Consider the following 40,852-nt stretch of genomic DNA (forward strand, 5'->3'; position numbering starts at 1 on the left):
GAATATAGAATTCTTAAAAGTGGAAAAATTTTTGAAAAAGTAGGAGTAAATTTTTCAAAAGTTTATGGAAAATTTCCTAAGCAATTTCAAAAGAATATACCAGGCGCAAGCAAAGATCCTAAATTTTGGGCATCAGGAATATCAATCGTTATGCATATGCAAAATCCCCATATTCCTGCAATGCATTTTAATACCAGATTTATTTGTACAACAAAGAATTGGTTTGGTGGAGGAATGGATGTAACCCCAGCAATAAAAGATGAAAAAGAAAGGAAAAACTTTCATAAAATATTAAAAGCAATGTGCGATAGACATAATAAAAATTATTATAAAAAATATAAAAAGTGGTGTGATGAATATTTTTATCTACCTCATAGAAAAGAGGCAAGAGGTATAGGTGGAATCTTTTTTGATTATAAAAATGATAATTTTGAAAATGACTTTAAATTTGTCAGAGATGTTGGAGTTACATTTCAAATGCTATTTAATGAAATAATTAAAAAAAAAATGAAAAGAAAATGGACTTTAAAAGATAAAGAGTTTCAGTATATTAAAAGAGGTCGATACGCAGAATTTAATTTACTTTATGATAGAGGGACAAAATTTGGACTACAAACTGGTGGTAATGTTGAAGGAATTTTAATGTCATTACCTCCGATTGCAAAATGGGAATAAAAAATGGATAAAGAGCCAATAACATTAAACGGATTAAATAAACTAAAGGATGAATTAGTTTTTTTAAAAGAAAAAAAAAGACCTGAAATAGTAGCTGCAATTGCTGAAGCAAGATCTCATGGAGATCTTAAAGAAAACGCTGAATATCATGCAGCTAAAGAAGAACAGTCTCATAACGAAGGAAGAATAACCGAAATTAATGATATTATTGCAAGAGCAAATGTTATTGATGTTACAAAACTAAACAATGAAGGAAAAGTAATTTTTGGATCAACAGTTTATTTAGAAGATTTAGATACTGGTGAAAAAATTAATTATAAAATTGTTGGAAGAGATGAAGCAGATTTAAAACAAAAGCTTATTTTCTTTCAATCACCAATTGGCAAAGGTTTGATTGGAAAAAATAAAAATGATTTAGTTGAAATAAATACACCCTCTGGTGTAAAAAATTTTGAAATTAAAGACGTTAAATATATTTAACCTTTAACTATTTGCTGTACTTGCTTATCTGAAATTTGAAATCCGTTTTGAACCCAAATTTCCTCAATTTTTTTTAATTTATTACCTAAAGTTTTACCCTCAGGAATTTGAAATTTAGACATTAGTAGATCAGCCCCTATTGGTAAAGTTGGAATTACTTTATCTTTAAAAGTATCTAATAGTTTGATTAGTTTCTTTTCTACTTTGTTTGAGGTGAAAATTTTAAAGTTAATTATATCTATTACAGCCTGTTTCCCATTAAAATAAAAAAATTTATTCAAATTTTTCTCTGTAAATTTGTTTAAAGTTACTTTTTCTCTATAAAATAGATCTATCAATTTTAATCTTTTCTTATCTTTGTTAGATATTTTAAATTTATAAAGAAAATAATCAGCATTATCAGTCCCATCAATCACTAAAAGCGCAATTAAGAATATAAAGTCTATTTTTAAAAAATTCTTTGCAGCATAAGAATTTTGTTTTTTAAAATTTTTAATATTCTTTAATTGAGGGAAAATTATTTCTACTAGTTCTAAACTTTCTTTATCTTTTAAGAGTTTAAAAAATCCATTTGAACTAGTTATTTTTTTTAGTTCATCGATTAATCTTTCAGATGATATATTTGAAATTCCATCAATATTTTTTTTTATATTTTTTATTATTTCTGGCTGATGGTTATGATTTGAGTAATTTAAATAAAATCTTAAATACCTCAAAATACGTAAATAATCCTCTTGAATTCTTTTTTCCGCATTGCCAATAAAATTAATATAACCCTCCTCCAAATCTTTTTTACCGTTGAATGGATCAAATAAATTACCATCGCCATCTGCATAAATTGAATTGATAGTAAAATCCCTTCTAGAGGCATCTTCCTTCCAATCTAAAGAGAATTCTACTTCAGCATGTCTTCCATCAGTTGAGACGTCTTTTCTTAAAGAAGTAATTTCATATTTATATTTGTCAATTATTGCGGTTATAGTTCCGTGTTCAATTCCTGTTTCATAATAACTTATTTGTTTTTTTTTAAGAGCCTCACATACTTCCGGGGGAGTTAAATTTGTTGCTAGATCAATATCATCAACATTTTCTTTTTTTATCACTTTTCTTACACACCCGCCTACATATCTGATTTCACTTTTCTCAGAAAAATTATTAATTGCTTCAAAAATCTTATTTGTGGGAGTTGTCAAAGTAATTTGTTTTAAATTTTGACTGATATAATCAAGATTTTTTGATCGGGAAAAAAATTTATCTAAAAAATTTTTCATAAATGGCTGGGGCGCTAGGATTCGAACCTAGGATGCAGGTACCAAAAACCCGTGCCTTACCGCTTGGCTACGCCCCAATACTAGTTTCCTATAACATAAAAATATAAAATTCATATAGTTTTTGCTGTAACACACCAATAATTTTTATATTTTCTTTTAAATTTAGCTTTTGCCAATTTACAACTCTTTAATGAATTGTAATAGGCAACAATTGTTGATCCTGAACCAGTCATTCTTACAAATAATGGATTATTTATACTTTCTAAGAACAACTTTATTTTTTTAAGTTTTGGATATTTTTTGAGTGCTATTGTTTCAAGGGCATTTTGTTGATCAATCAAATATTTTACTCCAAACATGTTTTTTTTAGGTTTGTTATATTTTGATTTTGTATACTTTCGAACAGCTGAGTATATTTTTTTAGTTGAGCACCCAAAATCAGGCTTTACTAAAGTAGAGTAATAATTTGGAGTATTATAAATCTTTTTTATTCTACCACCTGATGACAACACACAGCTGGATGAAATGGTGCCTAAAATTACATCAGAACCAACTAAGTTACAGATACTTCGAGTTTTTTGATGATTAGGATTAATAATTTTTTTTTTAACCAGATAATTAAACACACTAGCTGCATTCATCGATCCCCCACCTAACCCAGCTTCTTGAGGGATTAATTTTTTAATTTTAACTTTGAATTTTTTATTTTTTAATAAATTTTCTTTATCTAATATTTGAAATAATTTTTGAACAGTATTTTTTTTTCCAATATTTTTAGAAAACTTTCCATAAAAAGAAATATGATGTTTTTTTCCATTATGCTGATTTATCGAAATAACATCATGTAAATCTATGAAACCAATTATACTTTCAATTTTATGTAAAACCTTTTTTTTTCCAGTGATATTTAGTGCTAAATTTAACTTTGCATTAGATTTAATTTTATTAATTTTCATTTAGGAATTTTTAAGACCTTCAATTACTTTAATATTGATTTTTTCTCTCATATCGTCCTCGGTGTCATCGAAAGTTAAAACGTTGTTCCAAAAATATCTTGCTTGAATTTTTCGATTTAATTTCCATAAAATATCTCCATAATGATCATTCACGATTGGGTCATCTGGCATTAATTCTACAGCTCTTTTTAAATACTTTTCTGCTTCTACATAATCCTCTATTAAAAAATAAGCCCATCCAATTGAATCAATAATATATGGATCATTGCTTTTTAAATCATATGCTGTTTTCAACATATCCATTGCTTCATTAATTTTATAATCACGCTCTAACCATGAGTAAGCAAGGTAATTTAAAATATATGCGTCACTAGGATCAATTTTAAGCGCATGCAGTAAATCTTCATCTGACTTTTCATAATTGCCCATTCTTTCATAACTACCACCTCTTCGATACAATACATCTGATTTAATAAGTGAATTGTCATCTAGTGTTAAAATAATTTCTGTATAACGATCTATTGCCTTTTCATAATTTTTAGAATTTTTATAAAAATTGGCTAAATCAAAAATCATTTTTATATTTGGATTTTGAATTTTATTAAATTTTAAATCTATATATTTAATTCCGTTTTCATAATCCTGCTCTTGAATTATTATTTTAGCTTCTTTTTTTAATCTAAACCAATAATAAAATTCATCTTTTTTTTTAAAGTTTTTTAAAATCTTTTTTACTTTGTCAAATTCATCATTATAATAAAAATTTTCTACAACCAATGACAAATTAAATTCAAACTTAGGATTTAAATAGTTTGACAAATTTAAATAAAAATTTGATTTTTCAAAATTATCCTGAGAAGAATAAAGATTAGAGATCAAAAATAAAAACTCACTTACAAGATCATTATGATCTTTGCATGAAAAAATTTTTCCAAAATCCTCAAATTTCTCTTTATCTACCCAACTTTTGCTTTGTGAAAGTAAAAGTGTTGAATTTATATAATCAATTTGCTCAACAACTAATCTTGCTTCATTTAATTTGTTGTTGTCAATTAAATGATTAAGATAAAAGAAAATGTATCTTGAATAATCACCTTGTTGATTATTTATTAAATTAAGAAAAAATGATGAGGTTCTTTTGTCATCAACATAACATCTTTGGAATGTCTCCGCTATAAGAGACAGATTCCCAAAATTTTTTTTGTTATCTAATATTTTTTTATTTTTAAATGTATAAATGTACTGTTTTAGAGTTTCAAATATAACTAGGTTTATCCTATCTTCATCTTGAAATTTTAAACTTTGTGTTAAATATTCGTCAGCCTTTTTGAAGTTATTTTTTTTTAAACTGTCAATTATTAAAATTATATAAGCATCATAAAAATTTGAATTAGATTTGTTTGTATTGTTATTTAATACATTAATTGCTTGAGGTACTTTGTTATCTAAAACTAAAGAGTTAACATATCTTTTTAAATAACTGTCATGTTTGTTAATTAATACTTTGGTTAAGTTAAAAAATTTTAAAGCTTCAGAATTATCTCGATTTTCAAATGCTACAATTCCAGAAAAATAATTTGATAAATCTCTTGAGTTAAAATCATTAAAAGTAGCACTTTTAGAATACAAAGGTGTCTGATAAGATATGAATATTAATAGTACTAATTTTAGAAATTTTAGGAACATGTAACCATACTATGACTAAAAAAGTTATAAATCAAAATACCAAATTAAACCAAGAACTAATTAATACTATTGAGCCAAAATTTATATTCGCAGATAAGCCAATAAATAGATTTAATATTTTAGAAACGAGCAATGGCACCCTGCAAATTAATAAAGAAGAATTACTTAAAAATTTAAAAGATCAAATAAATTCAATTGAAAATTGTAAATTGAAAGAAAATTCGAACAAAATTATTTTAGGTGAGGGAAATATAAATAGCCCTTTAATGTTAATTGGAGAGTCTCCTGGGGTTGAAGAGGAAAAATTGGGTGTCCCATTTAGAGGAGAAGTTGGCGAACTTCTTAACAAAATGCTTATAGCCATCAATATTAATAGACAAAATATTTACACTAGTTATGCAATCAATTTTAGACCACCTGATGACAGAAAGCCAACCTCAACTGAAATTAAAAGATACTCAGTATTTTTGAAGGAGCATATATCGATTATAAACCCAAAGATTATTGTTTTGATGGGTAGTTCAGCAATGGAGGCTGTAACAGGAATAAGTGAAAAAATAACTACTGAAAGAGGACTTTGGAAGGAAGTGATTTTAAAAAACAAAACATTCCCTTTAATGATAACTTTTAATCCATCTTACTTAATCCGTTTTCCAGAAAATAAAAAACACTCATGGGAAGATTTAAAGAAAATTAGAGATAAAATCAAAGATCTTAAGTTAAAAATTTGATGAAGATAATTGCTGGAGTTGATGAGGTTGGTAGAGGTAGTTTAATTGGGCCTGTTTATGCTTCAGCAGTTATTTTAAAAAAATCAATTAATCAAAAGTTATTAAAAGATTCAAAATCATTAAGTAAAAAAGATAGAGAGTATCTATGCACATATATAAAAAAAAATTCTACTTGGTCCATAGGCAAAGCTTCTGTCAAAGAAATAGAAAAACTAAATATACTACAAGCAAGTTTGCTGGCTATGAAAAGAGCTATAAAAAAACTTAAGAAAAAACCAACACACATTCTGATAGATGGAAATAAAACTCCAGAGTTAGAAAATTATAATTTAAAATCAGTTATTAAAGGAGATAAAAAAATCCCCTCTATTTCGGCAGCCTCTATAATTGCAAAAGTATCAAGGGATAAATTTATAACTAACTTATCAAAAAAAAATAAAGGCTATGATTGGGATAAAAACTTTGGGTATGGAACAAAACAGCACTTAAAAGCTTTGAAAAAATTAGGTATTACTAAACATCATAGAAAAACTTTTTCACCAATTTCTAAAATAAATTAACACTACATCTAGTTACCTTCTAATTTAGAAACACTAATCGAATCCAAATTTTTCAATCTCAGGTTGACCATAGAATCCTTTTGGAGTCTAATTAATTTTTACAAATGAAAACTGATTTCAAAAATAAAATAATTAATGGAGATATCCTCGAAGAATTAAAAACAATTCCACGTGAAACTTTTGATTTAATTTTTGCTGATCCTCCTTACAACTTACAATTAAAAAGTGAATTAACCAGACCCGATAGATCAAAGGTTAGTGCGGTAAATGATAAGTGGGATCAATTTGAAAATTTTAAAAAATATGATGATTTCACTTATGAATGGCTTAGTGAATGTAAAAGAATTTTAAAAAAAGATGGAGCAATTTGGGTTATAGGAAGCTACCATAATATTTTTAGAGTTGGCACGGCAATCCAAAATTTAGGTTTCTGGATTTTAAACGATGTCATTTGGAACAAAAACAATCCAATGCCAAACTTTAGAGGAACACGTTTTACTAACGCTCATGAAACTTTGATATGGGCTTCTAAAAGTGAAAAATCAAAATACACATTCAATTATCAATCTTTAAAATGCTTAAATGATGATTTGCAAATGAGATCTAATTGGGATCTTCCAATATGCAATGGTTCTGAAAGACTTAAAAAAGATGGAAAAAAGATTCACTCTACACAAAAACCAGAAGCACTATTACATAGAATTTTACTAGCTACATCTAATAAAAATGACCTTATACTTGACCCTTTTTTAGGATCAGGAACAACAGCTACAGTAGCAAAAAAACTAGGAAGAAATTATTTTGGAATAGAAAAAGAAAAAAATTATTTTAAAGCTGCTGAGAAACGCATAAAAGCTACAAAGCCTATTGAAGATGATTTGTTAGATACGCTTAAAAATAATAGATCAAAACCAAGAATTCCTTTTGGTTCATTAGTTGAGCTTGGAATAATTAAACCTGGAACTAATATTTTTGATAATAAGAAAAAAATAACAGCCAGAATTATGGCTGATGGTAGTATTAAACATAATCAAGCAGAAGGTTCTATACACAAAGTTGCGGCTACTATTTTAGGAGCTGAAAGTTGCAACGGATGGACTTTTTGGCACTGTGATATAAATGGACGAACTTATCCTATTGATTATCTAAGACAAAGATTAATTTCTAAAAATTAACTTTTATAAATTTTACCCAAATAACTTTCTAAAAATTTTCTATTTTTAGTTAAAAGTTTTAAAAAAATATTTCTAAATATGATCATAATTGGATTTGATAAATGGAAGGCAAATTGATTGAAATTAGATCTACTGTTAATCATTTTTACTCTCTTTAATCTGATATCATAAAAATTATTATTATTTATTAAGCATTCATATAATTCATTAGCACCCTCAATTGATTGGGAAGCTCCCTGCGCAAATGAAGGTGAAAAAGCAAAAAATGCATCTCCTATAAGGAATATATTTTTTGGAGGATTATATAAGTTTTTACTTACAAATATTGGAAATAATTTAATATTTTGAAGACTTTCCAAAAAACTTTGAGAAACTTTTTGAGATAATTTAAATTTAATATTTTTTATAAAATAACTTTCGGTAAAAAGATTATAGTTCTCTTGCTCATTTGAATTTAATTTATGTTTTAAAATACCAATAAAATTTAAATTTTTATCATTATTAATTGGATAAACAACATAATGAAAATTTGGTCCTAAGAACAAAGAAATATTTTCTTCATTTATATTTTGAAAATTTTCTCTCGATATAGTGCCCCTAATAGCAATCGTGTCATTGTAAATTGGTTTTGATTTATTGGTTGAAATTAATAACTTCCCTTTAGAAAACACACCGTCTGAAATAATTAAGTAATCACAAGTTATATTATTTTTATCAAATATTAATTTTATTGAATCTTTATCGTAAACAATCTGTTCAATATTGTGGTTATATTTAATTATATCTTCGTTTATTTGTTTTTTTAAAAATTGGAGTAATTTTGATCTATTCAATGTTGTGTATTTGCAATCTTCGGAATTAAATTTTGAAATGTCTAAGTCACAAATTTTTTTTGAATTTTTAATTTCATAAAAATCAATTTTTTTTGGATTAAATTTTTCTTCCTCAGTGAAAGAAGTGAAGCCTATTTTATTTAAAAGCTTTACACTATTTACCGACAACTGAATTCCATAACCCTCTTCCATTTCTATTGAATTCCTTTTTTCATAAATCGTGACCTGATAATCCTTATGATCTTTGAATAAATTGGCAATATACAAACCCGAAATTCCAGCACCAATTATTGCAATTTTTTTCATTTATGACTTTCTAAAAATTTAACTATCTTTTTTGTAAATGTTGGCAGTGTATAATTTTGAAGCTTTGTTGGATCAATCCAATAATTATTTTTATTTAAATTATATTTATTTTTAAATTCAATTTTAATATTCATGTTCATATTAGACATTTTAAAATTCAAATCTTTATCAAAATTTTTAGGATTATTTACTTCCTCCATCGGAAAGATATTAAAATTTTTCAAAAAATTAAATTTATTATTTTTGATTAATAAATAATGATTATTTTTTTTATAAACATTTAGCTTGTAAAAAGTTTCCTTATCTTTTTTTTTAAATTTTACTAAATCAAAATTTTTATTTTTAAATGATTTACATTTTTTTACTAATGGACAATTCTTACAATTGGGACTAACAGGTTTACAAATTAGTGCTCCTAATTCCATTAAAGCTTGAGCATAATCACTAGACCTTTTGATAGATGTTCCAAAAATTTTTTTCTTCTCGTGTAAATTTTCTTTTTTTATTTGATCTTGTTTTTTTAAAAATAAGTATCTCTTTAATACTCTTTCAATATTACCATCTAGAGGAATTATTGGTTCATTAAATGCAATTGCAGAAATTGCACTTGCTGTATAATCTCCAATTCCTGGGAGTGACTTTAAATCTATAAAATTTCTAGGTATTTTTTTATTAAAATTTTTAACAACTATTTGAGCTGTTTTTTTTAAATTTCTTACCCTTGAATAGTATCCAAGACCCTCCCAAAGTTTAATTAATTTTCTATCATCATATTTAGATAATTTTTCTATTGTGGGAATATTTTTTATAAATCTGTTAAAGTAAGGTATTACCGTTGCTACCTGGGTTTGCTGCAACATAAATTCACTTATTAAAGTGTAGTATTGCTTTTTTGTTTGAGAAACATTCTTTCTCCAGGGTAAAGATCTTTTATTTAAATCATACCAATTAAGAATATTATTTGTTATTATTGGATCTTTCATATGCAATCTAAAAATAATACTAAGCAGAGAAACGCTAGCATTCAAGGATTAAGATCTTTCAAAGACACTTTGCCAAAAAATGTCAAAAAAATAATAAATAAAAAAGGTCATGTATATTCAGAAACGCTGAACAATTGGAAATATTTAGTAGGAAGCGAATTATTTAAAATTTGCTATCCAAAAACATTTAAAAATTCAAATAAATTTGGTGTTAGTACCTTAATGGTTATGGTCAAGCGAGGACATGAAGTTGACGTAGAATATTCGAAAAAAGATATTTTAGATAAAATAAATAATTTTTTTGGATATTCTGTTGTTGAAAAGCTTAAATTTATAAGTTTTGATGATGAACATGAAATGACAGGCTCGGGTGAAACAAAAGTTAAAAATGTGGCATTTAGTAAATACCAAGATAAGATTAAAGGTGTTAAAAACGAGAAAATTAAAAAATCATTAACAGAGTTAACCAGGGTATTTAGAGAGAAATGAAAAAAATTATATTCTTAATATTAATATTTTTTACTACAGTCTTAAATGTACAAGGTGAGGAAATTAAAAGGATAACTGTTGGTAACAAAGATGCAAAAATAACTATTATAGCTTTTGAATCATTAACATGTAGTCATTGTGCTAATTTTCATAAAAATGTTTATCCTCAATTAAAGGAAGAATATCTTGATACTGGACTCGCTAAAATAGAATTTAGACATTTTCCATTAGACATAGCAGCCTTTAATGCATCTAAAGTTTCTCAGTGTAAGAATGATGGAAATTCCGATATCCTTCAAAGTTTATATGCTAATCAACAAAAATGGGTAAAGGGAAGTTCGATACAGGAGGCAAATAAGAATTTACAAAAATTTTTAAAAGGTGAAGGATTTAGTATTGATTTTGATACTTGTATAAATAATAAGGAAATTGAAGATTTTGTATTAAACGATCGAATCGATGGAGCAAAGAACTTCAAAGTGAACGCAACTCCTACGATTATTATTAACAACGAAAAATTTGAAAAAACTCTAAATTATAAAAATTTAAAAAAAGCGCTAGAAAAACTGATATAAGTTAGTGCATGGAGTTTAAAAAAATCCAATTAAACGGATTTAAATCTTTTGCTGAAAAAACCAACTTCTTAATTGAGGATGGTCTTACGGGTATAGTGGGTCCTAACGGCTGCGGAAAATCTAACATTGTAGAATCTTTAAGATGGGTAATGGGAGAGACCTCGGCAAAAAGTATGCGTGGATCTGGTATGGAAGATGTTATATTTTCAGGGACATCTAACAAAGCATCAAAAAATATTGCAGAAGTATCAATCGAAGTTGAAAACAAAGATAAAGAAGGCCCTATCCAATACCGTGAATTAGAGCAAATACAAGTTAAAAGAAAAATAGAAAAAGATAAAGGATCTAAATTTTATATTAATGATAAAGAAGTAAGAGCAAGAGATGCTCAAATGTTTTTTGCAGATCTTTCGACTGGTGCGCACTCTCCATCTATGATTAGTCAAGGAAGAATAGGTGCATTGGTAACAGCGAAACCAACGGATAGAAGGGCTATTTTAGAAGAAGCTGCAGGAATATCTGGTTTACACGTTAGAAGACATGAGGCTGAATTAAGATTAGGTGCGGCTGAGAATAATTTAAAAAGAGCGGATGAACTAAGAAGACAGCAAGAAAAACAATTAGCAAATCTTCAAAAACAAGCTGAAGAGGCAACAAAATACAAACTAATTTCAGATCAAATTAAAAAAATTGAAGCAGGTTTATATTATTTAAAATTATTAGAAATAGATAAAGAAATTAGAATAGAAAATGAAATTAATACTGAGGCAGAAGGAGAAGTAGAAGGATTTAATAACAAAATATCTGAATTAGAAAACTCAATTAAAACTTTTACAGATAAAGTAAATCCATTGAGAGAGAAAAATATTGAAAATTTATCAAGGATTCAAAGACTTAATTTAGAACTTCAAAGTTTAGATGAGGAAAATACTAGAATTCAAGACGAGATAGAAAGCATCAAAAAATCAATTCAAACACTTGATGATGATATCACAAGAGAAAAAGGGATAATTATAGACGCTAACTCAAATGAAAAAAGATTGAAAGAAGAGAAAACTGAATTAATTGAGACAGACTCAAAATATTTTGAAACAGAAAAATTATCTAATGAAGAGTTAGAAAGTGCAAAAAATAAACTTAAAGATGAACAAAAAGCTGTTGATGAAGTTGTAAATAATTTAGCTGAAGAAACTGTAAATATAAGTGTTGGTCCAATAAAAAATATAAAAAATACAATATCAAGGGTAAAAGAATTAATAGACAGTAACGAAATAAATCAAGTAGTAATACTTCTAGATAGATGTAATATGGAGCTAGATAGTTTTTTAAATGATTTAAAAAATGAGAGATCTAGAAATGAATTATTAGGAGTTAGTGAAAAATCAAAAAATATAAAATTACTTCAAGAAAAATATGCTGATGCATATAGTAAAAATCAATCAATTAAAAATGAGTCTCTAAAGAGAAATGAGAGAATTAAAACCATTGAAACAGAAATTGAAAGTTGGAAAAATTTACTAACTAACTCAGAAAAAATGGTTAATGAACTAACACAAAGAAAAGAAAAATTATCTAATCAATTAAGTGATTTAGAAAATCAACCTAGAGTACAGGCTGAAAGAAAAGGTCAAATTTCAGAAAATTTAAGAATTTCAGATAAAGAAAAAATTGATAATGAAGCGATTATAGATGAAACAGACCAAAAAATTGAAATGTTAAGAACACAATTAAATGAAATTCAAGAACAATCGATTCAAATCAGAGAAAGAAAAGCAAGTTCAGGGGCTACAATTGAAGGCTTGCAAAAAAGAAAAAGTGATCTCCTTGATAGAATTAGCTCTGAGTTAAATTTGAATGAAGATAATATTTTGGAAAATTCAAATTTAAATGGAGTAGAAGAGCTTCCAAACCCAGTTGATCAAGAAGATGCTTTAGACAAGAAAAAACAAGAAAGAGAAAAATTAGGATCTGTAAATTTAAAAGCAGATGAAGAAACAAGTAAATATGAAGAAGAAATAAAAAAAATGGAACAGGATCGTGCCGACCTTGTTACTGCTATCGTGAAACTGAAAGATAGCATTAACGAACTTAATCAAAAAGGGAGAGAAAGATTAATTGAAGCTTTTGAAAAAGTTAATAGAAAATTTAATGAAGTTTATACAAAACTTTTCAACGGTGGAAATGCCAAACTAGAATTGGTGGACTCTGATGATCCACTTGAAGCAGGTTTAGAAATGTTGGTTAGTCCTCCAGGAAAAAGACTTCAATCTATAACTTTGTTATCTGGAGGTGAACAAGCGTTGACTGCCCTCTCATTAATCTTTGCAGTATTTTTAACAAACCCTTCACCTATATGTGTATTGGATGAGGTTGATGCGCCGCTTGACGATGCTAACGTAACAAGATTTTGTAGTTTACTTGAGGAACTAATTAAAATCACCAACACCAAATTCATAATTGTAACTCATCATGCATTAACTATGTCAAAAATGAACAGACTATATGGGGTAACTATGCCTCAAAAAGGAATTAGTCAGCTTGTGGCTGTTGATTTACAAAAAGCAGAGAGTATGGTTGCTTAAACTATATAAATGCCAAAAGACCCTTTCAAAACTCGCTTAGAGATTGCAAAAAGCAAGATTTCAAAGAAAAATCTTTACAATAAGAAGAATGACCCCTCACCTATAGGAACTGCATTCAAATTAAGCACAGAACTTGTTTCTGCAGTGGCTGTGGGGACAATTATTGGGTTTATTTTTGACAAGACCTTTGGTACTAAACCTTGGTTTATATTAATATTTTTTTTTGTTGGTGTAGTTGCTGGAATAACCAATGTGATTAGATCTGCAAAAAAAATGCAAAAATAAATAAGTATTATGGCAGCAAATCCTATGTCCCAATTCGACGTTTATAGAATTGGACCTGAAATTAAAGTTGGAGCATTTGACATATCATTTACTAACGCAAGTTTGTTTATGATTTTAAGTACTGTATCTATTTTGTTAATCTTTAATTTAGGATCAAAAAAAAATTCAATACTACCAAACAAAATTCAATTGTTAGCTGAACTTAGCTATACCTTTGTATCTAAAATGATTAGCGATACAGCTGGATCAAAAGCTAAACCATATTTCGCATTTATATTTTCTCTATTCATGTTTGTTTTATTTTGTAACATGTTTGGAATGATACCTTATACTTTTACTGTAACCAGTCATATCATTGTAACATTTGTGCTCGCAGCATTTATATTTATTGGAGTGACTGTAATTGGGTTTATTAAACATGGGTTTGGGTATTTAAAATTATTTGTTCCAAGTGGAGTGCCTGCAGTATTACTTCCTTTAATTGTTGTTATAGAAATTATTTCTTATTTGAGTAGGCCTATAAGTTTATCGGTTAGATTATTTGCCAATATGATGGCTGGTCATACAATGATGAAAGTTTTCGGAGGCTTTGTAATTAGTCTTGGAATAGTTGGTGGGTGGCTTCCACTAAGTTTTTCGGTTGCGTTAACTGGTTTGGAGATCTTAGTTGCTTTTCTTCAAGCTTATGTTTTTGCAATCTTAACCTGCATCTATTTAAATGATGCATTAAATTTACACCATTAATAACAGAGGAGGATATAATGGAATTAGAAGCAGCAAAAATGATCGGAGCAGGTTTAGCAGCAATTGCTTTAGCTGGAGCCGGTGTTGGGATTGGAATAATTTTTGGAAATTATTTGTCTGGTGCAATGAGAAATCCATCTGCAGCACAAAAGCAATTTCCTAACTTGCTTTTAGGTTTCGCACTTGCAGAAGCTACAGGATTATTTGGATTGGTAGTTGCGTTAATCATTCTTTTTGCGTTTTAAATTGATGGTTAAAAAAATATATTTTCAGTCAATATTTTTTAGCTTCTTTTTTATTAAAGAAGCTTTTGCAGCTGAAAGCGGAGGTATGCCTCAATTAAATCCAGAGTTTTGGGTTTCTCAAATTTTTTGGCTAATACTTACTTTTGGCATTATGTATTTAGTTTTATCTAAACTAATACTACCAAAAATTAGTAACAACTTAGAAACGAGAAAATCTCAAATATTAGAAAATATTGAGGCTGCTGAGAAACAAAGAGAAGATAGTGATGCAAAACTAAAAGAATACGATGAAATTATATCTAAAAGCAAACTTGAGGCTAATAGTATTTTCAATCAAGCAAGAGAAAAAGCATTAAAAGACATTGGTGCAAAAAGAGAAGTGCTTGATAAGCAAATTGATAATGAAATTGCTGAGGCTGAAAAAGAAATAGATGCATTAAGAAAAAATGCACCAGATAAAATAAATAAAATTGCTATTGAGACTTCATCTGAGTTATTGCAAAAACTAATTGGAGCTGAAGTAAATAATAGTAGTATATCTGCAATTGTTGACGATCTATCTAAAAGAAATGGAGATAAATACTATGGCAATTGATGCAACATTTTGGGTAGCCGTATCATTTATTATTTTTTTTGGAGTATTAATTTACCTTAAAATTCCTCAAAAAATTTCTGAAATGTTAGATAAAATGATATCTGACATTAAAAATGAAATTGATGAAAGTGAAAAATTAAGAACTGAGGCAAAAACTCTATTAGATAACTCACAAAAAAAATTAGATACAGCTCAATCTGTTAGTAACGAAATTCTTGAGAACGCCAAAAAAGATGCAGATAAATTAATAATTGAGATGAATGATAAGTTTCATAAATCATCAGAAATTAAAAAAAATTTAGCTGAAAATAAAATAAGTCAGATGAAAGAAGCGGCTTTAAAAGAAATTAAGGACGCATCAATAAAGATTGCCGTAGACTCAGTTAAAAAAATAATAACTACATCTGTAGACAAGTCAAAATTAGATGCAGTGTTTCAAAAAAATTTAGATGAAACTAAAGCAGAGTTAAAAAAAATTAACTCATAATACACTTACAATTTTTTAAAAAAGCTATAAATTATTAAAATGAACTCTATAGTTATTGGATCAGGATTTGGTGGAATCGCAGCAGCACTAAGACTTAAGGCAAAAGGACATAAAGTAAAATTAATAGAAAAACACCCAGACCTAGGTGGTAGAGCTAGGGTCTTTAAAAGAAATGGATTTATATATGATGCTGGACCAACAGTAATTACTGCACCCTACTTAATTAATGAATTGTTCGAGTTATTCAATAAAGATCCAAAAAATTATATAGAACTTACTCCACTTAAAATTTGGTACCAGTTTATTTTTGAGGACAAAACTAAATTTAACTATTCAGGCGACGAAATAGAGATGAAAGACCAAATCGAGAAGCTTAGCAAAGAAGATGTAAATGGATATGAAAAATTAGTTAATTTTACAAAAAAAATATTTGATAAAGGTTTTTTAGAACTTGCAGATGTACCATTTGATAAACCTTTCGTAATGATGCAACAATTGCCTGCTCTATTAAAACTTAAAAGTTATAAATCAGTTTACTCACTTGTTTCATCTTATATTAAAAATGAGAAATTAAGAAGAATGCTTAGCATGCATCCTTTGCTAGTTGGGGGAAATCCATTTACTACCACCTCTATTTATGGATTAATTCTTTATTTAGAAAAAAAATGGGGAATACATTATTCAGTTGGAGGAACAGGAAATATAATTAAAGGTTTTGAAAAGTTAATGAATGAGGTTGGTATTGAAATAATAAAAAACAGTGAAGTAACCGAAATTATAACAAAAAATAATAAAATAAGTGGTGTAAAATTAAATAATGGAAATGAAGTTGGTGCAGATAATGTTGTTTGTAATGCAGATCCACCTGCATTTTATGAAAAAATGTTAAGCAAAAGCAACGAGAGTTCCATGTTGTTTAATTGGAAAAAAAATCGAATGGAATATTCTATGGGTTTATTTGTTTACTATTTTGGAACAAAAAAAATTTATGATAATGTTGAACATCACACAATAAAGTTTGGAAACAAGTATAAAGAACATCTTGATGACATATTTGATAAGAAAAAATTAAATAACGACATTAGCTATTATCTTCACAGACCTACAGCGACTGATAAAACTATGGCCCCAGAAGGAAATGATTGTTTTTATGTTTTAGTGCCTGTTCCTAACAATCAGTCAAAAATAAATTGGGAAACTGAAGGTGAGATAATGAAAAATCTTGTAATTGAAAAAATGGAAAAAGACTTAATGCCAGATCTTAAGAACAATATAGTTGAGGATTTTTATCTAACACCTGATTACTTTGAAAAGGAATTAAATACAAAATTTGGATCTGGGTTTTCGATTCAACCTAAATTTACACAATCCGCATACTTTAGATTTCATAATAAATCAGAAATATATGATGGTTTATACTTTGTTGGTGCGGGCACACATCCAGGGGCCGGTGTTCCAGGTGTTCTCTCTTCAGCGAAGGTTTTAGATAAATTATTTTAATGTTAACAAAGAATTATTTAGCTATTTACGCAAAATCTTTTAATTGGGCAGGTTTTTTTTTACCAAAAAAAACCTATGAAAAATGCTCTGCACTTTATGATTTTTGTAGAGAAGCAGATAATATTGCTGACGATGCAAATAAGATTGAAATAAAAAGAGATAATTTTATCAAATTTAGGAATAATTTTGTTAATAAAAATCATGATGATCCAGTTATTAAAAACATGTGGGATCTTATTAATGAATTTAGTATTTCAACTAAAATTGTAGACGATTTATTTGAGGGTATTAATTCTGATATAAAAGAAAATGTTAAACTTAATTCAAAAAAAGAATTATTAATTTATTCCTATAGGGTGGCTGGAACAGTTGGATTGATGATGGCTAAAATATTGAATGTTCACAAACAACAATCTCTAAAATCAGCAATTGATCTTGGGATTGCTATGCAATTAACAAATATTTCCAGGGATGTTATTGAAGATAAAAAAAATAATAGATTTTATATAAATGAAAGTTTTGAGGATATAAAGACTACAATCGAGCTTTCAGAAAAGTTTTATGAAAACTCATTTTACTCAATAAAAGAAATACCATTAAGTTTTAGATTTTCTATTTTAGTTGCAAGAAGAGTTTATAGAAAAATAGGATATAAAATTTTAAATAAACAGAACATAGAAAATTATAAAAAGTCAGGAAAAATTTATGTTTCAAATATTGAAAAAATTATTGAAACTTTTTTATCTATTTTTGACTTAATTAAGTTATCACTTATAAACAAAAACGATGATAATATTAATCATGATCATAATTTAATTAATGAAGAAATAAATTTAAATGAAAGAATTTGATTACATAATTATAGGTGGAGGTTGCGCAGGTCTTTCATTAGCATATGAGCTAGAAGTTTATGATAAATTAAAAGATAAAACTTTAGCAATTATTGAGCCAAGAGAAGATTATAAAAGAGATAAAACTTGGTCATTTTGGAAGGTTTTTTCACATAACTTCGATGACTGTGTCAAAAAGAGTTGGAATAATTTTACAATAAATACACCCAATAATACAAAATATGTAGATTGCGAGCCTACACCATATCAAACGATAGATAGTGGCATGTTCTACGAAAAAATACTTTCAAAACTTAAATTAAATAAAAATATTCAATTTTTTAAAAATATTGATCAATTAGATAAATCAAATTCAATTGTATTTAATAGTGTACCTAATTTTGAGAATAAACAGAGTGAGTTATGGCAACATTTTTGCGGAGTTGAAATAGAAACAGATAAAGACTTCTTTGATGAAGAAATTTTCAATTTGATGGACTTTGCTTGTGATCAAAGAAATAAAGTTCATTTTTTTTATACGCTACCATTTACAAAAAGAAACGCCTTAATTGAAACTACTTGGATATCTGAACTAAATAATGAAAAACTAAAAGATTATGATGAACAAATTGATAATTATTTAAGCAACCACCTAAATATCAGAAACTGTAAAATCAATTTCAAAGAAACTGGAGCAATCCCACTTTTTAGACAAAAAAATGTAAATAAATTAAATGAAATTTATATAGGCTCAGCTGGAGGAATGACTAGATTAAGTACAGGTTATACTTTCCTAAATATTCAAGAACAAAGCAGATATATAAGAGAAAACATAGAAAATATAAAAAATGTAAATCTATTTAAAATTAATTCAAAATATGATTTTTTAGATAAAATCTTGTTGAGGGTTCTTAAAAACAATTCCAATGAAATGGGAAATATATTTTTCAAAGTTTTTAATTCAAAGCCTAAAACAGCTATCAATTTTTTATCAAATAAAAGCAGTTTTTTTGAAGATTTAGAAGTAATTCTAAAAATGCCAAAGTGGAAATTTTTAAAAGAATTAATTTAAGATGATCAATAAAATAAAAAAAATAAATCTAAATCATTCATTTATTTTTTTCTTTGTTGTAAACCTTTTTTGTATTTTGCTATTTAAGTTTAATAATTTAAATATTTCTTCAATTTTGTGTTTACTTTTAATTTTAATTATAGGTGTTTCCCATGGGTCTTTAGATCATATAAAAGGAAAAAAACTGCTAAGATTATTTAATATAAAATCAACCTATATATTCTATATCACGTATATTTTAATTGCAGTAATAGTAATACTAACTTGGATAATATTGCCATCAATAACTTTAATTGTTTTTTTAATGATTGCCTCTTATCACTTTGGAAAAGAGGATACACAATTTTTGATTAATGATAGATCTTATTTCACTCAAATACTTTATTTTTTTAAGGGATTTTTAATTATACTTGCTCCTTTGTATTTTCATTTTCAGGAAACAATAGCGATTTTTAAATTATTATTAATTGATAATGAGGCATTTTATTCAAGTTTAAATTTTATTGAGACAAATAATGTAATTCAAATAGGAATATTCTGTAGCACCCTGTCTAGTATTTTTCTTTTCCTAAAGAATTTTGAAATCAAAAAATTTGTAGTTTTTTTAGATTATTTTTCTATTTTAATTTTAAATTACTATTTATCTCCATTAATAGCTTTTACTGTTTATTTCTGTTTTTTACACTCGATTAGACATTCAATTTCACTAGCTATTGATCTTGATCCAAATAGTTTAGTTAATGGATTTAGATTGTTTGTTAAAAAAGCTTTACCATTAACAATTTTGACAGCTATTTTTTCTTTTATTGCTCTATATCTGCTAGAAAATTCATACAATTTGGATAGTGCAATTTTAAAAATAATATTTATAGGTTTGGCGTCTTTAACCTTTCCACATATATTGCTGGAATATTTTCTAGAAAAAAATGAAAAATAAAGAATTAAAAATATTATTATCTGCGCCACGTGGATTTTGTGCCGGGGTAGAAAGAGCAATTGAAATAGTTGAAAAATCTATACAAAAATTTGGAGCTCCAGTTTATGTGCGTCATGAAATAGTCCATAACAAGTATGTTGTAGATGATTTAAAAAATAAAGGTGCAATATTTGTCGAAGAGCTGGAGGAGATAAAAGATAAATCAAGACCAGTAATTTTTTCAGCACATGGTGTTCCAAAAAAAATACCTGAAGATGCAAAAAATTATAAAATGACTTATGTGGATGCCACATGTCCACTTGTTTCTAAGGTTCATAGAGAAGCAGAAAATCTTAATAAAGCTGGGTACCATATAATTTTAATTGGTCATGAAAATCATCCAGAAGTAATTGGAACTATGGGTCAATTAAATAAAGGTTCTATAGATCTAATCCAAAATGAGGAAGATGCTACAAACTATCAAAATAAACTAAACAAAAAATTGGCATATATCACTCAGACTACTTTGTCAGTTGATGATACAAAAGAAATAATCAAAATTTTAAAAACCAATTTTCCTAATTTAAAAGAACCAATGAAAGAAGATATTTGTTATGCAACTACTAACCGTCAAATGGCAGTAAAAAATATTGCAAAAAATTGTGATATGTTTTTTGTTATTGGAAGTAGAAACTCTTCAAATTCTGTTAGACTAGTTGAAGTGGCAAAAAAATCAGGGTGTGAAAATTCACAACTTATTCATTCAGAAAGCTCAATACCATTTGATCAAATAGAAAATTGCAATACTATAGGTATATCTTCAGGAGCATCTGCGCCAGAAATATTGGTTAAAAATTTTATTAATGATTTAAAAAATAAATTTTCTATAAGTATTGATGAAGTTGAAATAATTAAAGAAGATGTAGTATTTAAAGCTCCCAAAAAATTAAATTAAAATGGCGGTCTATACAAAAATAAATCAAAAAGAAATTAATATTATAAATAAAAATTTTAATATTGATAAAGTAATAAGTTTTAAAGGTATCAAACAAGGAATAGAGAACACAAACTATCTTCTTAAATCAAAAAAGAAAAAATACATTTTAACTATATTTGAAAAAAGAGTTTTACAAAAAGAAATACCTTTTTTTATGAAATTGATGGATAATTTAAATAATTCAAAAATAAATTGTCCTAAGCCTCTGAAAACTAAAAATAATAAGTATCTTATTAAATTAAAAAATAAAACTGCATGTATTGTATCATTCTTAGAAGGTAAAGATAAAAAAATATTAAATATAAATGATTGTTATACAGTTGGTAAAACAATTGCTCGAATGCATGTGGCCACAAATACAATGAAGCTTAATAGAAAAAATTCGATGAGTATTAAGAATTTAAAACCTTTGTTGGAAAGTATTAAATTTAAGTCAAAAAAGTTTTCAAATTTAAAAGTATTCTTAAACAATAACCTAAAACATATTAATAGATATTGGCCTAAAAAATTGCCCAAAGGTATTATCCATGGTGACTTATTTATAGATAATATCTTCTTCAAAAAAAATAAACTTTCTGGAATTATTGATTTCTACTTTGCTGCTAATGATTATTTTATGTATGAAATTGCTATATGCATCAATGCTCTTTGTTTTGATTATAAAAAGAAAAAATTCCATTTAAATAAGAAAAAAATTAAAAATTTAATCAAAGGGTATGAAAGTGTTAAAAAAATTTCAATGAAAGAAAAAAAATCTATAAATATTTTGTGTAGAGGTGCAGCATTAAGATATTTATTAACAAGATTGTATGACTACTCAAATACACCAAAAACAGCATTGATTAAAATTAAAGACCCTAATGAATATTATCAAAAATTACTTTCTCACAATAATTTAAGTTCATTTAAAGATTATTTAAATTAATGATTACAATTTATACAGACGGTTCTTGTTTAACAAATCCAGGTAATGGTGGATGGGCTGCAATTATAAATGATGGAAATGAAATAAAAAAAATTAGTGGTAACGAAAAAAATACAACAAATAATAGAATGGAGTTGTTAGCCCCAATTAATGCATTGAAAGATATGAAGCCTGGTATTGAAATAAAAATATATACGGACTCTCAATATGTAAAAAATGGAATAACTGAATGGATTAATACTTGGTTAGCTAATAATTGGAAAACCTCAAAAAAAGAAGATGTTAAAAATAAAGATTTATGGATTGATCTATATAATTTAAATAAATCGCTTAATATTCAATGGAATTGGGTTAAGGCTCATGATGGAAACCCTTTAAATGAAGAGGTGGACTATCTAGCTAAAAAAGCAGCAGATTTAGATTAATTTTAAAAAATTTTGAGCTGCTGAAATTTCACAAGCGGCAGTATCTTCTTCTGCTTGTATTTTCTTTACAACATTGTCGTCAATTAACATTGTATATCTTGCTGACCTCATTCCCTGACCCCGATCGTGTCTATCTATTTCTGCTCCAATTGATTTGGTAAATTCACAATATGGGTCTGCGGCCATAAATATTTTATCTTCAACTTTTTGACTATCACCCCATGCTTTCATCACATTTGGATCATTAACTGAAACACAAATAATTTTTGTAACCCCTTTATTCTTTGCTTCCTCGTAATTATTAACATACCCTGGAAGATGTTTTGCGGAACAAACTTTTGTAAATGCTCCAGGAACACCAATCACAATTGTTTTATGATTTTTAAAAACTTCTGCTGTAGTTATTTTTTTTGCTGCTCCACTTGAGTCTAAATAATAAAATTCTGAATTTGGAAGCCGTTCCCCCTCTTTAATTTTCATTTTGTTTTACCTTTGATGTAGTTTTTAATTTTTTCTAAATTATTTTCAACTATATCATATTCTTCTTTTTCATTCAAAATAAACTCAAGTTCTTTTGGTAAATCAGATTTTAAATTAATAGCTTTGGTAACAGCATCAGGAAATTTACATGGATGTGCAGTTGCTAGTACAATATTATTTCCTTTTAAGTTATGTTTGTCGTAAGCACCATATCCAATTGCTGTGTGTGGATCTAAAACTACAGAAAATTTTTCATACACCTTTTTAATAACCTCCAAAGTCTCATTTTCACTCAGACTAGCTGATAAAAAATTTTCTCTAATTTTATTTAATTTATCATCACCAATTAAATATTTTCCATTTTCTCTAATATTTTTCATATCTAATATAGTCTGTTTATCATTCTCATTATTAAGATCGAATATAAGTCTCTCGAAATTACTAGCTATTTGAATATCCATACTAGGAGAAATGGTTTCTGAAACCTTTTCTGCTTCATAACTACCTTTTGATATTGCTCTATGTAAAATGTCGTTTTGATTAGTTGCAACAATCAATTTATTTATAGGCAAGCCCATTTTTTTGGCTAAATATCCAGCATAGACATCTCCAAAATTTCCTGTTGGTACTGAAAAATTTGTTGGTTCACCTGTATTTTCAACCAATGAATAACTATAAAAATAATAAACACTTTGAGCGATAATCCTTGCCCAATTAATAGAGTTCACCCCTGACATTTTGATATCATTTGAAAACTGCTTATCTGCAAACATAGATTTAACTAGGTTTTGGCAATCATCAAAATTTCCCTTTATAGCTATGTTAAATACATTTTCATATTTACCTGTTGTCATCAATTTTCTTTGCACTGGTGAAACACGATTATCTGGGTGAAGCACAAAAATATTAACATTTTTTTTACCTTTAATTGCATCAATTGCTGCAGCACCAGTATCTCCAGATGTGGCAACAACAATATTAATTTTTTGATTTTCATTGTTTAGGTAATATTCGTAAAAGTTACCTAAAAGTTGCATGGCAACGTCTTTAAAAGCTAAAGTCGGACCATGAAATAATTCTAATATTGTTTTGTCTCCAAGCTTTATGAAATCTACAACATTATCCTTTCTAAATGTGGAGTAAGATTTATCAATAATTTTACCCAATTCAGCTTCAGACATAAAATTACCAATGAATGGATAAACAATTTTTTTTGCTAACTCTGAATAACTAAGTGTTTTTAAATCTCTAATTTCATTTTCTCCATATTTCACTAATGTTTCTGGAATAAATAAACCTCCATCTTCGGCAAGACCTTTGATAAAAATGTCTTTAAATTCAAAGGTTTTTGATGTGTCTCTTGTACTTACGTATCTCATTTAATAATTTTTTTTCCTAAAATATAAATATATTAAAAGGATTGAAATCGCCATAGAAAACCAAGTAATTGCGTACTTCTTATGATTATTTGAAATTTTAGCAGTAATCACTCTTGGTTTTGGAATTTTATAATTACCGTTTAAATAAATGACATACTCTGAAAAATTTCTTCCAGTAAATTTTGAAACATCTTCTCTATTCAAAGTAAACCAATAATTTTTCTCAATATCATTTTCTGGCTTGAATGTGCTTGGTTTAGTTTGCAGCATAAGAGTGCCGACTATTTGATTTTGATCAACTAAATTTATTTCAGGTAGGTCTTTTTTTTCAAAAGGTATCCATCCCCTATTCATTAAGTAATTTTCTTCACCAATTTTTATTGGATTAATTACCTCAAATCCAGGTTTCCCTGCATCATTTAAATTGTACAAGTAAATTTGTTTATCAAAATCAATATCTCCACTTGTTTTAATTCTAAGATAGTTTTTTTTTTCAATGTTGGATAATTCCACTGGGTCGTTTTTCAAAGAATTTTCTATTTGCTCAATTAGCTCTAATTTCCAATTTAATCTATAAATTTGCCAAAACCCTAGGGAGAGAAGAGTTAAAATAATAAAATAAACGAAAACTGAAAATAGTAATTTATTCTTCAAGGATAAATATTAACTTCCCCAAATATAAATTGCAGCAAATAAGAATAACCACACTACGTCAACGAAATGCCAGTACCATGCAGCTGCTTCAAATCCGAAGTGATGATCTTTAGTAAAATGACCAAGTCTTCCTCTCCACAAACATACTGCTAAAAATATCGTTCCAATTATGACGTGAAAACCATGAAAACCTGTTGCCATATAAAATACAGCTCCATAGATATGGCCTGAATAAGTAAATGTAGCGTGATGGTATTCGTATGCTTGCAATAAAGTAAAAAAGAAACCAAGAATAACAGTTAGTGTTAATCCCTGTATAAATCCTTTTCTATCATCTTCTAATAAAGCGTGATGAGCCCAAGTAACAGTTGTTCCTGATAATAATAAAACTAGAGTATTTATTAATGGAATGTCCCAAGGATCAAATGTTTCAATATCTTTTGGTGGCCATACATTTCCAACAAATTCATTTGGAAACAAGCTTATGTCAAAGTAAGCCCAGAACCATGCAACAAAGAACATTACCTCTGAAGCAATAAATAAAGTCATTCCATATCTGTGATGAATTTGAACAACAGGAGTATGATGACCTTGATGTTCAGCTTCGATTACTACATCTCTAAACCACATATATGCACCATAAATTAATAAAGCTAAACCAAGATACATGCCCCATGAAATACCGTTATGCATATAAAAAATTGCACCTATTGCTAATACTAAGCATGCAAAAGATGTATAGATTGGCCAAGGGCTTGGATCAACTAAGTGGTAATCGTGTTTTTTTTCTGCTGACATTTTTCGTGATTATGATTGTTTATAGTAATCTGTCGAGAAAAAAGTGTACGACATAGTTACATCTTGTAGATTTTTTGTTGTTGGATCGTTCACAAGGTCAGGGTCTAAATAGAAAGTCATTACGTAAGTTGCCTTCTCTCCTGCCTTCAACTCTTGTTTTTCAAAACAAAAACATCCTAATTTACTGTAATATTTGCCAAAACTTGCTGGTGAAACATTAAAACTAGCTACACCATGAGTCGTTTCGTTTCCTAAATTCTCAACTTCAAATTCAATTCTGTTGACCTGGCCAACTTTCACATCAATAACGTTTGATTTTGCTTTGAAATTCCAATCAAGATTATTCACATTTGTATCAAACCTGACACTTACAACCTTATCTAACACTATTTTTGGAGCTTCTTTTGAAACTTGGGTTGTTCCTCCAAAACCAGTAACTCTACAGAATAAATCATACAAAGGCACTGCTGCAAAAGACAATCCTAACATAAGGATAAAAATCCCAGCTAAAAGTAAAGGAGTTAATGTTTTGCCTTTAATCATATCTGTCTATCAAATACTCCAACGTTGTATAAAGTAAAAATAAATAAAAATACCATAAATGCTAAAATTGCTATAGCAGTGATAATATTTTTTTTCTTTGTTTTTTTGTCAGGTGTTATCATAAAATTTTATCAATTAAAAAAAGAACAAAAATTAAAAATAAATACAAAATTGAATATCCAAAAATAGATTTTGCTTTTTTTGCATCAAATTTGTTTTTTTTAAATTTATAAAGTTCGAAACATAAATAATTATAATAAATTGTCAAAATTAATGAAGGGATTAAAAAAGTAATACCCACAAAGCCAATAACATAAGGTAAAACAATTACCGGTAACATTGTTAAAGAATAGACAAATATATTTAATTTTGTACTCTCAACGCCATTTGTTAGTGGAAGCATTGGTATGTTCGCTTTTTTATAATCATCTGATTTATACAAACTTAAAGCCCAAAAATGCGAAGGCGTCCAAAAAAATATAATCAAAAAGAACGTAATTGGCTCAAAAGTTAAAGAATTAGTAGCTATAGTCCAACCAATCACTGGGGGTAATGCTCCTGCGGCTCCTCCTATTACTATATTTTGTGGAGTTTTTCTTTTTAACCAAATTGTATAAACAAACACATAAAACAAAATAGTAAAAAGTAATAAAGTAGCTGATATTCTGTTTGAATAATAATCAAGCGCAATTACAGAAAAAATAGAAAGAGCAATTCCAAATACTAGTGCTTGATTTCTATTTACCTTACCTGTTGGAATTGGTCTCAAACAAGTTCTTGTCATAAGAGCATCTAAATCAGACTCGTACCACATATTTAAAGCCCCAGCTGCTCCTGCTCCTATTGAAACTAAAATTATTCCAATAATTGCATCTTTTGTTGGAATTATATTTGGAGCCATTAACAATCCAACTGCGCATGTAAATATAACCAAAGACATTACTCTTGGTTTCATTAATTTAAATAATTCAGATAAATTAAAGGCGTCTTCTTGAGATAAGTTCCTATTTTTTATTTTAGACTTAATCATTAATTTAAAGTTAAAAAATCTTATTTGCTATATTAGCTAGTAGATTTTTCAACACCCTCTTCATCTTCAAACTTTGGTAATTCTTCAAAAGTATGAAAATTAGGTGGAGATGGTACAGTCCATTCTAAAGTTGTAGCACCTTCTCCCCATGGGTTTTGTGCTGCAGCCTTTTTCTTATAAAACGCATAGGCGAGGTTTATAAAAAACACTACCAATCCAATTACAGAAATATAAGAACCAATTGAAGAAATGTAATTCCATCCAGCAAAAGCATCTGGATAGTCAGCATATCTTCTGGGCATTCCCGCAAGGCCTAAAAAGTGTTGTGGGAAGAAAACCAAGTTCACTCCGATAAAAGTTAACCAGAAATGTAATTGACCCATCCACTCTGAATACTCATAACCAGTCATTTTTCCAAACCAATAATAAAATCCTGCAAAGATTGCAAATACAGCTCCTAAGGATAGTACGTAATGAAAATGAGCAACAACGTAGTAAGTATCGTGCATTGCAGTATCAACTCCAGCATTCGCAAGAACTACACCGGTGACTCCACCAACAGTAAATAAAAATATAAATCCTAAAGCCCAAACCATCGGAGTTTTAAATGAAATCGAACCACCCCACATAGTTGCAATCCATGAAAATATTTTTATACCAGTTGGAACCGCAATGATCATCGTTGCAGCTAAAAAGTATGCTTTAGTATCTGTGCTTAAACCAACTGTATACATGTGGTGAGCCCAAACAACGAAGCCAACTATTCCAATTGCAACCATTGCATAAGCCATTCCTAAGTATCCAAAAACTGGTTTTCTGGAAAATGTTGAAACAATATGACTGATCATTCCAAAACCAGGTAAAATTAAAATATAAACTTCCGGGTGACCAAAGAACCAAAATAAATGTTGGAATAAAACTGGGTCTCCACCAGTTTGAGCATCAAAGAAAGCTGTTCCAAAGTTTCTATCTGTTAGAAGCATTGTTATTGCTCCTGCTAAAACTGGTAGTGATAACAATAATAAGAAAGCAGTTACTAGTATTGACCAAGCAAATAATGGCATTTTATGAAGTGTCATGCCAGGCGTTCTCATGTTTAAAATTGTAGTAATAAAGTTTACCGCACCTAAAATTGAAGAAGCTCCAGCTAAATGTAGACTTAAAATTGCAAAATCCATTGCTGGACCTGGTTGACCTGCTGTAGATGATAATGGAGGATATATTGTCCATCCTCCCCCTACTCCTGTTTGACCTGGAGGGCCATCCATGAAAATTGACATTATTAATAATATGAATGATGTAGGCAGCAACCAGAATGAAATATTATTCATTCTAGGAAAAGCCATATCAGGTGCACCAATCATTATTGGAACAAACCAATTACCGAAGCCACCTATCATTGCTGGCATAACCATAAAGAAAATCATTATTAAACCATGACCAGTAACTAAGACGTTATATAAATGATAGTTTCCACCTAAAATTCCATCACCTGGATGCATCAATTCCATTCTCATTAAAACTGAGAATGCAGTACCAATTACACCTGCAATAATTGCAAATATCAGATACATTGTTCCAATATCTTTATGGTTAGTTGAATAAGCCCAACGTTTCCATCCAGTTGGTGTATGATGATCGTCGTGTGATGCAGTTTGTGTATACATATTATTTACTCGCTAGTTTTTTAAATTGATCTTCTTCATTAACTTCTTTTGCAAATTTGACTTTAGCGTCTAACAACCACTCTTGATATTCTTCTTCAGTAACAACTCTAACTTCAATTGGCATAAACGCATGTTTAATTCCACACAGTTCAGAACATTGACCATAATAGGTTCCAACTTTTTCTGCTTTAAACCAAGTTTCATTTATTCTTCCAGGCACAGCGTCTCGTTTTACTCCAAATGAAGGGAGTGCCCACGCATGTAGAACATCATTAGCAGTGATCATTACCTTTACAACTTTATTTACTGGCACAACTAATTCATTGTCTACAGCTAAAAGTCTTGGCTCGTTTTCTTTTAAGTCTTTAGTTTCAATCATGTAAGAGTCGAAGAAAATATTTTCATCTGGATACTCATATCCCCAGTACCATTGATATCCTATAGCTTTAACAGTTATGTCTGCTTTTGGAATTGCATCTTGTTTATATAAAATTTTAAATGATGGAACCGCCATCACGATCAAAATTAAACATGGAATTAAAGTCCATAAAACTTCAACAGCAACATTATGAGTTCTTTTTGATGGAACTGGATTTGCTGAAGCTCTAAATCTTATACAAGCATAAACCATCAAAAATAGAACAAAAACACTGATTGCTATTATAATTGGTAACAACAATTTATCATGAAAATTAACTATATCTCTCATTGTCTCGGAAGCAGCCTTTTGAAAACCTAGTTGCCAATCGACTGGTTGATTAGCGAATGCGCTTGAAGTGATAAAGAATGTTACAAATATATATAAAAATTTTTTCATTTTTTTAACCTATATAGAGTGTCTTTTAAAAAAATACACTTTTACTTTTAGCGACAAAATATCAATTAATGGCGTAATTTATGATCGATAGAGCAGAAATTACAGCCGTTTCAGATCTCAAGATGTTTTCATTGATTTTAATAGACTGAACACCTTTAAATTCAAGAATCTCTTCCCTCTCCTCCTCAGAAAAATCTCCCTCCGGCCCTATAATTACGCAAGTAGTCTTTGTAGTTAACTTTTTAATATCAATTTTTGTATTAGTAGTGTTGAGATCAGTAAATATTAAATCCATATCATTTTTTAAAAAGCTTTTTAATTTTTGAGGATCCTCAATTGATGGAACTGTTATTCTATTTGACTGTTCAGCTGCTTCAATGATTACTTTTTCCAATCTCTCTTTATTTATCTTTCTAACAATCGTTCTTTCAAAGATTACTGGTAAAAACTTAGTTACCCCAAGCTCCGTTGCTTTTTGGATCATGAAATTAAAATAATTTGATTTAATAGGAGAGAAAGCCAGCCAAAGATCCTTGGTATTTTCTTTCTGTCTTAATTGTTTCGTAACATTAAATTCAATTATGCTTTTTGTAATATTTAAGATTTTTGCTTCCCATTCGCCACTACTATTAAAGAGAGAGAAAACTTCTTTTTCTTTAAGTCTCATAACTTTTGAAACATAATGTGATTGAGATTTATCAAGTTTGTCGGTCAAATTAAGAGATAAACTTTTTGAATAAAATAATCTAATGTTACTCATATTGATAAGTTAGTTTATGAAAAATATTAAAGCAATAATTTTTGATGCTTATGGCACCTTATTTGATGTCAACTCAGCTGCTGAAAAATGCAAAGATAAAATCGGTGATAAGTGGGAAGGTTTTGCTAATTATTGGAGAACAACACAATTAGAATATACTTGGCTAAGAAGTATAATGAAACGTCATAAAGATTTTTGGCAAGTGACAGAGGATAGTCTAGATAAATCATTGAAAATTTATGAGATAGACAATTCAATGAAAAATGAGTTATTAGATCTTTATAAAATTCTTTCACCATTTAAAGAGGTTCCTAAAGTTTTAAAATCATTAAAAGAAAAAGATTTTAAACTTGCTATTCTTTCAAATGGTACTCCTTCTCTTCTTGATGAATTGGTTAAGAGCAATAATTTAGAGTATATATTTGATGATATTTTTTCAATTGAGGAGGTAGAAGTTTATAAACCAGACTCTAAAGTTTACGATATACCAATTAAAAAATATAATATTAAAAAAAATGAAGTTGCTTTTTTAAGCGCTAACACTTGGGATGTATCAGGTGGTGGAAATTATGGCTTCAATTCTATTTGGGTAAACAGAAATAGTAATACTTTTGACAATCTAGATTATGTACCAAAGCATCAAATCAAGGACCTTAGTAAGTTACTTGATATAATATAAAAAAATCTTATGTACGAAATATGAAAAATATTGAAGTAATTAAAATTATAGACCCTATTCAAGCTTCTGATGGTGCTGGAGTTAAATTAAAAAGAAGTATTGGTGTTGAGCCAAATTATTTTGATCCTTTTTTAATGCTTGATGAATTTGGATCGGAAAATAGTGAGGACTATATCGCAGGTTTTCCACCCCACCCTCATCGAGGAATTGAAACAGTGACTTACATGTTAGCTGGAGATTTTGAACACAAAGATAGTACTGGTGGTGAAGGTAGAATGACTGCAGGAGATGTTCAATGGATGAAAACAGGAAGTGGGATTATTCATTCTGAAATGCCTGCAATGAAAGAAGGTAAACTTCATGGTTTTCAATTATGGATTAATATGCCGGCTAAATTAAAGATGAGTAAGCCTGAGTATATTTATATTGATGCAGATAAAATGAGTATTCATAAAGATGATGATAAGCAGGTAAAAGTAATTGCTGGAAAATTTGAAAAAGCCGAAGGACCAGTAAAAGGTCATAACGTTGAGCCAATTTATTTTGATGTTGAACTAAATAAAGATAAAGAGTTCAATTTTAAATTACCATCTACTCACAATACTTTTGTTTATTTGATTAATGGTGAAATAGAAATTGGTAGTAAGAAACATGATGATGTTAAGGATAGTACTTTGATATTACTGTCAAAAGCTGAAGGGCTTAAAGTGAAAGCAAAAACAAATGCTAAATTTTTAGTAATATCAGGTAAGCCAATTAATGAAGAAATAGCAAGAGGTGGGCCATTTGTGATGAATACTAAAGCTGAGATCTTGCAAGCAGTGCAAGATTATCATAATGGTACGTTTGTAAAATAAGTTATGAAAGCTGTAGAAATTAATAAAACTGGAGGACCTGAAGTTTTAGAAGTTAAAGATATATCTTTAGACAAACCGGGTCTTGATCAAGTAACCATTGAACAAAAAGCAATTGGTCTTAACTACATTGATACTTACCATAGATCAGGTTTATACCCTTTAAAACTGCCGATTGGTTTAGGTTTAGAAGGTGCTGGCATTATTACTGATGTTGGAGAGAACGTTAAAGATTTCAAAGTTGGTGACAAAATTTCTTATGCAGGTATTCCTTTAGGTTCGTATAGTTCACACAGAAACTATCCAACTAAGAATTTAGTTAAAGTACCAGATGGTATTGATCTAGAAATAGCTGCAACATTAATGACAAAAGGTTTAACAACTTTTTATCTTTTGCATAAAACTTATCCAGTTAAATCAGGTGAAACAATTTTATTTCACGCAGCTGCTGGTGGTGTTGGTCAAATTTTTGGACAATGGGCAAAAAGTTTAGGATGTACTCTTATAGGCACAGTTGGATCGGATGAAAAAGTAAATATAGCAAAAAAAAATGGTTATGATCATGTTATAAATTATAATAAAGAAAATTTTGCAAAAAAAGTTTTAGAGATTACTGGCGGTAAGGGTGTCCCAGTTGTTTATGATGGTGTGGGTAAGGATACACTAGATGGATCTATTGAATGTTTAGCTATTAGAGGAATGATGGTTTCTTTTGGAAATGCATCTGGACCCTTATCAGATATTAATGTGCCAAAAGTTATTCAACCTAAAGGTCTTTATCTTGTAAGACCATCAATGCAACAATACCTTTCAACTAGAGAAGAATTAGATGAGGCTTCAAAAATAATGTTTGAAAAAATTAGCTCTGGCAAAGTAAAAATTAAAATTTTCAAAAAATATAAGTTAGAAGACGTTATACAAGCTCACCAAGATCTTGAAGGAAGAAAAATTTTAGGCCCCGCTGTATTAGTTCCTAATTAACATCAACATCCATATCTGACATATGAAGTTTAAGAGCATTAGTTGAAATTTGAATTTCTCTAATAAAAAATAATATTGATATTATCATTGATAAACAGCAAGATCCAAAAATTGCCCTAGCGAGAAAAACTTCATCTAAATATAAAGCAAATACAGTTAACATATTAAAAAGAAATCCAAACGAAGCAAAAAGAATTGTCCATCTTAAAAGAGTTATTCTTCCACTAAGATTGATAAACTGTTTTTTCCATTCTGGTGGAATATGCTTTTCATAAACATGCTCATCATGTAGCTGCCTGATTAAAATACTTAAGGAATGAAATCTATTACTATAAACAGCCATCATTAAAGGAATTGCAGGAAACATTAATGCTGTGACTGTGTAATCTATATTCATACGAATCAATTTGATTATGAATCTACCCTTTGTTATTTACAAGTAAATTATGAACCAAATAAAGTTATTTATAGAACTTACGAGATTAAAAAAACCAATTGGTTTCATGCTTTTATTTTGGCCATGTGCTTGGGGTTTAACATTAGCTTATGATTTTTCCTCAGATCTAAATAATTATTTTTTTTATTTAATTTTATTCTTTTTAGGATCTGTTTTAATGCGATCAGCTGGATGCATTGTTAATGATATTTTGGATAAAGAATTTGATGCAAAAGTATTTCGAACTAAAAATCGTCCAATTGCGTCAGGAAAAGTATCAATAAAACTAGGAATGTTTTATGCATTGGTTTTATGCTTATTAGCTTTTTTAGTTCTTATAAATTTTAATTTATTTACAATTATTCTTGCATTGGGCTCGATGCCCTTGGCATTTACATACCCGCTGATGAAAAGATTTACATATTGGCCTCAACTATTTTTGGGAATTACTTTTAACTATGGATTAATTCTAGGATGGTCCGCAATAAAGGGTCAAATTGATGTGATACCTATAATTTTCTATGTTGGAGCCATATTTTGGACACTGGGCTATGACACAATTTATGGATATCAAGATATTAAAGATGATGAAATAATTGGATTAAAATCAACCTCGATTAAATTTAAAGGTACTGCAAAAAAATTTCTGTTTACATGTTACTCTATTTTAACAATTCTGTTTATAGCTGGAGGATACTATATGAATTTTCATTATAGTTACTTTGTTTTGTTAATAATTCCAATATTTCATTTATTTTTTTATCAAGTAAAAATTTTTGATTTAAAGAGTCCTTCAAGTTGTTTGATCGCATTTAAAAGTAACAATTTATTTGGCTTAATTATTTTGATGAACATTTTAATTGTTAAAAATTTATGATGAATAAATCTGAAATTTATAAAAGGTTGTATAAAGATTATTCAAAACAATACTTGAATAAAATTTTTTTATCTGCCCTTTTTTCTATATTGGTTGCAGCAAGTACCTCTGCAATTGCATGGCTACTAGATCCAGCAATCAAAAAACTTTTTATTGAAAAAGATCAGACATTAATAATTTTTATTCCATTGATGATTATTTTGGCATTTTCAGTAAAAGGAATATCTTTATACTTAGCCAAAGCAACAATGATTGCTGTGGGAGAGTCTGTAAAAAAAAAACTGCAGTATGACATGGTAAATACTTTAATATCAACAGATACCCAAATAATTGACAAAAAACATTCTGGGAAATTTATATCAAACCTCACTTATGACGTAACACATATTACAAATTTATTAAGTAATGCAATTTTAACACTATTTAAAGATTCTCTTACTCTCATAGGTTTACTAGCAGTGATGTTTTTACAAAATTGGAGGCTTGCTCTTATTTCAATTATCATGATTCCTTTAGCAAGTATTGCTTCAAAAACTCTTGGAAAAAGAATAAGTAAAGTCACAACTGAGGCTCAAGAAAAATCTGGATATTTAACTACTTATTTAGTTGAATTATTTAAAAATCACAAATTAATTAAAATTTTTCAAAAAGAAGATTTTGAAAAAAGTAAAGCTGATAAATATCTTAAGCAATTAAAAGAAAAAAATCAAAAAATTCAAACTGTTTTTGTTCGAATGTCTCCAATAATGGAGACATTAACTGGTATAATGATAGCTGTCTTGATTTTTTATTCTGGAAAATTAATGGCTAAAGGCGAATTAAATATAAACAATTTTTTTTCATTTTTAGCAGCAATGATGTTGGCCTACCAGCCTGTTCGAGCATTATCGACCCTTAACATGATATTAAAACAAGGTTTGTCAGCAGCTTCGCGGATCCTACCAATTATTGATCAAGAAAATGAAATTAAAGACAATCAAGAAGCCAAACCATTAAAAATTAAAAATTCTGAAATTACTTTTAAAGATGTAAATTTTTCCTATGAAGTAAAAGAAGGCTCTACATTAAACTCTGTGAATCTTGAGTTCAAAGGTGGAAAAATGACATCACTAGTTGGTCATAGCGGATCAGGAAAATCTACTATTCTAAATTTAATACCGAGATTTTATGACATTCAATCAGGTGTAATAATGATTGATGATCAATCTATTTACAAAAGTACTATAAGATCAATTAGAAAAGAAATTTCTATGGTAAGCCAAGAAACTACTCTCTTTGATGATACCATTAAAAATAATATTAAATATGCCAGAGAAGATGCTGACGATGAAGAAGTTTATAAAGTAGCAAAACTATCTTTTTGTGAAGAGTTTATTAATAAACTTCCAAATAAATTTGAGACATTAATTGGAGAAAATGGAGTGAGATTATCAGGTGGTGAAAAGCAAAGATTGTCAATAGCTAGAGCAATGTTAAAAAAAAGTTCTATAATTTTATTAGATGAGGCAACTTCATCATTAGATTCTGAAACAGAATCTAAAATTCAAGAAGCTTTGAAAATTTTAACAAAAGACAAAACTACGATTGTTATTGCACATCGTCTGTCTACAATTTTAAATTCAAATAATATTTATGTAATTGATTCTGGTAATGTAGTTGATAGTGGTCAACATGACCAACTAATAGCAAAATCTGCATTATATAAGAAATTTTATGAAAAACAGATACAAAAATAAGTATGTTATTTATATATCAATTAATTATTTCAGTACTTTTATTAACTTCACCAATCATTCTTTTAATTAGAATATTAAGAAAAAAAGAAAATATAAAAAGTCTTAAAGAAAAATTTAGTTTTAACTCCAAAAGAAGAGTTAATGGAAAATTAATATGGTTTCATGGAGCTAGTGTTGGAGAAGTTTTAAGTATTATTCCTATAATTAAACACTACGAAAAAGACAAATCAATTAAACAAATACTTGTTACATCTAGTACACTTAGTTCATTAAAAGTAATTAAAAAATTTAATTTTAAAAAAACAGTTCATCAATTTTACCCTATTGACCATTTTATTTTTAATAATAAATTTATTAATTATTGGAAACCAAGTTTAGGTATATTTGTAGACTCTGAAATTTGGCCTATGATGTTTCAAAAATTAAAATATAAAAATATTCCAATTATACTATTAAACGCGAGACTAACAAAAAAGACTTTTAGCAGATGGATAAAAATTAAATCTTTTGCAAAATCAGTTTTTAATAAGATAACTGTAGCTTATCCTCAAAACAAAGAAACAAACTTATATCTAAAAGAACTTGATGTAAGAAATATTATTACAATTGGAAATTTAAAATTTTCAGAAAATTCTGATGAAAACTTAAACAATATAAGTAAAAAGCTAAAATCTGAGTTAGATAAAAAAAAAATATGGGTTGCATCAAGTACACATAAAACTGAAGAAATTTTTTGTGCAAAAGCACATTTGAAACTAAAAAAGAAAATTACTAATTTATTAACAATAATAATTCCAAGACATATTCATCGAGCAAATGAAATAACAAATCAAATTAAAAATTTAAACTTAAAAATTGCTTTGCATAGCTCAAAACCAAAAAACTTAAAAAATGTAGATATTTATTTAGTTGATACATTTGGAGAAACAAAAAAATTCCATCAAATTGGAAATACTGTTTTTTTGGGTGGTTCAATAATAAAGAGAGGTGGTCAAAATCCTTTAGAAGCTACAAGATTTGGGGCTAAAATCTTACATGGTCCAAATACTGATAATTTTAAAGATGTATATAAACATTTAAAGTTATTAAATATTTCTAAGAAAATAAACACACCATTACAACTTGCATCATCAATTATTTTTAAGAAAAATAAAAATTCAGGTAAAAAAATAAAACAAATTGGAAAAAAAATCTTAAAGAAAACTATAAACGAATTAGATAATCTAATTAATAATGAATATAAAAAAACCTAATTTTTGGGATCAAAAAACACCAAATTTATTTGCATATTTATTACTTCCAATAGCATTAATAATCAAAATTTTTAGCTATTTTAAAAAAAAACCAGATAATAAAAAAATGAATATCAAAACTATTTGTATAGGAAATTTTTATATTGGTGGGACAGGTAAAACTTCATTGTGTATTAAAATAAACAAAATCTTAAAAAAAAAAAAAATCAAATCTTGTTTTATAAAAAAGTTTTATAAAAATCAGGCAGACGAGCAAAAACTTTTAGAGAATAATGGCAAGCTGTTTCTATCATTGACTAGAAGGGAAGCAATACAAAGTGCCATTGATGAAAATTATGAAGTAGCAATTCTTGATGATGGAATTCAAGACAAATCAATTACATATGATTTAAGTTTTATATGTTTTAATAATATTAACTGGATCGGAAATGGAATGACAATTCCCGCTGGACCATTGAGAGAAGATATAGGAAATTTGAAAAATTATGATCACGTATTTTTAAATGGCAATTTAGAAAATTTGGATGAAATAAAAACACAAATACTTAAAATTAATTCTAAAATAAACATTCATTTAGGAAAATATGAGATTACAAATCTAAATGAATTCAAAAAAGAAAACGATTATTTGGTATTTTCTGGAATTGGCAATCATTCAACTTTTGTTGCGATGCTTAAAGAACATGGATTTAAAATAAAAAAAGATTTAGAATTTTCTGACCATTATCAATACAATCGAAATGATTTAAATAAAATCATTTCAGAAGCAGAATTATTAAATTGCAAAATAATTACAACTGAAAAGGATTTTTTAAGATTAAATGAAAAAAATGATAGTAAAATAAAATTTATAAAATCAGAATTAAAAATAATTGATGAGGAGAAACTAATTAAATTTATTAATTAATTATGAAATATATTAAATATTTTTTTGAATTTTTATTCTCAATTTTTTTCTTTATTTTTTTTAAAATTATTGGACCTAAAAAATCTTCTGACGTGAGTGGAAAAATATTCGAAATAATTGGTCCTTTTTTTAGATCAAAAAAAGTAATTCGTAATAATATAAAAAGAGCTTTGCCCGAAATTGATGAAAATAATTTAAAGAATATTGAAAACTCGATGTGGAATAATTATGGAAGAATTTTTGCAGAGTATATTTTTCTCAAAGATTTTAGATACGGAAAATTAGCTTCTGAAGTACAAATTGAAGGTAAAGAAATTTTAAATGATATTAAAGAAAACAACAAACAAGTAATTTTTATTTCTGGTCATTTGAGTAATTTTGAACTTATGGCAATGTTTATAGAAAAATCAGGTATAAACTTATCTGCTATTTATCGCCCTTTAAATAATATATTTTTAAATGGAATAATGGAAAGTATTAGAAAAAAATATATTTGTAAAAATCAAATTAAAAAAGGTTTAGCTGGATTAAAAAAATTAATTAAATTAAAAAAAAAAAATTATTCTACTGCCCTAATGATTGATCAGAGAGTATCAGAAGGTATCTTGTCGCCTTTATTTAATGAAAAAGCCCTTACCACCACTATACCAGCTCAGTTAGTTAAAAAATTCAATATACCAATAGTCCCTGTTTATATTGAAAGGATTAATGGGTTAAAATTTAAAATTACTATAAATCAACCTCTTTCCTTTCCCCAAAACTTAACCCAACAACAAATAACTGACAATTTAAATCAAATTCTTGAAAAGTTTATTTTAAGTAAGCCAGAGAATTGGATATGGTCGCACAATAGATGGAAATAGGTTTATTTTTTGTTTGAGTCTGCTCTTTTTTTATCCGCTTCCCTATATGAGAAATATGGTTCTTGTAATTCTACATTCCAATAGGTTAAATTTTCTAGATCAATTCTCTTTCCAGAGACAGCACATTCAACATAATCCCCTTGTTCAATAATTTGAAAATTATTTGGTAAATATTTTATTTTTGCTAATTTTTTTTTCATTTTTAGTTTATACAGTTTTATATGAAAGTTGGAATAATAGGAAGTGGTGGAAGAGAGCATGCAATATGTCAAAGTTTAAAGAATTCCAATAAAATTAATAAAATATTCTGTTTCCCAGGAAATGCTGGAACTCAGCAAATTGCAGAAAACGTTAAAATTGATCTTGAGAAATTTGAAAATTTAAAAAACTTTATTTTTGAAAATAAAATTGAATTAATAATTGTAGGTCCAGAGAAACCGTTAGTTGATGGTTTGGTGGATTATTTAGAAAAATTTCAAATAAAAGTCTTTGGACCAAATAAATTTTCCTCTCAACTTGAAGGATCAAAAATTTTTACTAAAGAACTTTGTAAAAAATATAAAATTCCAACTGCTAAGTTTGGAATTTTTGAAGATAGTAGCAAAGCAAAAAATTTTGTTAATAATTCCAATTTTCCGATAGTTGTTAAAGCAGATAATCTAGCTTCTGGAAAAGGTGTTTATATTTGTCATAGTAAAGAAGAAGCAGAAACAGCAATAGATGAAATTTTTAATGGAAAGTTTGGTATAGCTAAAAATATTTTAATAGAAGAGTTTCTACAAGGTGAGGAAATGAGTTTTTTTACTATTCATGATGGTGTCTCATTTAAAACATTTGAAACTGCACAAGATCATAAAAGAGTTTTAGAAGGCGATAAAGGGAAGAATACTGGAGGTATGGGCGCCTACTCTCCCTCAAGGTTAATTAATAATGAACTAGAGAAAAAAATTATAAATAAAATAATTAATCCTACCCTAAAAGGTTTATCAGAAATGGGATTTGAGTATAAGGGTTTTTTATACACAGGATTAATGATTGTAGATAATGAACCTTATTTAATTGAGTATAATGTGAGAATGGGTGATCCTGAATGTCAAACTATAATTCCAAGATTAAAAACAGATCTTATTGATATATTTTTAGCCTGTTGTGAAAAAGAGCTTAAAGAAATTAATATTGAATGGAAAAATGCAAAAAGTTTATGTGTTGTTTTGTGCTCGAATGGTTATCCCGATGAATTTAAAAAAAATATTCAAATTAATAACTTAAATAATATTAAACTTAATTTAGATAACTATATGTTTCATGCGGGTACTATAAAAAAAAATGAAAAAATTTTAGCAGTTGGAGGAAGGGTTTTAAATTTTGTTAGTCTTTCAAATGATTTCAAAATAGCTAAAAAAAATGTAGAGGAAAATTTAGAAAAATTAAACTGGAATGGTGGTTTTTTTAGGAAAGATATAGGTTATAAAGTTATTGAATAATGAGAATAATATCTGGCTCTTTTAAAGGAAAAAAAATTTCAGAACCAAAAGATAAAAAGACACGACCTCTAAAGGATTTAGCAAAAGAATCTATTTTTAATATCATTAACCACTCAAATAAATTTAAAATTGATTTTAATAATTCTATTATTTTAGATTTATTTTCTGGAGTTGGGTCTTTTGGTCTAGAATGCTTATCAAGAGGAGTAAAAGAAGTGTTTTTTATAGAAAATTATATAGAAGTTTTACCAATTTTAGAAAAAAATCTATCCAACTTAAAGTCAATCAATAATTATAAAATAATTAAAAAAGATATTTATAAAGATGATAT

Annotated in this window: 47 protein-coding genes and 1 tRNA gene (1 of these 48 running past the window's edge); 30 read left to right on the top strand and 18 right to left on the bottom strand. The window is 27.8% G+C overall.

Annotated elements, in window-relative coordinates; genetic code table 11:
• A protein-coding gene (gene hemF / locus ACTT9Y_RS05630; protein ID WP_440933405.1) for an oxygen-dependent coproporphyrinogen oxidase crosses the window boundary here: on the top strand, positions 1-675 show its 3' portion. The gene continues 153 nt to the left of window position 1, outside the view; the window shows 675 of its 828 coding nt (coding positions 154-828); its start codon lies off the left edge, out of view; its stop codon occupies positions 673-675.
• Positions 676-678: 3 nt separating this feature from the next.
• Positions 679-1,155 carry a transcription elongation factor GreA gene (gene greA / locus ACTT9Y_RS05635; RefSeq protein WP_440925658.1) on the top strand — a complete coding sequence of 159 codons (477 nt, stop codon included), beginning with the start codon at positions 679-681 and terminating at the stop codon, positions 1,153-1,155.
• Here greA and ACTT9Y_RS05640 read toward each other — a convergent pair.
• From ACTT9Y_RS05640 to ACTT9Y_RS05655, 4 genes are all read right to left on the bottom strand, one after another.
• On the bottom strand, positions 1,152-2,426 hold the full coding sequence (locus ACTT9Y_RS05640) for a CCA tRNA nucleotidyltransferase (RefSeq protein WP_440933406.1): 1,275 nt from the start codon (positions 2,424-2,426) through the stop codon (positions 1,152-1,154). The genes greA and ACTT9Y_RS05640 overlap by 4 nt on opposite strands.
• 3 nt (positions 2,427-2,429) lie before the next feature.
• A tRNA-Gln gene (locus tag ACTT9Y_RS05645) sits at positions 2,430-2,503 on the bottom strand.
• 33 nt (positions 2,504-2,536) lie between these two features.
• Entirely contained in the window at positions 2,537-3,382 is an 846-nt protein-coding gene (locus ACTT9Y_RS05650) for a GHMP family kinase ATP-binding protein (protein ID WP_440933407.1), read from the bottom strand.
• On the bottom strand, positions 3,383-5,068 hold the full coding sequence (locus tag ACTT9Y_RS05655) for a tetratricopeptide repeat protein (RefSeq protein ID WP_440933408.1): 1,686 nt from the start codon (positions 5,066-5,068) through the stop codon (positions 3,383-3,385).
• Between the two features lie 11 nt (positions 5,069-5,079).
• Between ACTT9Y_RS05655 and ACTT9Y_RS05660 the strand changes: the two genes are divergently transcribed.
• From ACTT9Y_RS05660 to ACTT9Y_RS05670, 3 genes are all read left to right on the top strand, one after another.
• Positions 5,080-5,799 carry a uracil-DNA glycosylase gene (locus tag ACTT9Y_RS05660; protein ID WP_440933409.1) on the top strand — a complete coding sequence of 240 codons (720 nt, stop codon included), beginning with the start codon at positions 5,080-5,082 and terminating at the stop codon, positions 5,797-5,799.
• Entirely contained in the window at positions 5,799-6,359 is a 561-nt protein-coding gene (locus ACTT9Y_RS05665) for a ribonuclease HII (protein ID WP_440925663.1), read from the top strand. The genes ACTT9Y_RS05660 and ACTT9Y_RS05665 overlap by 1 nt, the downstream gene beginning before the upstream one ends.
• Before the next feature lie 104 nt (positions 6,360-6,463).
• Positions 6,464-7,534: a site-specific DNA-methyltransferase gene (locus tag ACTT9Y_RS05670; protein ID WP_440933410.1), complete on the top strand. Its 1,071-nt coding sequence runs from the start codon at positions 6,464-6,466 to the stop codon at positions 7,532-7,534.
• On the opposite strand, the gene ACTT9Y_RS05675 is transcribed toward ACTT9Y_RS05670, so the two are convergent.
• Positions 7,531-8,673: an FAD-dependent monooxygenase gene (locus ACTT9Y_RS05675; RefSeq protein WP_440933411.1), complete on the bottom strand. Its 1,143-nt coding sequence runs from the start codon at positions 8,671-8,673 to the stop codon at positions 7,531-7,533. The genes ACTT9Y_RS05670 and ACTT9Y_RS05675 overlap by 4 nt on opposite strands.
• Positions 8,670-9,656 carry an A/G-specific adenine glycosylase gene (locus tag ACTT9Y_RS05680; protein WP_440933412.1) on the bottom strand — a complete coding sequence of 329 codons (987 nt, stop codon included), beginning with the start codon at positions 9,654-9,656 and terminating at the stop codon, positions 8,670-8,672. The genes ACTT9Y_RS05675 and ACTT9Y_RS05680 overlap by 4 nt, the downstream gene beginning before the upstream one ends.
• Here ACTT9Y_RS05680 and ACTT9Y_RS05685 point away from each other — a divergent pair, their 5' ends adjacent.
• Genes ACTT9Y_RS05685 through rnhA form a run of 15 tightly spaced genes read left to right on the top strand, consistent with a single transcriptional unit; the run spans position 9,657 to position 22,323 of the window.
• Entirely contained in the window at positions 9,657-10,145 is a 489-nt protein-coding gene (locus tag ACTT9Y_RS05685) for a DUF721 domain-containing protein (protein ID WP_440933413.1), read from the top strand. It begins immediately after the preceding gene.
• The gene (locus tag ACTT9Y_RS05690) at positions 10,142-10,720 is read left to right on the top strand and encodes a DsbA family protein (protein ID WP_440933414.1); all 579 of its coding nucleotides are present in this window, start codon (positions 10,142-10,144) and stop codon (positions 10,718-10,720) included. Before ACTT9Y_RS05685 ends, ACTT9Y_RS05690 begins: the two co-directional genes overlap by 4 nt.
• An 8-nt stretch (positions 10,721-10,728) precedes the next feature.
• Positions 10,729-13,302 (top strand): chromosome segregation SMC family protein, encoded by a 2,574-nt coding sequence (locus ACTT9Y_RS05695; protein WP_440933415.1) that lies wholly within the window; start codon positions 10,729-10,731, stop codon positions 13,300-13,302.
• Positions 13,303-13,311: 9 nt separating this feature from the next.
• The gene (locus tag ACTT9Y_RS05700) at positions 13,312-13,587 is read left to right on the top strand and encodes an AtpZ/AtpI family protein (RefSeq protein WP_075484905.1); all 276 of its coding nucleotides are present in this window, start codon (positions 13,312-13,314) and stop codon (positions 13,585-13,587) included.
• 9 nt (positions 13,588-13,596) lie between these two features.
• Positions 13,597-14,331 carry a F0F1 ATP synthase subunit A gene (locus tag ACTT9Y_RS05705; RefSeq protein WP_072090806.1) on the top strand — a complete coding sequence of 245 codons (735 nt, stop codon included), beginning with the start codon at positions 13,597-13,599 and terminating at the stop codon, positions 14,329-14,331.
• Positions 14,332-14,348: 17 nt separating this feature from the next.
• Positions 14,349-14,576: a F0F1 ATP synthase subunit C gene (locus ACTT9Y_RS05710; RefSeq protein WP_006997791.1), complete on the top strand. Its 228-nt coding sequence runs from the start codon at positions 14,349-14,351 to the stop codon at positions 14,574-14,576.
• A gap of 4 nt (positions 14,577-14,580) precedes the next feature.
• Positions 14,581-15,171, top strand: coding sequence for a F0F1 ATP synthase subunit B family protein (locus ACTT9Y_RS05715; RefSeq protein ID WP_440933416.1), 591 nt, complete (start codon positions 14,581-14,583; stop codon positions 15,169-15,171).
• Positions 15,146-15,658: a F0F1 ATP synthase subunit B family protein gene (locus ACTT9Y_RS05720; protein ID WP_440933417.1), complete on the top strand. Its 513-nt coding sequence runs from the start codon at positions 15,146-15,148 to the stop codon at positions 15,656-15,658. The genes ACTT9Y_RS05715 and ACTT9Y_RS05720 overlap by 26 nt, the downstream gene beginning before the upstream one ends.
• 39 nt (positions 15,659-15,697) lie before the next feature.
• Entirely contained in the window at positions 15,698-17,158 is a 1,461-nt protein-coding gene (gene crtI, locus ACTT9Y_RS05725; protein WP_440933418.1) for a phytoene desaturase family protein, read from the top strand.
• Positions 17,158-18,009: a phytoene/squalene synthase family protein gene (locus ACTT9Y_RS05730; RefSeq protein WP_440925674.1), complete on the top strand. Its 852-nt coding sequence runs from the start codon at positions 17,158-17,160 to the stop codon at positions 18,007-18,009. Before crtI ends, ACTT9Y_RS05730 begins: the two co-directional genes overlap by 1 nt.
• Positions 17,996-19,060 (top strand): lycopene cyclase family protein, encoded by a 1,065-nt coding sequence (locus tag ACTT9Y_RS05735; protein WP_440933419.1) that lies wholly within the window; start codon positions 17,996-17,998, stop codon positions 19,058-19,060. Before ACTT9Y_RS05730 ends, ACTT9Y_RS05735 begins: the two co-directional genes overlap by 14 nt.
• A gap of 1 nt (position 19,061) precedes the next feature.
• Positions 19,062-19,997 (top strand): Brp/Blh family beta-carotene 15,15'-dioxygenase, encoded by a 936-nt coding sequence (locus ACTT9Y_RS05740; RefSeq protein WP_440933420.1) that lies wholly within the window; start codon positions 19,062-19,064, stop codon positions 19,995-19,997.
• On the top strand, positions 19,987-20,931 hold the full coding sequence (ispH, locus tag ACTT9Y_RS05745) for a 4-hydroxy-3-methylbut-2-enyl diphosphate reductase (protein ID WP_075484919.1): 945 nt from the start codon (positions 19,987-19,989) through the stop codon (positions 20,929-20,931). Before ACTT9Y_RS05740 ends, ispH begins: the two co-directional genes overlap by 11 nt.
• Before the next feature lies 1 nt (position 20,932).
• Entirely contained in the window at positions 20,933-21,898 is a 966-nt protein-coding gene (locus ACTT9Y_RS05750) for a homoserine kinase (protein ID WP_440933421.1), read from the top strand.
• The gene (gene rnhA / locus ACTT9Y_RS05755; RefSeq protein WP_440933422.1) at positions 21,898-22,323 is read left to right on the top strand and encodes a ribonuclease HI; all 426 of its coding nucleotides are present in this window, start codon (positions 21,898-21,900) and stop codon (positions 22,321-22,323) included. The genes ACTT9Y_RS05750 and rnhA overlap by 1 nt, the downstream gene beginning before the upstream one ends.
• On the opposite strand, the gene ACTT9Y_RS05760 is transcribed toward rnhA, so the two are convergent.
• The 10 genes from ACTT9Y_RS05760 to ACTT9Y_RS05805 all read right to left on the bottom strand — a co-directional run bounded on the left by ACTT9Y_RS05760 (position 22,315) and on the right by ACTT9Y_RS05805 (position 30,451).
• On the bottom strand, positions 22,315-22,803 hold the full coding sequence (locus ACTT9Y_RS05760) for a redoxin family protein (protein ID WP_440933423.1): 489 nt from the start codon (positions 22,801-22,803) through the stop codon (positions 22,315-22,317). The two genes, rnhA and ACTT9Y_RS05760, sit on opposite strands and share 9 nt — an antisense overlap.
• Positions 22,800-24,182: a threonine synthase gene (thrC, locus tag ACTT9Y_RS05765; RefSeq protein ID WP_440933424.1), complete on the bottom strand. Its 1,383-nt coding sequence runs from the start codon at positions 24,180-24,182 to the stop codon at positions 22,800-22,802. The genes ACTT9Y_RS05760 and thrC overlap by 4 nt, the downstream gene beginning before the upstream one ends.
• Positions 24,183-24,836: an SURF1 family protein gene (locus ACTT9Y_RS05770; RefSeq protein WP_075484929.1), complete on the bottom strand. Its 654-nt coding sequence runs from the start codon at positions 24,834-24,836 to the stop codon at positions 24,183-24,185.
• A gap of 9 nt (positions 24,837-24,845) precedes the next feature.
• Positions 24,846-25,634, bottom strand: coding sequence for a cytochrome c oxidase subunit 3 (locus ACTT9Y_RS05775; RefSeq protein ID WP_023854769.1), 789 nt, complete (start codon positions 25,632-25,634; stop codon positions 24,846-24,848).
• A gap of 9 nt (positions 25,635-25,643) precedes the next feature.
• Positions 25,644-26,177: a cytochrome c oxidase assembly protein gene (locus ACTT9Y_RS05780; protein ID WP_440933425.1), complete on the bottom strand. Its 534-nt coding sequence runs from the start codon at positions 26,175-26,177 to the stop codon at positions 25,644-25,646.
• The gene (locus tag ACTT9Y_RS05785) at positions 26,174-26,299 is read right to left on the bottom strand and encodes a serine protease (protein WP_440925682.1); all 126 of its coding nucleotides are present in this window, start codon (positions 26,297-26,299) and stop codon (positions 26,174-26,176) included. Before ACTT9Y_RS05785 ends, ACTT9Y_RS05780 begins: the two co-directional genes overlap by 4 nt.
• On the bottom strand, positions 26,296-27,207 hold the full coding sequence (gene cyoE / locus ACTT9Y_RS05790) for a heme o synthase (RefSeq protein WP_440933426.1): 912 nt from the start codon (positions 27,205-27,207) through the stop codon (positions 26,296-26,298). The genes ACTT9Y_RS05785 and cyoE overlap by 4 nt, the downstream gene beginning before the upstream one ends.
• Before the next feature lie 32 nt (positions 27,208-27,239).
• Positions 27,240-28,874 carry a cytochrome c oxidase subunit I gene (gene ctaD, locus ACTT9Y_RS05795; protein ID WP_271560297.1) on the bottom strand — a complete coding sequence of 545 codons (1,635 nt, stop codon included), beginning with the start codon at positions 28,872-28,874 and terminating at the stop codon, positions 27,240-27,242.
• Between the two features lies 1 nt (position 28,875).
• On the bottom strand, positions 28,876-29,691 hold the full coding sequence (coxB, locus tag ACTT9Y_RS05800; protein ID WP_440933427.1) for a cytochrome c oxidase subunit II: 816 nt from the start codon (positions 29,689-29,691) through the stop codon (positions 28,876-28,878).
• Between the two features lie 61 nt (positions 29,692-29,752).
• A complete protein-coding gene (locus ACTT9Y_RS05805) occupies positions 29,753-30,451 on the bottom strand; it encodes an RsmE family RNA methyltransferase (RefSeq protein WP_440933428.1) in 699 nt (232 codons plus the stop codon).
• A gap of 16 nt (positions 30,452-30,467) precedes the next feature.
• Here ACTT9Y_RS05805 and ACTT9Y_RS05810 point away from each other — a divergent pair, with 16 nt between their 5' ends.
• From ACTT9Y_RS05810 to ACTT9Y_RS05820, 3 genes are read left to right on the top strand one after another with little or no spacing between them, the layout of a single operon-like run.
• Positions 30,468-31,130, top strand: a complete 663-nt coding sequence (locus ACTT9Y_RS05810; RefSeq protein ID WP_440933429.1) for a haloacid dehalogenase type II — start codon at positions 30,468-30,470, stop codon at positions 31,128-31,130.
• Between the two features lie 20 nt (positions 31,131-31,150).
• On the top strand, positions 31,151-31,987 hold the full coding sequence (locus ACTT9Y_RS05815) for a pirin family protein (protein ID WP_440933430.1): 837 nt from the start codon (positions 31,151-31,153) through the stop codon (positions 31,985-31,987).
• A gap of 3 nt (positions 31,988-31,990) precedes the next feature.
• The gene (locus ACTT9Y_RS05820; RefSeq protein ID WP_440933431.1) at positions 31,991-32,965 is read left to right on the top strand and encodes a quinone oxidoreductase family protein; all 975 of its coding nucleotides are present in this window, start codon (positions 31,991-31,993) and stop codon (positions 32,963-32,965) included.
• Here the strand turns inward: ACTT9Y_RS05820 and ACTT9Y_RS05825 are convergent.
• Positions 32,958-33,362, bottom strand: coding sequence for a DUF2721 domain-containing protein (locus tag ACTT9Y_RS05825; protein ID WP_440933432.1), 405 nt, complete (start codon positions 33,360-33,362; stop codon positions 32,958-32,960). The genes ACTT9Y_RS05820 and ACTT9Y_RS05825 overlap by 8 nt on opposite strands.
• Before the next feature lie 49 nt (positions 33,363-33,411).
• Here ACTT9Y_RS05825 and ubiA point away from each other — a divergent pair, with 49 nt between their 5' ends.
• Genes ubiA through ACTT9Y_RS05850 form a run of 5 tightly spaced genes read left to right on the top strand, consistent with a single transcriptional unit; the run spans position 33,412 to position 39,037 of the window.
• A complete protein-coding gene (gene ubiA, locus ACTT9Y_RS05830; protein ID WP_440933433.1) occupies positions 33,412-34,278 on the top strand; it encodes a 4-hydroxybenzoate octaprenyltransferase in 867 nt (288 codons plus the stop codon).
• The gene (locus ACTT9Y_RS05835) at positions 34,278-36,014 is read left to right on the top strand and encodes an ABC transporter ATP-binding protein (protein ID WP_440933434.1); all 1,737 of its coding nucleotides are present in this window, start codon (positions 34,278-34,280) and stop codon (positions 36,012-36,014) included. The genes ubiA and ACTT9Y_RS05835 overlap by 1 nt, the downstream gene beginning before the upstream one ends.
• Before the next feature lie 2 nt (positions 36,015-36,016).
• Positions 36,017-37,267, top strand: coding sequence for a 3-deoxy-D-manno-octulosonic acid transferase (locus ACTT9Y_RS05840; protein WP_440933435.1), 1,251 nt, complete (start codon positions 36,017-36,019; stop codon positions 37,265-37,267).
• Complete coding sequence (gene lpxK, locus ACTT9Y_RS05845; RefSeq protein ID WP_440933436.1) at positions 37,248-38,174, top strand: tetraacyldisaccharide 4'-kinase; 927 nt, start codon at positions 37,248-37,250, stop codon at positions 38,172-38,174. The genes ACTT9Y_RS05840 and lpxK overlap by 20 nt, the downstream gene beginning before the upstream one ends.
• A 2-nt stretch (positions 38,175-38,176) precedes the next feature.
• Complete coding sequence (locus ACTT9Y_RS05850) at positions 38,177-39,037, top strand: lysophospholipid acyltransferase family protein (protein ID WP_440925694.1); 861 nt, start codon at positions 38,177-38,179, stop codon at positions 39,035-39,037.
• A 2-nt stretch (positions 39,038-39,039) separates the two neighbouring features.
• Here the strand turns inward: ACTT9Y_RS05850 and ACTT9Y_RS05855 are convergent, their stop codons facing one another.
• The gene (locus tag ACTT9Y_RS05855) at positions 39,040-39,237 is read right to left on the bottom strand and encodes a DUF2093 domain-containing protein (RefSeq protein WP_440933437.1); all 198 of its coding nucleotides are present in this window, start codon (positions 39,235-39,237) and stop codon (positions 39,040-39,042) included.
• 21 nt (positions 39,238-39,258) lie between these two features.
• Here ACTT9Y_RS05855 and purD point away from each other — a divergent pair, with 21 nt between their 5' ends.
• Both purD and ACTT9Y_RS05865 read left to right on the top strand, forming a co-directional pair.
• Positions 39,259-40,521, top strand: a complete 1,263-nt coding sequence (purD, locus tag ACTT9Y_RS05860; protein ID WP_440933438.1) for a phosphoribosylamine--glycine ligase — start codon at positions 39,259-39,261, stop codon at positions 40,519-40,521.
• The coding region (locus ACTT9Y_RS05865) for an RsmD family RNA methyltransferase (RefSeq protein ID WP_440933439.1) at positions 40,521-40,852 on the top strand (332 nt) is incomplete at its 3' end. The genes purD and ACTT9Y_RS05865, both read left to right, overlap by 1 nt.

Source organism: Candidatus Pelagibacter sp., from assembly GCF_052049995.1.
Classification (GTDB): domain Bacteria; phylum Pseudomonadota; class Alphaproteobacteria; order Pelagibacterales; family Pelagibacteraceae; genus Pelagibacter.

Excerpts from the sequence above, each read along its gene's own strand:
- greA (WP_440925658.1), top strand. The coding sequence starts at position 679 with ATGGATAAAGAGCCAATAACATTAAACGGATTAAATAAACTAAAGGAT.
- ACTT9Y_RS05640 (WP_440933406.1), bottom strand. The coding sequence starts at position 2,426 with ATGAAAAATTTTTTAGATAAATTTTTTTCCCGATCAAAAAATCTTGAT.
- ACTT9Y_RS05650 (WP_440933407.1), bottom strand. The coding sequence starts at position 3,382 with ATGAAAATTAATAAAATTAAATCTAATGCAAAGTTAAATTTAGCACTA.
- ACTT9Y_RS05655 (WP_440933408.1), bottom strand. The coding sequence starts at position 5,068 with ATGTTCCTAAAATTTCTAAAATTAGTACTATTAATATTCATATCTTAT.
- ACTT9Y_RS05660 (WP_440933409.1), top strand. The coding sequence starts at position 5,080 with ATGACTAAAAAAGTTATAAATCAAAATACCAAATTAAACCAAGAACTA.
- ACTT9Y_RS05665 (WP_440925663.1), top strand. The coding sequence starts at position 5,799 with ATGAAGATAATTGCTGGAGTTGATGAGGTTGGTAGAGGTAGTTTAATT.
- ACTT9Y_RS05670 (WP_440933410.1), top strand. The coding sequence starts at position 6,464 with ATGAAAACTGATTTCAAAAATAAAATAATTAATGGAGATATCCTCGAA.
- ACTT9Y_RS05675 (WP_440933411.1), bottom strand. The coding sequence starts at position 8,673 with ATGAAAAAAATTGCAATAATTGGTGCTGGAATTTCGGGTTTGTATATT.
- ACTT9Y_RS05680 (WP_440933412.1), bottom strand. The coding sequence starts at position 9,656 with ATGAAAGATCCAATAATAACAAATAATATTCTTAATTGGTATGATTTA.
- ACTT9Y_RS05685 (WP_440933413.1), top strand. The coding sequence starts at position 9,657 with ATGCAATCTAAAAATAATACTAAGCAGAGAAACGCTAGCATTCAAGGA.
- ACTT9Y_RS05690 (WP_440933414.1), top strand. The coding sequence starts at position 10,142 with ATGAAAAAAATTATATTCTTAATATTAATATTTTTTACTACAGTCTTA.
- ACTT9Y_RS05695 (WP_440933415.1), top strand. The coding sequence starts at position 10,729 with ATGGAGTTTAAAAAAATCCAATTAAACGGATTTAAATCTTTTGCTGAA.
- ACTT9Y_RS05700 (WP_075484905.1), top strand. The coding sequence starts at position 13,312 with ATGCCAAAAGACCCTTTCAAAACTCGCTTAGAGATTGCAAAAAGCAAG.
- ACTT9Y_RS05705 (WP_072090806.1), top strand. The coding sequence starts at position 13,597 with ATGGCAGCAAATCCTATGTCCCAATTCGACGTTTATAGAATTGGACCT.
- ACTT9Y_RS05710 (WP_006997791.1), top strand. The coding sequence starts at position 14,349 with ATGGAATTAGAAGCAGCAAAAATGATCGGAGCAGGTTTAGCAGCAATT.
- ACTT9Y_RS05715 (WP_440933416.1), top strand. The coding sequence starts at position 14,581 with ATGGTTAAAAAAATATATTTTCAGTCAATATTTTTTAGCTTCTTTTTT.
- ACTT9Y_RS05720 (WP_440933417.1), top strand. The coding sequence starts at position 15,146 with ATGGAGATAAATACTATGGCAATTGATGCAACATTTTGGGTAGCCGTA.
- crtI (WP_440933418.1), top strand. The coding sequence starts at position 15,698 with ATGAACTCTATAGTTATTGGATCAGGATTTGGTGGAATCGCAGCAGCA.
- ACTT9Y_RS05730 (WP_440925674.1), top strand. The coding sequence starts at position 17,158 with ATGTTAACAAAGAATTATTTAGCTATTTACGCAAAATCTTTTAATTGG.
- ACTT9Y_RS05735 (WP_440933419.1), top strand. The coding sequence starts at position 17,996 with ATGAAAGAATTTGATTACATAATTATAGGTGGAGGTTGCGCAGGTCTT.
- ACTT9Y_RS05740 (WP_440933420.1), top strand. The coding sequence starts at position 19,062 with ATGATCAATAAAATAAAAAAAATAAATCTAAATCATTCATTTATTTTT.
- ispH (WP_075484919.1), top strand. The coding sequence starts at position 19,987 with ATGAAAAATAAAGAATTAAAAATATTATTATCTGCGCCACGTGGATTT.
- ACTT9Y_RS05750 (WP_440933421.1), top strand. The coding sequence starts at position 20,933 with ATGGCGGTCTATACAAAAATAAATCAAAAAGAAATTAATATTATAAAT.
- rnhA (WP_440933422.1), top strand. The coding sequence starts at position 21,898 with ATGATTACAATTTATACAGACGGTTCTTGTTTAACAAATCCAGGTAAT.
- ACTT9Y_RS05760 (WP_440933423.1), bottom strand. The coding sequence starts at position 22,803 with ATGAAAATTAAAGAGGGGGAACGGCTTCCAAATTCAGAATTTTATTAT.
- thrC (WP_440933424.1), bottom strand. The coding sequence starts at position 24,182 with ATGAGATACGTAAGTACAAGAGACACATCAAAAACCTTTGAATTTAAA.
- ACTT9Y_RS05775 (WP_023854769.1), bottom strand. The coding sequence starts at position 25,634 with ATGTCAGCAGAAAAAAAACACGATTACCACTTAGTTGATCCAAGCCCT.
- ACTT9Y_RS05780 (WP_440933425.1), bottom strand. The coding sequence starts at position 26,177 with ATGATTAAAGGCAAAACATTAACTCCTTTACTTTTAGCTGGGATTTTT.
- ACTT9Y_RS05785 (WP_440925682.1), bottom strand. The coding sequence starts at position 26,299 with ATGATAACACCTGACAAAAAAACAAAGAAAAAAAATATTATCACTGCT.
- cyoE (WP_440933426.1), bottom strand. The coding sequence starts at position 27,207 with ATGATTAAGTCTAAAATAAAAAATAGGAACTTATCTCAAGAAGACGCC.
- ctaD (WP_271560297.1), bottom strand. The coding sequence starts at position 28,874 with ATGTATACACAAACTGCATCACACGACGATCATCATACACCAACTGGA.
- coxB (WP_440933427.1), bottom strand. The coding sequence starts at position 29,691 with ATGAAAAAATTTTTATATATATTTGTAACATTCTTTATCACTTCAAGC.
- ACTT9Y_RS05805 (WP_440933428.1), bottom strand. The coding sequence starts at position 30,451 with ATGAGTAACATTAGATTATTTTATTCAAAAAGTTTATCTCTTAATTTG.
- ACTT9Y_RS05810 (WP_440933429.1), top strand. The coding sequence starts at position 30,468 with ATGAAAAATATTAAAGCAATAATTTTTGATGCTTATGGCACCTTATTT.
- ACTT9Y_RS05815 (WP_440933430.1), top strand. The coding sequence starts at position 31,151 with ATGAAAAATATTGAAGTAATTAAAATTATAGACCCTATTCAAGCTTCT.
- ACTT9Y_RS05820 (WP_440933431.1), top strand. The coding sequence starts at position 31,991 with ATGAAAGCTGTAGAAATTAATAAAACTGGAGGACCTGAAGTTTTAGAA.
- ACTT9Y_RS05825 (WP_440933432.1), bottom strand. The coding sequence starts at position 33,362 with ATGAATATAGATTACACAGTCACAGCATTAATGTTTCCTGCAATTCCT.
- ubiA (WP_440933433.1), top strand. The coding sequence starts at position 33,412 with ATGAACCAAATAAAGTTATTTATAGAACTTACGAGATTAAAAAAACCA.
- ACTT9Y_RS05835 (WP_440933434.1), top strand. The coding sequence starts at position 34,278 with ATGAATAAATCTGAAATTTATAAAAGGTTGTATAAAGATTATTCAAAA.
- ACTT9Y_RS05840 (WP_440933435.1), top strand. The coding sequence starts at position 36,017 with ATGTTATTTATATATCAATTAATTATTTCAGTACTTTTATTAACTTCA.
- lpxK (WP_440933436.1), top strand. The coding sequence starts at position 37,248 with ATGAATATAAAAAAACCTAATTTTTGGGATCAAAAAACACCAAATTTA.
- ACTT9Y_RS05850 (WP_440925694.1), top strand. The coding sequence starts at position 38,177 with ATGAAATATATTAAATATTTTTTTGAATTTTTATTCTCAATTTTTTTC.
- ACTT9Y_RS05855 (WP_440933437.1), bottom strand. The coding sequence starts at position 39,237 with ATGAAAAAAAAATTAGCAAAAATAAAATATTTACCAAATAATTTTCAA.
- purD (WP_440933438.1), top strand. The coding sequence starts at position 39,259 with ATGAAAGTTGGAATAATAGGAAGTGGTGGAAGAGAGCATGCAATATGT.